Origin of the sequence: Flavobacterium quisquiliarum, assembly GCF_019308285.1 — a bacterium.
Lineage (GTDB): Bacteria > Bacteroidota > Bacteroidia > Flavobacteriales > Flavobacteriaceae > Flavobacterium > Flavobacterium quisquiliarum.
The window spans coordinates 273,726-331,396 of record NZ_WWEM01000040.1 but is presented as its reverse complement, the minus strand read 5'-3'; the positions used below and the strand labels follow the sequence as shown (position 1 = coordinate 331,396).

General features: G+C 41.9%; 49 protein-coding genes, 1 tRNA gene and 1 pseudogene (2 of these 51 cut by a window edge). 24 read left to right on the top strand and 27 right to left on the bottom strand.

Going from position 1 to position 57,671, the window contains the following annotated elements:
• The 5 genes from GSY47_RS24975 to istA all read right to left on the bottom strand — a co-directional run.
• Nucleotides 1–631: the 5' portion of a DUF3347 domain-containing protein gene (locus tag GSY47_RS24975; protein ID WP_008463764.1), read on the bottom strand. Its footprint begins 221 nt before the window's first position; only the first 631 of its 852 coding nucleotides appear in the window; its start codon is at nucleotides 629–631; the stop codon falls past the left edge of the window.
• A 149-nt stretch (nucleotides 632–780) separates the two neighbouring features.
• Nucleotides 781–1,152 carry a hypothetical protein gene (locus GSY47_RS24970; protein WP_035690951.1) on the bottom strand — a complete coding sequence of 124 codons (372 nt, stop codon included), beginning with the start codon at nucleotides 1,150–1,152 and terminating at the stop codon, nucleotides 781–783.
• Nucleotides 1,153–1,426: 274 nt separating this feature from the next.
• Nucleotides 1,427–1,687 (bottom strand): PcfJ domain-containing protein, encoded by a 261-nt coding sequence (locus GSY47_RS24965; RefSeq protein ID WP_223705937.1) that lies wholly within the window; start codon nucleotides 1,685–1,687, stop codon nucleotides 1,427–1,429.
• A gap of 153 nt (nucleotides 1,688–1,840) precedes the next feature.
• Entirely contained in the window at nucleotides 1,841–2,578 is a 738-nt protein-coding gene (istB, locus tag GSY47_RS24960) for an IS21-like element helper ATPase IstB (protein ID WP_073411995.1), read from the bottom strand.
• A 12-nt stretch (nucleotides 2,579–2,590) separates the two neighbouring features.
• Complete coding sequence (gene istA / locus GSY47_RS24955; protein WP_219071610.1) at nucleotides 2,591–4,144, bottom strand: IS21 family transposase; 1,554 nt, start codon at nucleotides 4,142–4,144, stop codon at nucleotides 2,591–2,593.
• Between the two features lie 152 nt (nucleotides 4,145–4,296).
• Between istA and GSY47_RS24950 the strand changes: the two genes are divergently transcribed.
• Both GSY47_RS24950 and GSY47_RS24945 read left to right on the top strand, forming a co-directional pair.
• Nucleotides 4,297–4,602, top strand: a complete 306-nt coding sequence (locus GSY47_RS24950; protein ID WP_219071609.1) for a hypothetical protein — start codon at nucleotides 4,297–4,299, stop codon at nucleotides 4,600–4,602.
• Between the two features lie 191 nt (nucleotides 4,603–4,793).
• A complete protein-coding gene (locus tag GSY47_RS24945) occupies nucleotides 4,794–6,179 on the top strand; it encodes a hypothetical protein (RefSeq protein WP_219071608.1) in 1,386 nt (461 codons plus the stop codon).
• A gap of 197 nt (nucleotides 6,180–6,376) precedes the next feature.
• Here the strand turns inward: GSY47_RS24945 and GSY47_RS24940 are convergent, their stop codons facing one another.
• The 4 genes from GSY47_RS24940 to GSY47_RS24925 form a co-directional block, all read right to left on the bottom strand.
• Complete coding sequence (locus GSY47_RS24940; protein ID WP_219071607.1) at nucleotides 6,377–7,450, bottom strand: mechanosensitive ion channel family protein; 1,074 nt, start codon at nucleotides 7,448–7,450, stop codon at nucleotides 6,377–6,379.
• 112 nt (nucleotides 7,451–7,562) lie between these two features.
• Nucleotides 7,563–8,609 carry a succinylglutamate desuccinylase/aspartoacylase family protein gene (locus GSY47_RS24935; protein WP_219071606.1) on the bottom strand — a complete coding sequence of 349 codons (1,047 nt, stop codon included), beginning with the start codon at nucleotides 8,607–8,609 and terminating at the stop codon, nucleotides 7,563–7,565.
• Between the two features lie 385 nt (nucleotides 8,610–8,994).
• On the bottom strand, nucleotides 8,995–9,330 hold the full coding sequence (locus GSY47_RS24930) for a hypothetical protein (RefSeq protein WP_219071605.1): 336 nt from the start codon (nucleotides 9,328–9,330) through the stop codon (nucleotides 8,995–8,997).
• Between the two features lie 221 nt (nucleotides 9,331–9,551).
• A complete protein-coding gene (locus GSY47_RS24925; RefSeq protein WP_219071604.1) occupies nucleotides 9,552–9,941 on the bottom strand; it encodes a hypothetical protein in 390 nt (129 codons plus the stop codon).
• 270 nt (nucleotides 9,942–10,211) lie between these two features.
• Between GSY47_RS24925 and GSY47_RS24920 the strand changes: the two genes are divergently transcribed.
• The 10 genes from GSY47_RS24920 to GSY47_RS24880 all read left to right on the top strand — a co-directional run bounded on the left by GSY47_RS24920 (nucleotide 10,212) and on the right by GSY47_RS24880 (nucleotide 23,349).
• Entirely contained in the window at nucleotides 10,212–11,615 is a 1,404-nt protein-coding gene (locus GSY47_RS24920; protein ID WP_219071603.1) for a DUF6602 domain-containing protein, read from the top strand.
• 426 nt (nucleotides 11,616–12,041) lie between these two features.
• Nucleotides 12,042–12,365: a DUF6660 family protein gene (locus tag GSY47_RS26475; protein WP_370433041.1), complete on the top strand. Its 324-nt coding sequence runs from the start codon at nucleotides 12,042–12,044 to the stop codon at nucleotides 12,363–12,365.
• Between the two features lie 173 nt (nucleotides 12,366–12,538).
• Nucleotides 12,539–16,855 carry a CusA/CzcA family heavy metal efflux RND transporter gene (locus GSY47_RS24915; RefSeq protein ID WP_219071612.1) on the top strand — a complete coding sequence of 1,439 codons (4,317 nt, stop codon included), beginning with the start codon at nucleotides 12,539–12,541 and terminating at the stop codon, nucleotides 16,853–16,855.
• 65 nt (nucleotides 16,856–16,920) lie between these two features.
• Nucleotides 16,921–18,210, top strand: a complete 1,290-nt coding sequence (locus GSY47_RS24910) for an efflux RND transporter periplasmic adaptor subunit (protein ID WP_219071602.1) — start codon at nucleotides 16,921–16,923, stop codon at nucleotides 18,208–18,210.
• Between the two features lie 280 nt (nucleotides 18,211–18,490).
• Nucleotides 18,491–18,907, top strand: a complete 417-nt coding sequence (locus GSY47_RS24905) for a Fur family transcriptional regulator (protein ID WP_219071601.1) — start codon at nucleotides 18,491–18,493, stop codon at nucleotides 18,905–18,907.
• A gap of 54 nt (nucleotides 18,908–18,961) precedes the next feature.
• On the top strand, nucleotides 18,962–19,843 hold the full coding sequence (locus tag GSY47_RS24900) for a bestrophin family protein (RefSeq protein ID WP_219071600.1): 882 nt from the start codon (nucleotides 18,962–18,964) through the stop codon (nucleotides 19,841–19,843).
• A 29-nt stretch (nucleotides 19,844–19,872) separates the two neighbouring features.
• The gene (locus GSY47_RS24895) at nucleotides 19,873–20,328 is read left to right on the top strand and encodes an MgtC/SapB family protein (protein ID WP_219071599.1); all 456 of its coding nucleotides are present in this window, start codon (nucleotides 19,873–19,875) and stop codon (nucleotides 20,326–20,328) included.
• A gap of 81 nt (nucleotides 20,329–20,409) precedes the next feature.
• The gene (locus GSY47_RS24890; RefSeq protein WP_219071598.1) at nucleotides 20,410–22,473 is read left to right on the top strand and encodes a heavy metal translocating P-type ATPase; all 2,064 of its coding nucleotides are present in this window, start codon (nucleotides 20,410–20,412) and stop codon (nucleotides 22,471–22,473) included.
• 262 nt (nucleotides 22,474–22,735) lie between these two features.
• Nucleotides 22,736–23,014 carry a hypothetical protein gene (locus GSY47_RS24885; protein ID WP_219071597.1) on the top strand — a complete coding sequence of 93 codons (279 nt, stop codon included), beginning with the start codon at nucleotides 22,736–22,738 and terminating at the stop codon, nucleotides 23,012–23,014.
• Between the two features lie 110 nt (nucleotides 23,015–23,124).
• The gene (locus tag GSY47_RS24880) at nucleotides 23,125–23,349 is read left to right on the top strand and encodes a hypothetical protein (protein ID WP_219071596.1); all 225 of its coding nucleotides are present in this window, start codon (nucleotides 23,125–23,127) and stop codon (nucleotides 23,347–23,349) included.
• Between the two features lie 66 nt (nucleotides 23,350–23,415).
• On the opposite strand, the gene GSY47_RS24875 is transcribed toward GSY47_RS24880, so the two are convergent.
• The 9 genes and pseudogenes from GSY47_RS24875 to dinB all read right to left on the bottom strand — a co-directional run bounded on the left by GSY47_RS24875 (nucleotide 23,416) and on the right by dinB (nucleotide 35,706).
• A complete protein-coding gene (locus tag GSY47_RS24875) occupies nucleotides 23,416–24,294 on the bottom strand; it encodes a diacylglycerol/lipid kinase family protein (protein ID WP_219071595.1) in 879 nt (292 codons plus the stop codon).
• A gap of 3 nt (nucleotides 24,295–24,297) precedes the next feature.
• Nucleotides 24,298–26,256, bottom strand: a complete 1,959-nt coding sequence (locus GSY47_RS24870; protein WP_219071594.1) for an LTA synthase family protein — start codon at nucleotides 26,254–26,256, stop codon at nucleotides 24,298–24,300.
• 113 nt (nucleotides 26,257–26,369) lie between these two features.
• Nucleotides 26,370–27,686 (bottom strand): sensor histidine kinase, encoded by a 1,317-nt coding sequence (locus GSY47_RS24865; protein ID WP_223705933.1) that lies wholly within the window; start codon nucleotides 27,684–27,686, stop codon nucleotides 26,370–26,372.
• Entirely contained in the window at nucleotides 27,683–28,357 is a 675-nt protein-coding gene (locus GSY47_RS24860) for a response regulator transcription factor (protein ID WP_219071592.1), read from the bottom strand. The genes GSY47_RS24865 and GSY47_RS24860 overlap by 4 nt, the downstream gene beginning before the upstream one ends.
• A 238-nt stretch (nucleotides 28,358–28,595) precedes the next feature.
• Entirely contained in the window at nucleotides 28,596–29,246 is a 651-nt protein-coding gene (locus GSY47_RS24855; protein ID WP_219071591.1) for a DUF1345 domain-containing protein, read from the bottom strand.
• A 40-nt stretch (nucleotides 29,247–29,286) separates the two neighbouring features.
• Nucleotides 29,287–30,807 (bottom strand): phosphoethanolamine--lipid A transferase EptA, encoded by a 1,521-nt coding sequence (eptA, locus tag GSY47_RS24850; protein WP_219071590.1) that lies wholly within the window; start codon nucleotides 30,805–30,807, stop codon nucleotides 29,287–29,289.
• Nucleotides 30,794–31,693 (bottom strand): phosphatase PAP2 family protein, encoded by a 900-nt coding sequence (locus tag GSY47_RS24845; RefSeq protein WP_219071589.1) that lies wholly within the window; start codon nucleotides 31,691–31,693, stop codon nucleotides 30,794–30,796. The genes eptA and GSY47_RS24845 overlap by 14 nt, the downstream gene beginning before the upstream one ends.
• A gap of 356 nt (nucleotides 31,694–32,049) precedes the next feature.
• Nucleotides 32,050–34,521: pseudogene (dnaE, locus tag GSY47_RS24840) on the bottom strand (DNA polymerase III subunit alpha); the annotation flags it as partial.
• A 3-nt stretch (nucleotides 34,522–34,524) separates the two neighbouring features.
• A complete protein-coding gene (gene dinB / locus GSY47_RS24835) occupies nucleotides 34,525–35,706 on the bottom strand; it encodes a DNA polymerase IV (protein WP_219071588.1) in 1,182 nt (393 codons plus the stop codon).
• 419 nt (nucleotides 35,707–36,125) lie between these two features.
• Between dinB and GSY47_RS24830 the strand changes: the two genes are divergently transcribed.
• On the top strand, nucleotides 36,126–36,575 hold the full coding sequence (locus tag GSY47_RS24830; RefSeq protein ID WP_219071587.1) for a response regulator: 450 nt from the start codon (nucleotides 36,126–36,128) through the stop codon (nucleotides 36,573–36,575).
• A gap of 63 nt (nucleotides 36,576–36,638) precedes the next feature.
• Here GSY47_RS24830 and GSY47_RS24825 read toward each other — a convergent pair whose 3' ends face one another.
• Complete coding sequence (locus tag GSY47_RS24825; protein WP_219071586.1) at nucleotides 36,639–36,893, bottom strand: DUF6965 family protein; 255 nt, start codon at nucleotides 36,891–36,893, stop codon at nucleotides 36,639–36,641.
• 367 nt (nucleotides 36,894–37,260) lie between these two features.
• Here GSY47_RS24825 and GSY47_RS24820 point away from each other — a divergent pair, with 367 nt between their 5' ends.
• Both GSY47_RS24820 and GSY47_RS24815 read left to right on the top strand, forming a co-directional pair.
• Nucleotides 37,261–38,769 (top strand): MauE/DoxX family redox-associated membrane protein, encoded by a 1,509-nt coding sequence (locus GSY47_RS24820; RefSeq protein WP_219071585.1) that lies wholly within the window; start codon nucleotides 37,261–37,263, stop codon nucleotides 38,767–38,769.
• 90 nt (nucleotides 38,770–38,859) lie between these two features.
• Complete coding sequence (locus GSY47_RS24815; protein WP_219071584.1) at nucleotides 38,860–39,129, top strand: hypothetical protein; 270 nt, start codon at nucleotides 38,860–38,862, stop codon at nucleotides 39,127–39,129.
• A gap of 40 nt (nucleotides 39,130–39,169) precedes the next feature.
• Here the strand turns inward: GSY47_RS24815 and GSY47_RS24810 are convergent, their stop codons facing one another.
• Nucleotides 39,170–39,697: an alpha/beta hydrolase family protein gene (locus GSY47_RS24810; protein WP_219071583.1), complete on the bottom strand. Its 528-nt coding sequence runs from the start codon at nucleotides 39,695–39,697 to the stop codon at nucleotides 39,170–39,172.
• Between the two features lie 203 nt (nucleotides 39,698–39,900).
• Between GSY47_RS24810 and GSY47_RS24805 the strand changes: the two genes are divergently transcribed.
• Together GSY47_RS24805 and GSY47_RS24800 are read left to right on the top strand one after the other, a co-directional pair.
• Nucleotides 39,901–40,587, top strand: coding sequence for a hypothetical protein (locus tag GSY47_RS24805; protein ID WP_219071582.1), 687 nt, complete (start codon nucleotides 39,901–39,903; stop codon nucleotides 40,585–40,587).
• A 13-nt stretch (nucleotides 40,588–40,600) separates the two neighbouring features.
• Nucleotides 40,601–42,352 (top strand): hypothetical protein, encoded by a 1,752-nt coding sequence (locus GSY47_RS24800; protein WP_219071581.1) that lies wholly within the window; start codon nucleotides 40,601–40,603, stop codon nucleotides 42,350–42,352.
• Between the two features lie 255 nt (nucleotides 42,353–42,607).
• Here GSY47_RS24800 and GSY47_RS24795 read toward each other — a convergent pair whose 3' ends face one another.
• Nucleotides 42,608–43,444, bottom strand: coding sequence for a S1 family peptidase (locus GSY47_RS24795; RefSeq protein WP_219071580.1), 837 nt, complete (start codon nucleotides 43,442–43,444; stop codon nucleotides 42,608–42,610).
• A gap of 633 nt (nucleotides 43,445–44,077) precedes the next feature.
• Between GSY47_RS24795 and GSY47_RS24790 the strand changes: the two genes are divergently transcribed.
• Together GSY47_RS24790 and GSY47_RS24785 are read left to right on the top strand one after the other, a co-directional pair.
• A complete protein-coding gene (locus GSY47_RS24790; protein ID WP_219071579.1) occupies nucleotides 44,078–44,248 on the top strand; it encodes a hypothetical protein in 171 nt (56 codons plus the stop codon).
• Nucleotides 44,245–45,795, top strand: coding sequence for a recombinase family protein (locus tag GSY47_RS24785; protein ID WP_219071578.1), 1,551 nt, complete (start codon nucleotides 44,245–44,247; stop codon nucleotides 45,793–45,795). The genes GSY47_RS24790 and GSY47_RS24785 overlap by 4 nt, the downstream gene beginning before the upstream one ends.
• Here GSY47_RS24785 and GSY47_RS24780 read toward each other — a convergent pair.
• Nucleotides 45,761–45,834 (bottom strand) — tRNA-Arg (locus GSY47_RS24780). The two genes, GSY47_RS24785 and GSY47_RS24780, sit on opposite strands and share 35 nt — an antisense overlap.
• A gap of 117 nt (nucleotides 45,835–45,951) precedes the next feature.
• On the opposite strand from GSY47_RS24780, the gene GSY47_RS24775 reads away from it, so the two are divergent.
• A complete protein-coding gene (locus GSY47_RS24775) occupies nucleotides 45,952–46,464 on the top strand; it encodes an adenine phosphoribosyltransferase (protein ID WP_179004688.1) in 513 nt (170 codons plus the stop codon).
• 1 nt (nucleotide 46,465) lies between these two features.
• On the opposite strand, the gene GSY47_RS24770 is transcribed toward GSY47_RS24775, so the two are convergent.
• Genes GSY47_RS24770 through GSY47_RS24755 form a run of 4 tightly spaced genes read right to left on the bottom strand, consistent with a single transcriptional unit; the run spans nucleotide 46,466 to nucleotide 48,947 of the window.
• The gene (locus GSY47_RS24770) at nucleotides 46,466–47,116 is read right to left on the bottom strand and encodes a response regulator transcription factor (RefSeq protein ID WP_179004686.1); all 651 of its coding nucleotides are present in this window, start codon (nucleotides 47,114–47,116) and stop codon (nucleotides 46,466–46,468) included.
• Nucleotides 47,106–47,888 (bottom strand): sensor histidine kinase, encoded by a 783-nt coding sequence (locus GSY47_RS24765; RefSeq protein WP_179004684.1) that lies wholly within the window; start codon nucleotides 47,886–47,888, stop codon nucleotides 47,106–47,108. The genes GSY47_RS24770 and GSY47_RS24765 overlap by 11 nt, the downstream gene beginning before the upstream one ends.
• Nucleotides 47,861–48,508: a hypothetical protein gene (locus tag GSY47_RS24760; protein ID WP_179004681.1), complete on the bottom strand. Its 648-nt coding sequence runs from the start codon at nucleotides 48,506–48,508 to the stop codon at nucleotides 47,861–47,863. The genes GSY47_RS24765 and GSY47_RS24760 overlap by 28 nt, the downstream gene beginning before the upstream one ends.
• A 7-nt stretch (nucleotides 48,509–48,515) precedes the next feature.
• Nucleotides 48,516–48,947, bottom strand: coding sequence for a hypothetical protein (locus tag GSY47_RS24755; RefSeq protein WP_179004680.1), 432 nt, complete (start codon nucleotides 48,945–48,947; stop codon nucleotides 48,516–48,518).
• A gap of 261 nt (nucleotides 48,948–49,208) precedes the next feature.
• On the opposite strand from GSY47_RS24755, the gene GSY47_RS24750 reads away from it, so the two are divergent.
• The 4 genes from GSY47_RS24750 (at nucleotide 49,209) to GSY47_RS24735 (ending at nucleotide 54,899) form a co-directional block, all read left to right on the top strand.
• Nucleotides 49,209–51,224: a hypothetical protein gene (locus GSY47_RS24750; RefSeq protein WP_179004678.1), complete on the top strand. Its 2,016-nt coding sequence runs from the start codon at nucleotides 49,209–49,211 to the stop codon at nucleotides 51,222–51,224.
• A 77-nt stretch (nucleotides 51,225–51,301) separates the two neighbouring features.
• Nucleotides 51,302–53,455 (top strand): hypothetical protein, encoded by a 2,154-nt coding sequence (locus tag GSY47_RS24745; RefSeq protein WP_219071577.1) that lies wholly within the window; start codon nucleotides 51,302–51,304, stop codon nucleotides 53,453–53,455.
• Nucleotides 53,455–54,279 (top strand): N-acetylmuramidase domain-containing protein, encoded by an 825-nt coding sequence (locus tag GSY47_RS24740; RefSeq protein WP_179004673.1) that lies wholly within the window; start codon nucleotides 53,455–53,457, stop codon nucleotides 54,277–54,279. Before GSY47_RS24745 ends, GSY47_RS24740 begins: the two co-directional genes overlap by 1 nt.
• Nucleotides 54,280–54,524: 245 nt before the next feature.
• Nucleotides 54,525–54,899, top strand: a complete 375-nt coding sequence (locus GSY47_RS24735) for a hypothetical protein (protein ID WP_091497570.1) — start codon at nucleotides 54,525–54,527, stop codon at nucleotides 54,897–54,899.
• Between the two features lie 412 nt (nucleotides 54,900–55,311).
• On the opposite strand, the gene pheT is transcribed toward GSY47_RS24735, so the two are convergent.
• On the bottom strand, nucleotides 55,312–57,671 hold the 3' portion of the coding sequence (pheT, locus tag GSY47_RS24730) for a phenylalanine--tRNA ligase subunit beta (RefSeq protein ID WP_179004671.1). The gene runs 61 nt beyond the window's last position; only the last 2,360 of its 2,421 coding nucleotides appear in the window; its start codon lies off the right edge, out of view; its stop codon occupies nucleotides 55,312–55,314.

Here is a 57,671-nt window from a genome sequence, read left to right as displayed (position 1 = left end):
TATTTGTGGCATCTGAAGCTAAACTTTTCATTGCATTCATCCATGCAGTATGTTCTTTTGGCTTTAGGTTCTCCATTTTAATAGCATTGATTGCAGTAAGGAGCTCTTTAGATTTCAATGCGGCAGTTTTAGCATCTGTTTTCACCAAAGCATCTTTTACATCAAAGTAGCTGTCGAAAATTGCTTTAAAAGGACTGTTTTCTTGTGCATCTGCAGGAACTGCGGCTGTATGCTGTGAATGATCCATTTTACCCATATCCATTTCGGATTTTTTTATTGGAGCCGCCATATTTGTTCTTTCATATTGGCAGCATTGTGGAAGTTTTGCATAGGCGTCACCAGGAGCTAAGAACTGGTCGCTGTCATATCCTGCTAAGGCAATTCTTTTCAGGACTTCATCCTGATTTGTTTTCTTCTCATCATAGGTAATAGCCGCTATTTTGGTGTTTTCATTCCAGTTTACCGAAGCGATATTTTTGATGTTTCCTGCTTTTTCAATAGCAGTTTTGCACATTAAACAATTACCATAAATTTTTGCATTTATGTTTTTTGCATTTTTTATAGGTGCGCCAAACACTATGACTGACAGCAATAGAGTGATTGCCATCAATCCTTTTTGAATTGATTTCATTTTAAAATGTATTTGAAGTGAATATTGCTTTTGAGAAATAATTGCATACAAGAACTGTATAGAGAATTATTCTACAAAAAGCGAAAAATAAAAAAATGAAGCAGTTAGGCTTCCTTTTTTGACACACGTATGGCTGTCAAAAAAGGTATTTAGCTTATTTTAGGGATAAGCCAGATAGTATAGAAACCAGAGAGAATGGAGGTTTCTGAACTGTGGAATTTTTGTTTTTTAGAAAAAACACTTATAGTGATGTTTTTAAAGTCAAGTTGGTTAAAGAAAGTAATTCCTCCGTTACAGATTGAGACACAACCGCATGACTTGTGCCCACATTTATGACCGCAGCAGCCATCATTATTTTTTTTGGAATGACTGCCATCTTTCGAGCAGCAATCATTGTCATGATTTTTGGAAGCTTCTTTAGTATAAGAAATCTTTCCAGAAAGTTTTCCACAAGCAAAAGTAGCCATTGGCATCAAGAAGAAACCTAAGGTAATAATTACTATGATGTGGAATCTTTTCATAAGACATGTAAAATCGTAAACAAAGATAATTATAAAAATATCTCTGTTTATAAATGAAATGTTAAAATTGTTATTTTTTCATAGTTTATTTAGAAATGGATTTTTCTTCCCCTGTTTAATAGTCTGCATTGAAGGCAGTACGCTATTGAACAGTAATTATTTTTTTTTGATTTGAACAATCTAAGAGGAAGATTGCTATAAATCAGCAAGGAAAATTTCAGTGTCTGAAATGTTATAAAGCGGAAAAACCGAAAGTTCTTCGGTTTTTCCGCTTTTAGCATTGTTCTGCTTTCTTCTTTTTCATTCGGGAGCGAATCTGATAAAGGTTTTTTTTCATCAAACTGAAAATAGCTTTATGATGTTTTGAATTGTGATTCCTCAAACCACGGCACTGTGCTATTTCCATTTTAGAAAGAGAAACCTCTATAGTTTCGATTGGTTTGTTGTCAATGCGTGCAGAGAAGAGCAGGGAATCTATCTTTTTGAAATACTCATTGGTAAAAACACAGTGTCTCAGGCTGTCGCCTTCGGTCATATGTAAAACTCAGTGATATTGACCACTGTTTTCCAATTTAAAGTGACCACTTCGTTTCGGTTTAAAGTGACCATCTAATTTCGGTGCAAAGTGAGCACCTAAAAAACTACTTTTTTTCGTGTGTTAATTATTGTTTCAAATATAGATAAATAATTATTCCTTGATTATGCTTTTTTTCTTTCTCATTGATTCCCCATGCAGCTCAACCCTGTGGGCCTGATGTATTAATCTATCAAGGATTGCATCTGCTATGGTTTTCTCGCCGATTATGTCATACCATCCCTGAACGGGGATCTGCGAGGTTACTATAATAGAACCATTGTTGTGCCTGTCCTCGATGATCTCTAAAAGTGTGATTCTGTTCTGGCTGTCCAATGCCTGGAGTCCAAAGTCATCTAGTATGATAACATCCTGCCTTTGTATTTTCATCAGTTCTCTCAGGTATGTACCGTCTGCTTTGGCCATTTTCAGCTTTGCAAACAATTTTGCAGTATTAAAATAACTTACTCTATAGCCTTCAATACAGGCCTGATAACCAAGTGCTGTTCCTAAAAAACTTTTGCCGACACCTGTGCTTCCTGTGATTAGTATATTTTCATTCTTTTCTACAAAACTGCATTCTGCAAGCCGGAGTATAAGATTTCTGTCAATGTTCCGGGACTGGTCAAAATTGATGCTTTCAATATTTGATTTGTAATGGAAGAGTGCATTGGTAATACTGCGTTCAATACGCCTGTTGTGGCGTTCATCCCATTCGGCATCTATTATCATTGACATAAACTGGTCAATGGTATAATGATCGGTTTTACCGCTCTCGATAGCTGTCATGAAGGCGTTATGCATTCCATGAAGCTTCATCTGTTTCATTTTTGCTACAGTAGATTCATTCATTGTAAATTGATTTTAGTTATAATAATTTTTTCCTCTGATATTGCCGTGGTCGGGAAGATCCTGATCTTCTTCCTTTTCGTGTTCCATAGGTATCTTATCCAGACTGTTTTCTAAGATGTTCTGTATGGTTTTAAAATTATAAATCTTAAAGTCCAGAGCACGTTTGCAGGCATTTGCTAATCTTTCTGCACCTACTTTCTTTTCAAAAGACAATATGCCTAGACAGCTTTTATAGGCCTGCTCGGGGTGGTTCCTGCTTTCTATTATCTGCATAATATATTCTCCTACTGCCGGATCAATGCTGTTGGCCCATTCAATAAACCTTAAGGCATTCCACTGTGCTACAAACTGATGTGTGCTTGCCATATGTTCTGGATTTGTGGTATAGATGTAGGGCTTTGGATTTCTGATGTGTGTGGCTATACGGTTGTATTTGAAGTATATTTCAACAGTAGAGCTTGTGTAGAGCAGCTTTACTTTTTTCTTTAAATATTGATAGGGCACGCTATAGTAGTTTTTATCCTGGCTTAACTGGACGTGCCCGTTCTGCATTACTGTTGCCAGAGACTGGTATTTAATCTCAAAGCGTTCCAGAGGAAGAGGCTGCAGTTCATGTCTTTCATCTTCCATAAAGAGTTCAAAACGAGAGTATGGTCTTCCGGTAAGTTTCTTGTTATTATGCGCATCGAGCAGATTCCATATTTCCTGGTTCAGTTCTTCTATGCTGAAGTATTTAGAGTCTTTCAGATTTGCATAAATTCTTCTGTAAAGTATCTTGACTGCTCCTTCAACTAAAGATTTGTCTCTGGGCCTGTAGGCTCTTGCGGGCAGAATAGTGGTTTCATAATGTTCAGCTAAATCTGCAAGAGTTTCATTAATGGTGGGTTCGAAGCGGCTGGTTCTGACTACGGCAGATTTTAAGTTGTCAGGCACAATTGCGGCAGGCGTTCCTTGAAAAAAACGCATTGCATTTTCTACCGAAGCTACAAAATCTTCCTTCTGCTGGCTCATTGACGCTTCTGCGTAAGTATACTGGCTGGCACCGAGTATGGCAACAAAAAACTGTACTTCCTGAACCTCGGACGTGTTTTTGTCTATAATTGAGAGTGTCTTTCCAGCATAATCCACATACATTTTATCGCCAGCCTTGTGATTCATATGCATCACAGGGTTTACCTTGCTGCTCCAGTCTCTGAAGCGATTCCTGAACTGCGTTACTCTAAGACCATCGGGATGGGTTTCAATATACCTTTCCCACATAGTTTGTATGGTGATGCCCACCTTTTTTAATTCCCGTTCCATCTGAGGAAAATAAGCATACAGATCTTCGATTCTTGAGGAAACAACTTCTGTCGGACCCTGAGAAAACAGCTCGTCCAATTCAGTGTCAGTTTTCTTGTTGACAGTTTCCAGGCTTAATCCCAGCACTTCAAATAAAGAGATATATTTTTTCACAGTATTTCTGGAAAGAGATAAATATCGGCTTATAAACAGCTTGCTTTTGCCGTTGCAGTGCAACTTAATGACTTTTCTGATTTTGTTCATGTCTAGTTTGTTATTTGCCATAGTCTGTAGTTTTTATACAGATCCATGGTTTAACAGCATGAAAAGAAGTAGTGTTAGGTGGTCAATTTGAACCGAAACAAGGTGGTCAGTTTAAATTGAAAAGGAGTGGTCAGTTTGACCCGAAATCGATGGTCACTTTATGCTGAAAAAGTGTGGTCAATTTGACCGCTTTTTCCATTATTGCCCATTACAATAAAAAATCAGCATTTAACAGCAGGAATGGTACTTTTGGAACCGGACCTGACCTTCACGGAATCAGCGGATGCGGCTTGTGGTATACGGATCCTATGCATTTGATTTCGGGAACTGTAAAGCCAAAATTAACCGCAATAATGACCGATTGGCCAGTAAAAGACAGATCTGTGATTATTGGGACGCGCATTGATGTGATAACCGGAATCATAAAGAAATATCTTGAGGTTGATTTTCCCGAGTCTCAGATTGTAAGGGTTCATTAGATTGCTTTGCTGAAATATTGATCCATAAAAAAAACTTAAGAAGGGTTTAGTACCCAATAAATGAAAGTATAGAGATTTCAGGTAATTGTACCTGCCTTGAATGCTGTTTTATTTTGTTAAATTTGGCTGATTGGGTGCTTTTAATTTAAGGCGCAGCCAGTTAATATTCTGATGAAATTTAATTCTTGTTTATGAAGGACTACTACCAAAAAGATGTGCCCATATTGCTGAAGCTTGCAGAGCATAAGGAGGTGCTGGACGGCTTTCCCACTGAAAGCGCTGATTCACAATATGATGCCAGACTGATTTACAATCAAAGAAAGCCTGAAGAGGTGCAGCTTAAAATTTACTATAAGCCATCTGATCATCTTTACGAGAAGTTCAGGAGTCTTGCGAAAGCAGGTGTAAGTATCCTCGATATGATACAACCTGCTGTATCTCCGCATAAATGGGTAAATCCGGAATTTTTTGAGTTTTCTGAAAACTCTCTAATTGGGATTCAGGAAACCCATTATTACGATCATGACAAGAAATTCCTGATACTGGTTCTTCAAAATTTTTGTCTTTTCGAGAATGGAAGGTATGCCGGGGACGCAAGATTCAGGCTCGGGGACAATGCCATTTCCCACCTCGCGGGATATATCCAGTACGGCCAGCTTGGGACTTATGATTCAGATGATAAATTCATTGAGCGTAATGAAAACAGGTGGACAAGTTTCGGCCCTGTCGAATTTATGCTTTCTTTAAACCATTCGTACAAACAGGGCGAACCAAAAAAAGATTTTGTAATAACCAGAGATGCCGAGCTGATTATTAGGGATGACAGCCAAAAGATAAAAGATCTGGATCTTCTTTCGCTCGGAGAAGATTTATGCCTTATGATGTCCCTGTATTGGGAAAAAAGCATTGATTTTTTCAATGCATTGCTAAGAGTGAATGATAGGGAAAATTATGGCACCAGGGAAGTTTTTAAGCTTAGCGGAGAGCGCAATGATTTATCTCAGGAATTTCATTTGAAAGATAAATATTCGAATATTTACGATTTTGCGGAGTCGATTGATTTTGACAAATTCCAATATTTAAGAGAACTAATCCGGGAGGCTGTTCCAAGACTGATAAGCATAAAGCATCTTGATGATATTTCAGCTTTCATGGTCCTATACAACATCGTTGAAAAGTTCAGGAACTTTTTTTTAAAGAATCCCTTGGACGGCCAGACTTTTACTGTCAAGGAAGAATATGCTTTTATAGGATCAGAGGGCTCTATTAATAAATTCATAAAAACGAAAATAAAGGAAATTGGCGAAATAGTGGAGGAGGATGATAAACTGGAATTTGATTCCAAAGCTTTCGAGAAAGTATCGTTTATTAAAAAGACAGGCCTTATTGATCAGTTTGAGGGTTTCATAAAGTATCTCAAATTGGACCCGGGCAAATATAATATTGAATTTGACCAGCTTATTAAAGTACGCAACCTGATTTATCATGGAAATCCGCCGGGCAGGGATCTGTCGCCTTACAATAAGGAGCTTAAAGCATTGGTATATGATATTTTACTTGCCATAATTGCGCGCTAAGCATTTAGCTTTTCACGTCTGGCGTCCAGATAATAAATGATATTGCCAATATTTAAAACTGGCAAAAAATATTACTGAAAAATAAAACCGTGCCTGTTCACATTTTATCAGACAGAAAGAGACAATCAAATTTTTGATTGTCTCTTTCTTAAGGGTGCAGATTTTTCTGGGCAGGGACATCAATTAAAAACTGATTTTTAATTCCTTGCAACTGAAAAAACAGGCAGGCTATCGATCTGTATGGTCTGCGTTGGGTAGGCAAGTTCAATTCCTTTATCTGTAAAGGCCCTGAAAATCTCAAGATAGACGGCCTGCTGGCAATCCATATAGAAATTGTAATCCGGGTCATCCACGTAATAGACGAATTCAAAGTTTAGGCTGAAATCCCCAAAAGCGGAAAAATGCCCCCTGTCATAAATCAGCTTATCTTTTGAAGCTATTATGGATTCGACAATTGCGGGAATGTCCCTAAGCTGCTTATCAGAAGTCTGGTAAGTAACCCGGATAGTGAAAACAATCCTTCTCCTTTCCATGCGTTTGAAGTTGCGAAGCCTTGAGTTGGTCAGGTCTGTATTGGAGCATACCAGCTGTTCGCCGTTGAGGGTCCTGATGCGGGTGGTCTTTATCCCGATATATTCGATAACGCCGCTGTCGGTGCCCACTGTTACAAAATCTCCGATTTCAAATGGACGGTCAAAGAAGATGACAAAATAGCTGAACAGATCTCCAAGTACGGTCTGCGCCGCAAGGGCAATGGCGATACCTCCCACACCCAGACCCGCTACGATGGTAGTGACATTGTAGCCCATATTGTCAATAAGGAACACTGCGCCTAAAATCCAGATGATGATATTCACTATGGCTATAAGCCCGCCTGCCTGCTTTTCCTTGCTTTCGCTGTCCTGATCGCGCTTGATAAAGGACAATACGAATTTTTTGAAGGCAGCAATTATTATTTTAATGATAAAAAAAGTGATCGCCATCATATAAGCCGTATGGAGAATATTTTTAGCCTTCAGGCCTAAAGACAGGGCCTGCAGCGAAAAATAAACGGTGCTGATATAGAGCAGGGGCAGAACATTGATCTCAATAACCTCCATTGCGAATTCGTCCCACGATGTGGCAGTGGACGCTGCCCATATTTTGAGCCGTTTGAAAATGTATATTTTAAATATTTTTATGAGTGCAAATAGGAGAATTATAATTATTAGCGCTGTGAGCCATTTATAAATAGTGTTTCCCCAAATCAGGGTGCTTAGAATCTCTTCCATGAACTTTTATTTTTATAAGTTAGAAAAATGAATGCAGGCATGCATTGCATCTGTTAATTATCTGAGCAGTTCGAAAACGCTCCAAAACGAAATCCGGCAAATATGCCTGCCCTTAGATTCGGTATCCGATGCAGAATACGGTTTCATCAGAATTTACGGGATTTGCTTCGGTTTTGTAAAGGACTGTGCCCGACTGGGGCGCAGTGAGGGTTTTTATCCTGTTTCCGAAAATATCGGCCAGATAGCCGATCTGCTGGTTTTCTTTTATTTTATCGCCTGCCTTAACGGAACTGTAGAATATGCCCTGAAATGGAACCTTTACGAAGGCCTTTCTGTTAAACCTGTGTTTTGGTGCCCTTGCAGGCTTTATTTTGCGATTGGTGTAAAGCTGCAATTCCGCCATAATCCTGTACAGTGCATCCCTTGCTGGTGAGAGGCCTGAGCGCCCCTCTTTTTGCTGTCCTCCCACTGTCATGCTCAATGATGGTATTCCCAGCCTTGCCGCCTGTTTTACGGCACATTTCGAGGGCTCTCCAGATGAAAGGACGTACGGATGGCTTAAGATTGTATCGAGTCCGCTTGCCTCGCTGAGACGAAATTCCAGCATTGTCTGCTGCATGAATTCCGAATTGTCATAGTAGCAGATAAAATCTATTGGATCGCTTGCCGCATCGCAGCTGTTCAGCTCCAGAAATACGTCAGTGGCGTCGAAGACAGCCGTCGCAACAAAATCGGCGATCAATTCTGCCGCGGTTCCTCTGTGACTGCCCGGAAAAGCATCGTTAAGATGGGATATCCCAATAGGATTTGAACCGGAGCTGCGGCCATCGTAGCGCTGCACATCAGCATCGGGGATGATAATCAGGTTTCCTTTGAGCTTCTGGGGGTTTATCTCGCGGCGAAGCTCAAGAAGAGAGGCGGCTGCGGGAAAGCCGCCTTGGCGGATTCCGGCGGCTATGGTAAGGGTAGGGCCTTTTTCACGTCCTTTGATAAGGGTCATGGGAAGATCCGCCCAGATGGAGTCCGAAGATTTCAGACACATAACCGTATCATTTACGGACGCTTCCTGCTTTTCAAAATACTCCTTAAGGGATATTTTTTGGGACTGGACGCTGTGGATGGCAAAAAGGTATATAAAAAAAAGAATTAAATTTTTCATTGCATTATGTGATGGATAATGGTTCTGTATGATTACAGAACAATCATCCTGATTTGCAGACTGTGCTAAAGCCTGGTTTTAATAGGATTAAAGGAATTTTCAGCTGTCTTGAAAATCAATTGAAAGAGTATGTATGCCCAAAAAATTATAGGGAATACCATAATCATCCTGCCGCTGAATGTGGAAATATAAAGGAGGTTTGCGAAAAACCGCCAGCTTATTTTCGGGCATTGAGAATTGCAGAGGGAACAGCTTCTGTTGGGCATACCTGAAGCACAGCAGGCTCAAAAGAATAGAAAGACAGCCATCGGTGCAAAGCCGTGAAGCTGAATTGCGATAGTTTTGCCGCTATGCGATAAAAGGCAGCAGGGAAATTTAATAAGGGCTAGAAGAGATTCAGCCGGTAAAGCGACCCGGTTGAAGAGGCAGTAAATGCGGCTTTGAGCTTAAAATAGGCGAAACTCTTGCTGTGCGTAAGCGATAGCGCCTCATAAGCAAATTTTTCAAATAGAGATTTTAATGCAGCAGGGGCTTTATGCTTCTCTTTTTTGTCCTGAGAAGAAGCGCTTATGCGGATTTTCTTTTTGCTGTGGGGTGCATCAACAGCAGACTGCTTGGCATTCCTGCTGGAAAAATTGAGCATCTCAGCACAATCGGCAAGAGCGGAGGACACGCTGTGGACTTCAACCCCGAAAAGCATGCGTATGGCAAGAAGCGCCATTATCAATATGCTTTTAAAATGCTTCATGCTAAAGATAGAATTCTGGCTTATTTTTTATAGTCCTGCCAAATATAAGGCATTTTAAACAAAATCAGCCGGCGCATCCCAAATATAGCAAAGATTTAACTTCATGCATTTATGCATTAATGCTTATCCTATATTTTTAAATGCCGGGATTAGGCTATTGGCCAATGGAGAAAAATGCTTTTTGCAGCCTTTCTTTATTCTATGGCTAAAATGGCGCGCTCTTCGGGTTTGTTTGACCACTGCACCTGCCAAACCCGTCCGTCAACCTGGTCGAGCAGAATGAAATTGTATATATTGGTGGTAGGGCTAAGTGCAAATCTGTTGTTTTTTTCCTGATCAGGGGCAACAAGTGCTTTTAGAGAAAGGGGAGACTCGAACCTGTTTTTTCCAGTGTCCCACTGGACCTGCCACATCTGTCCGTTTCGGGTGTTGAGTTTGATATAGGTCCACATGTTGTTTGTGCTGTATAGCCTGTATGAAGCGTCGACGCATGGAAATGTGAAGGAATTGGAAGCGGATTGGCTTTGGGCCGATACGGTAGTGAACATTGCGAAGACTAGCAGAAAAAATAAAGTTTTTTTCATAATTTTCAGATTAGTTAATTAGCAGTAAATTAATATTTTATTTTAAAAAAAACACCAAATAATGTGCCGAAATTCAGATGATTTCCAAACGTAAAAGATTCATGCACACTTTATTGTTTGACTCGATGATTTGAGGCAGTTTATGGCCTGGGATGAAAAAAATCTAAGAAAAATATGCTAAATTCGCTTGATTGGAGAAGATGACAGAATGCGTAATGTGCGAAGATATAAACATACTTTTTTTAACCATTAACCAAAAAATTGACTAAATTGACAACAAAAGAATTCTTAGAATTTCTAAAGGAAAAAAATCATTTGATAATCAACCATAAGGACCACTACAGCGAAGCTCAGACAGGAAAAGTATTTGCAATTGATGGTAATGCCGTGAAATTTTATTGGACTTCTGACGATGATAAAACAGAAGCAAGGGGGTTAGTCACTTATGATATGCAGCAGTTTGCACAGTTGGTAAATCCGTTTTTGATTGTAGACAGAAGCTGTTCTTTTAGCGATAAATATTATAGCACCCTGCAGAGCAAGATAAAAAAAAACTGGCATGAGGTAATCAATACGCTCCATTCTTCCCCACATAAAAGACTAAAGGTTGATGATTGCGTTGATCTATTAGTAACATCAATAGGTGTGACCAAATTAGAGGCCTCTGGAATCCTTAAATCTCACTTAGCCGTGGGCACATTTAAGTATGATGAATTTAAATCAAGTGAGTTTATTATTTTAGGCAGGAATACAATCGAGCTTGAAAATAAAAAAAGATACCTGTCTTCAATTTCAAGTGAAATCAGAAGCCAGAGCGAGCGCATTAATTATATCATCAGCCATGGCCAGACAGTTGGAAATTATAGAGAGCAGCTTTTTATTTCTGTGCTCCGAAAATATGTGCCTAAAAAATTTCATGTCGCAACAGGATTTATAGAGGGCAGCAATAAACAGATTGATATCATAATTTACGACCAGCACAATTATATTCCCGTTTTTAGAGAAGATGACCTAGTAGTTGTAAAAAAGGAATCCGTAGCGGCCGTAATTGAGGTTAAAACGACTTTAACTTCCGCAACAATTGCAGATTCGCTGAAGGGTATTGAAAAAATATGTGAAGGACCAATGAATTCCATTCCTTTTTTTAAGGGAATATTTGCGTTTAATACCAAAATGAACAATAAATCAGCCGCGAATACAATTGCATCTTTCTATAAAAAGAATGGTATACACGCCATTTATGATCATTTAGATGTAGTTTGTGTACCCAATAAAATATGCGGTTTCATAGATTATAACAATCTCGAAAACGATGAATATTCATGTCCGTCATTATATATTATTGAAGATGCAAAAGGCATCTCTATAGGAGAATCGTTTTTCTTTCAACGGTTATTTGCGTTTTTGGAAGTTGAAAATTCAGCAAAGAAAATAAATGGGTTTTACTTTAGTGTGTTGAGGGAAACAGCCAGTCTGTCTCTGCACCAGATATTGACTCACAATGATTGGACACCTTTCCATTCATTTATTTCAGAAATCAGGGGTACGGCAGATTTTGAGCCCGATATGGAAATCATAAAAAATGACGTTAAAAAGCGCATAAAGGATGTAAGGAATTGGATGATGGGTGAAATGAAAAGAGAGCTGCTCATTGAAAAGTACAACAATGACTAAAGTGAAATGTTTTCTATTTCCCTTATTCAATTATTAACGAGTTTTTTTAGGCTAAAAGAACAAACTGCATTGGAATAGCTATGGTATAAACTTGGAATTTAACTAAGCCGGCACCTGAATCAAAGCGTAGGCTTTTTTGTTAGGCAGCCGTGCCGTACTGGATGTGGGTGCATCCGTATTTTCCAAGAAACTATGAAAAAAAACATGTTTTTTGCTTAATTGGGCAAAAATTCAGAATGTTTACAAAATTGAATGTTTACTTTGCATTACAGGAAATAATCACGCCGCGTCTTCATTTAGGAAGCCGGAATTGTCTGTTTAAGGTATGCGGCAATATCGATACGTATTTTTCCTGTAATCAGCGCTTTATTGCGCATGTAGTCACTTTGCAATCGGATTGCATAAACTATTTTATACATTTGTCCCATGAGATGGAAAACAACAATATTACTACTTTACATTCTAGGGCTGCTAGCAGTTCCATGCAGTGATGTATACAATAGCTGTATTTCATCCAATTCGGACCAGAAGGAGCTTACCCATAATCACAGCCGTGATAATGACGACCACTGCACTCCTTTCTGCCAGTGCTCCTGCTGCAGTGTTTCGGTTTTAAAATTCAGCTTCAAGATGCCGGATTTTAATCTTCCCCAGCAGCACATCAGTGCCAGGAATACTGTTTTGAGAGACTGCCAGTTCATTTCCAGCTACACTGGAACCATCTGGCAGCCGCCTAAGATTTTCGTTTAGATTTTTCGGATTGCGCATCCCACCAGTAGTGGGCTATGGCAGGCATTGAATGTCCTGCAGGGCAGGCGTATGCTTTACCGTAACCAATCGGGATGCCTGTACGCACTTCTAACTTTCCCCATCTTAAAGACGGGCTGAAAGACTATTTTCTAAACGTTAAAATTACTTGCATAGTGTTAGACAGTATAATTAAATTCAGTATTAAGAACAAAATCATTATTGGCTTAATGACTTTGGTCCTTATCATATGGGGCGCATGGAGCGCTACAAAACTGCCCATAGATGCCGTACCTGACATCACTAACAATCAGGTTCAGATTTTTACCAGCTGCCCTACGCTTGCCGGGCAGGAAGTGGAACAGCTGGTGACATTTCCGATAGAGCAGAGCATTGCAACTGTTCCAAAAATTCAGGAAATCAGAAGCATATCAAGATTCGGGCTTTCTGTTATCACAGTTGTGTTCGATGAAGAAACGAATATCTATTTTGCCAGACAGCTTATCAATGAAAGGCTGAAGGAGGCTACCGACAGAATCCCGCAAGGGGTGGGAACTCCGGAAATGGCTCCTGTAAGTACGGGTCTTGGCGAGGTGTACCAGTACATTATCCACCCAAAGAAGGGCAGCAAGAATAAATACAATGCCAAAGACCTGCGCACCATGCAGGACTGGATTGTGGCCAGACAGCTGTACGGGACCCCTGGAATCGCGGAAGTTAACAGTTTTGGAGGTGAATTAAAGCAGTATGAAGTTGCCGTGAACCCTGAAAGGCTTCGTGCAATGGGGGTTAGCATCCCCGATATCTTTACTGCGCTTCAAAAAAACAACCAAAATACGGGAGGCGCCTATATAGATAAAAAGCCTAATGCTTACTTCATCAGAGGAATAGGGCTGGTGACATCATTGGATGATGTTAAAAAGATTGTAGTGAAAAATACCGGAGCGGCGCCGATTTATGTAAGCGATGTTGCCGAGGTTAGATTTGGAAAAGCGGTCAGATATGGGGCCTTGACCTATAATGGCGAAGTTGATGCGGTGGGCGGTGTCGTAATGATGCTGAAAGGCGAGAACAGTAATGAGGTTGTAAAGCGCATCAAAGAAAAACTGCCGACCATCCAGAAATCCCTTCCTGACGATATTGTGATTGAACCGTACCTTGACCGTACAGACCTTGTCGGCCGTGCAATCAGCACAGTTGAAAAGAACCTGGTGGAAGGCGCACTTATCGTAATATTTGTGCTGGTATTATTTTTAGGAAATTTCCGCGCGGGGCTTATTGTTGCCTCAGCCATTCCTCTTGCAATGCTGTTTGCGCTTGGACTGATGAATGTATTTGGCGTAAGCGCCAATCTGATGTCTCTTGGGGCAATTGACTTTGGCCTTATAGTGGATGGTGCGGTAATTGTGGTTGAGGCCACGCTCCATCATCTGGCCATGCGCAAGTCTCTCAATAATCTTACCCAGGATGAGATGGATGAAGAGGTTTTCGATTCTGCCTCTAAAATCCGTACCAGTGCGGCCTTCGGTGAGATCATCATTTTAATTGTATATATCCCGATTCTGACCCTTGTGGGCGTTGAAGGGAAAATGTTCCGCCCTATGGCGCAGACGGTAGGATTTGCAATATTTGGAGCCTTAATTTTATCATTGACTTATATTCCGATGATGTGCGCGCTTTTCCTATCTAAGAAACCGCAGCATAAAGAGACGTTCAGCGATAGGATGATGAACAGAATCCAGAGCATTTATCAGCCTCTGCTTCAGAAGGTGATTGATATCAAATATACTGTGGTTGGCGTTACGGGAGCCATATTCCTGGTTGCCGTCTTCTGCTTTACAAGAATGGGAGGAGAGTTTATCCCGCAGCTTCAGGAAGGCGATTACGCATTCCACTGCATACTGCCGCAGGGAAGCTCGCTGAACCAAAGCATCGAGACCTCGATGCAGGCCTCAAGAATTATCAAGCAGTTTGACGAGGTGAAGATGGTTGTCGGCAAGACGGGAGCTGCCGAGGTGCCTACCGATCCAATGCCTCCGGAGGCCACCGATTTAATGGTTGTCCTTAAACCGCAGAAGGAATGGAAATCAGGCAGGAGCTATGCAGAGCTTGCAGATGCCATAATGGAAAAGCTTGAAGTCATTCCGGGGGTTTTCTTTGAAAAGAACCAGCCGATCCAGATGCGTTTCAATGAGCTTATGACCGGTATCAGACAGGACGTTGCCGTGAAGATATTCGGTGAGAATTTAGATACGCTTTCCCAGTATGCCAACGAAGTTGGGCAGGTTATACAAAGCGTTCCGGGAGCAACCTCGCCGCAGATTGAAAGGGTTAGCGGCCTTCCGCAGATCAATATTGAATATGACAGGACCAGAATTGCCAATTACGGGCTTACCATCGAGGATGTGAATGATGTTGTCAGCACTGCCTTTGCAGGAAAAAGCACGGGACAGGTATATGAAAACGAACGACGATTCGACCTTGTGGTGCGTCTTGACAGCATTCACCGAAGCAGCATAGACGATGTGAGCAATCTGATGATCCCAACCAATACCGGTGTTCAGGTGCCTTTATCCCAGGTAGCTAAAATCGACTATAAGCTGGGCCCTGCACAGATCAGCAGGGAAGCGGGAAAAAGAAGGATTGTAATCGGATTCAATGTTAAGGGCCGAGATGTGCAGAGTGTGGTGCAGGACATCCAGAAAAAGCTGTCTGAGAAGGTAAAACTGCCGCCAGGATACTATTTCACTTATGGAGGACAATTTGAGAACCTGCAGGCTGCAAGCGCAAGGCTTATGATTGCAGTGCCGGTTTCGCTGCTGCTGATTTTCGGACTGCTGTATTTCACATTCCGTTCCTTCAAGCAGGCTACGCTGATCTTTACTGCAATACCTATGAGTGCCATAGGGGGCATATTTGCCCTAATGCTAAGGGGGATGCCTTTCAGCATCAGTGCCGGAATCGGATTTATAGCTCTATTTGGAGTTGCAGTGCTAAACGGTATCGTACTGATTGGAACATTTAACCAGCTTGAAAAAGAGGGGATGAGCAACATTTTTGAAAGGGTTAAAGAAGGAACCATTACAAGGCTGCGTCCCGTGCTTATGACTGCTATGGTGGCATCGCTGGGATTCCTGCCGATGGCTATCAGCAGCAGCGCCGGAGCGGAGGTGCAGAAGCCCCTTGCTACGGTTGTAATCGGAGGTCTTGTGACAGCTACGTTCCTGACTCTTTTCGTGCTGCCTTTACTCTATATTATTTTTAACACGAAGTTTGACTTTAAAGGAAAATTTAAATTGAGAAATACAACTGCCATAGCTATATTGCTTATTGCGGGTCTAGGGTCTGCAAACGCGCAGCAGAGGATCCCAATTGAGAAGGCTGTCGAAACCGCCCTGCAGAGCAATCAGCAGCTGGACATCAATAAGTCTGAAATCCAGGCTGCCGGGCTCAACGCAAAAACGGCCATTGACATTCCTAAAACCGGTGTTTTTGCGGAGAATGAGGATTTGAGGCCGTCCGACAAAACAGGGATCTTGAAAATCGGTATCTCGCAGAGTTTTGCGTGGCCGGGACTTTATGCCGCCAGAAAAAGCTATTTCAAAAACCAGCTGCAGTACAGCCAGCTAAATACGCTGCTTTTGAACGCTACAATCAAAAGGGATGTGCGCACGGCCTATTACAAGCTTTGGTACCTGCAGGACAAGCAGCAGCTGTACAAGCGTCTGGACAGCATCTATACGCAGCTTTCAAAAACTGCGGAAGTTCGCTTAAAGGCAGGTGATGTGGCACAGCTGGATAAGATTGCGGCAGAGGCCAAGCTTCAGGAGCTGAAAGCTTTTTCGGACCAGAACAAGAAGGACATGACCGTGCAGCAGCAGCAGCTGATGATGCTTATGAACCTGAATGAATGGCTGCTTCCCGTAGAAGCGCCGCTTGGCAAAGCCGAGGTTACATTATCGGAAAGCGGCGGACTGCATCCGCTTCTGACCCTTCAGGAGCAGAATGTGAAGATTGCATCATCAAACATTTCAGTAATCAGAAACAGCAATATGCCTGAACTGTCGGGAAGGGTATTCAGCCAGAGGCTTTACGGGCTGGATGATCCGTACACGGGGTTTTCTGCCACTGCATCGTTCCCGCTTTTCGGAGCCGTATCGGCCCATAATAAGGTAAAAGCGGCAAAGGCTGAGAAAGAAGTGCAGGAAAAGAACCTTGCCTATCAGACCCAGCTTCTGGCGACCCAGAAGAATTCTTCTGTGGCGGAGATTGAAAAAAACCTTGCGCTGCTGAATTTCTATGAGACTTCAGGGCTTAAGCAGGCAGAAGACATTATCAAAGCCTCAACATTGAGCTACCGCTCGGGGGAGATTAGCTTTGCTGAGCTTGGACAGTTTCTGACCCAGGCCGTAGGCATCCGCCAGAATTATCTTGACGTATTGAACCAGTATAACCTTTCTGCGGTGCAGTTTGACTATTTCAACAATAAATAAATAATATAACAGCCTGTGGGACAGGCAGAGCCTTCCCACAGGATAATTTTAAATATAGAGCATAGATGAAACTCAAAATTCAATTATTAATCGCGTCGGCTGCAATCTTCTCATTTGTAAGCTGCGGACAAAAAAGCAATGAAAGCGAAAACGCTGCCAAAACTGAAAATGCTGCGGGAGCGAAAGAAGAGGCGCATGGCGAGGAGGAAGCTGCTACAATTGCAGTGCTGACCCAGGACCAGATGAAATCGGTAGGGGTCCAGCTGGGCACTATCGAGAACAAGAACCTGACTGCAGCGATAAAAGTCAACGGCGCCTTAAGGGTTCCCAACAACAATAAAGCCAATGCCACATCCCTTTATGGAGGGGTTATCAAAACCCTTAAAGTGCAGCTTGGCGACCAGGTCCGCAAGGGACAGGTGATTGCGACGATCGAGAATCCGCAGTTTGTGCAGCAGCAGGAGGAGTACATCACCATCAACAGCCGCATCACCAATGCCGAGCAGGAGCTGCAGCGCCAGAAAGATCTTCAGGCCGGAAATGCCGGAGCATTGAAGAACCTTCAGAGTGCCACAGCGGAAGTGAATGCGCTTCGCGCCCGCAAGGCATCGCTTGCCAAACAGATACAGCTAATGGGGATTAATCCGGCAGGAATTACTGCCTCAAATCTGCGAGCTGCGCTAACGGTTACAAGCCCTGTAACCGGAACGGTGAGCGCCGAGTTTGCCAAGATCGGAAGCTATGTTGACGTATCCTCGCCTGTGGTGGAGATAGTGGACAATCAGCTGATCCATTTGGACCTTCAGGTTTTTGAAAAAGATCTTCCCAGCATAAAAGTGGGGCAGAGCGTCACTTTCACCCTTACCAACAATCCTGCGGCGACTTATACAGCAAAGGTGTTCAATATAGGCTCCTCATTTGAGAACCAGAGCAAGAGCGTTGCGGTCCACTGTACAGTAACGGGCAATAAAACCGGACTAATCGACGGAATGAACATCACGGCGATGGTAGGCGTGGGAACGGCCCTTACGGCTGCGGTGCCTAATGATGCGATTGCTGAAGCGGACGGAAAATTCTACATTTTTGTAAAAACCGATAAGAAGCCTGAGGAGCATGAAGAGGCGGAAGGCGAGGAAGGCGCTGAAGCCGGTGAAAAGCACAGCCCTGAGGAGGAAAAGAGGATTGCAGCGACAAGCATGAATTTTGAAAAAGTGGAGGTGACCAAAGGAGTTTCAGAAGTGGGCTATACAGCGGTTACACCCGTTAAGGATGTGCCTGCCGGAGCGCAGATTGTCACGAAAGGAACCTTTTTCGTAAATGCCAAACTGAGCAATTCGGGAGGCCACGAACATTAATATTTTGAAGGATTTAATGCAGGTGACTGTTCGACAGTGTGTGTTTGCCTGTGATACCCCGGAGAATTTAGATCCGCCCCCTGGGTCTCTAATCGATGGTCTCGAATCGGTAAACCTGCATTAATTTAAAAGACTGCCGGCAATTAAGGCTGATTATGAAGTATCTGCCTGCTAAAAAGTAGTTTCCGAATGCTGAAATTTAAAATAAGCTTCGTAAATTTACTATAACTGCCTAACGGATAGGCCTTATTGCCGGTTTTATTTTTAATGGAAAAGTCATATGAAGAAAACGACTGAAGAAGCCTTTAACAGCAAGAATATACGCCTGACCACGATGCGTATCCTGATTTACGAATATATGGAGACGCTCACAGCGGCATTATCGCTTGCTGAAATCGAAAAGCATTTCCATAAGGCGGATAAGGTGACGATCTACCGCACTCTGCAGACCTTTCTGGAAAAGGGGCTTGCGCATAAGATTCCCGACGAGAATGAGGCCAAATACAGGCTGAGCGCCGAATCCTGCGCTGAGGAGGACCATAATGACACCCACCTTCATTTTTACTGCAAAAAGTGCAGGCAGACCACCTGCCGTGAGGAGATCGCGCTTCCCAAAAGCCTTACCGAGAGCCTGCAGATTGATGAGATCCAGATTTTAGCTAAGGGAATCTGCGAAAAATGCCTAAAGAGCCAATAACTGCAGAAATATAATGGAGAACCAAAGAATATTGTAAAATTTTAAAGTTTAAATATGCTTCTAAACCGTAAAATATCAGTGCTTTACTTTGTGCGTGAAATCAGGGCTCAGATTATTCTGATTGTCCTATTCGCGGCTGCAATCGGGCTGCTGGATATGCTTCCCATATTTAAAAAAGTGGCGCTTCCGCTAAGCATTCCAGCCCTTGTGGGGACCGCGGTTTCACTGCTTCTCGCATTCAGGACGGCACAGTCCTATGAGAGATGGTGGGAAGCCAGAACCGTATGGGGTGCGATTGTCAATGATTCGCGCACCCTTATCAGGCAGGTAATGCAGTTCGCGTCCAAGGAAAACAGCGACATATCGTCGCAGTTCGCAGAAAGGCAGATCATTTGGGTTTATGCCCTTGGCGAATCGCTGCGCCGCCAGCCGTTCAGCCCGAAAGTGCAGGCCTACCTGAAATTCCATAATATTACTGCGGCCAATATACCAAATGCGCTGCTTGACCTGCATTCGCAGAATATTGCCGAGATGGAGAGCAGAGGGATTATATCGGATTTCAAGACGGTGCAGCTCAATGAGACCATTTCGCGCCTGTGCGACCATATGGGGAAATGCGAGCGCATTAAAAATACGGTCTTCCCCAAGTCCTACAGCCTGCTGGTGCACACTCTGATCTATGTTTTTGCGGCCATACTGCCTTTCGGGCTGGAGGATTCGCAGCTGATTGTGGAAGTGCTGATGACCATCCTGATTCCGCTGCTTTTCATTGCGATAGAAACCACTGCCATCATCATGCAGGATCCTTTTGAGAACACGCCCGTGGATACTCCGATGACCTCCCTGGCGCAGACCATTGAGATCAATCTTCTTGAAATGACCGGCGCGGCGGATATTCCGGTCAAGCCCAAGAATAACGAATATTTCGAAATGTAAGATAGTGCCAATCTAAAAATCAGCCTGCTATGGATATCGAATTTGAGCTGCTGCTTTCCGCTAAACTGCTTCTTGCCGTTTTTCTTGGAGGGCTATTAGGCCTGGAAAGGGAACGCGAACAGCAGAATTCCGGTGTGAGGACCTTTGCCTGCATCTGTGTGGCCTCGTGCCTGTTTGTTTCGATTTCGGCCCATCTGACCGCCGACAAATCCGCCATAGCCAGAATGCTGGCGGCCATTGCGACAGGACTCGGATTCATAGGCGCAGGACTGATTTTCAGAGACGAGAAAAATCTCCCCAAGGGACTGACCACTGCTTCAGGACTGTGGACGACTTCGGCAGTCGGCATGGCCATAGCCCTCAATATGTTTGTCCTGGCAGTGGCGGCGACACTTATAATACTGCTTATTTTCACCATAAACCAGTTTGGCTGGTACAGAAGATTTGTGGACAGATTGATTAAGAGTAAAAAAAGGAACGGCTGAAAAATTGCCGGCCCTTTTATCGGAGCCTTTTCTTCAAGGGGATCGGCGCCGTATTTTTTAACCTTATAACATTAAAAGATTATGGAACACAAGCATAAATACGATAAAGACGGAAAACAGATCTGCTGCACCCAGACCGAGAAGGTTTACACCCAGGCAGGAGCTGAGAAGCTTCTGAAAGGGCACAGCGCCGATGATGGGCACAAGCATGCGCACAGTAAGGGCGACGGGCATAACCACAGCCACAGCGATGACGACGGACATGACCACAGCGGTGCGGAAGGAGGGCCTTTAAAGATGTTCCTCCCTTCGATAATATCGCTGGTTCTGCTTCTTGCGGCCATCTCGTTTGACAACTGGATAAAGCCGGATTGGTTTTTAGGCGCCCTGCGTTTCGCATGGTATCTCGCAGCCTATCTCATTGTCGGCTTTCCGGTTATCAGGGATGCCTTCAAAAGCATGGGCAAGGGTGAGATTTTCTCCGAATTCCTTCTTATGAGCATTGCCACGATCGGGGCGTTCATTATCAAGGAATACCCTGAAGGAGTTGCCGTGATGCTTTTTTACGCTGTGGGGGAGGTATTCCAGACCCTGGCGGTGTCAAGAGCGCAGCGCAACATCAAAAGCCTTCTGGACCAGAGGCCTGATGAAGTGACCATCGTTGCTGATGGCAAAACCAAAAACATTAAGGCTGAAGAGGCGCAGATCGGCGACATCATCCAGCTGAAGCCTGGGGAAAAGCTGGGCCTTGACGGAGAGCTGCTGACCGAAAGCGCATCTTTCAATACGGCAGCCCTTACCGGGGAAAGCAAACCGGACACCAAGTCTAAAGGAGAGGCTGTTCTTGCGGGAATGATCAATCTGAATGTGGCTGCCCAAGTGAAGGTCACCGCGGCATTTACCGACAGCAAGCTCAGCAGGATACTGGAGCTTGTGCAGAATGCCACCTCGCAGAAGGCCCCTACGGAGCTTTTCATACGCAGGTTTGCCAAAATCTACACGCCAATCGTGGTTTTCCTGGCTATCGGAATCTGCCTGCTGCCTTATTTCTTTGTGGACAATTATGATTTCAGCAGCTGGCTTTACAGAGCCCTTGTCTTTCTTGTGATCTCCTGCCCGTGCGCGCTAGTGATTTCGATTCCCCTTGGCTATTTTGGCGGAATCGGTGCAGCGAGCCGAAACGGTATACTTTTCAAGGGAAGCAATTTCCTTGACGTAATGGCCTCGATACAGAACGTGGTTATGGATAAGACCGGGACGATGACAGAAGGGGTGTTCAAGGTGCAGGAAACGGTCTTCAAGCCAGAATTTGACAAGGACGAGATCCTAAAAATGGTCAATGCGATTGAGAGCATGAGCTCGCATCCCGTTGCCACGGCGATCCATGAATATGTCGGGGAGGTCGACAGTTCGATAAAACTGGAAAGCACTGAAGAAATTGCAGGGCATGGACTCAAGGCGGCCATCAACGGAAAAGAGCTGCTTGCGGGCAACTTCAAGCTTCTTGACAAGTTCGGCATTGCCTATGACGTCGATCCGACTTCGATAGTGTACACCACCATTGCGGTAAGCTACGACAGGAAATATGCGGGCTACATCACAATTGCCGACAGCATCAAGGAAGACTCCCAGCTGACCATAGAGCTGCTGCATAAGCTTAATATCAAGGCAACGATGCTAAGCGGGGACAAGGGGAGCGTTGTGAAATATGTGGCCGACAAGCTTGGCATAGACAATGCGTACGGCGACCTCCTTCCTGAGGACAAGGTAAACAAGGTTAAGGAGATCAAGTCGCAGTTTGGGACGGTTGCTTTTGTGGGAGACGGCGTGAATGACGCACCTGTTGTAGCCTTAAGCGATGCGGGGATTGCGATGGGAGGACTGGGAAGCGACGCCACCATTGAGACGGCGGACGTTGTCATACAGGACGACAAGCCTTCAAAGATACCGATGGCCATCAATATCGGCAGGCAGACCAAGAAGATCGTCTGGCAGAATATCACCCTTGCATTTGTAGTGAAAGGGATAGTGCTCATCCTCGGAGCGGGCGGGCTTGCCACTATGTGGGAAGCGGTGTTTGCTGATGTCGGGGTGTCTCTGATTGCGATCCTTAATGCCGTGCGCATTCAGAAAATGAAATTCTAAAGCAGGGAAAAGGGAGCACCCGCACTTAAATCTACATATTTGGCGCTTATTTTTTGCCGCAGGCCGCAGATGGGATCCATTGCATGGAGAACCGTCAGGCCATAGCGGCAAGGCTCCCTTTTGCCTGAATTCAGCTGCACTGAAGCCCTGGAGAACCGGGCTGGACCGTGCATGCCTATAACTGAACAGGCAGTTCTGCCGGCAGCTTATGGCAAATTGAGCTGTATCTGCGGGTCGGGCTTCCGTTCGAATTCTACCCGAAATGAAAAAACGACATAAAAAATACTATCCCAATATCCATAAAACCCCGAGGGGCCAGAAGGGAAGGCCTGTCAGAAGGAAAAACAAATATTCGGCGGTAAATATAGGAAAGACGATCATACTTACGATTCTCGGCCTTGTGATAGTGCTGGGAATCATTGTTCGGGTCAGGCATTTCGTCCTGTACCACATACTGGACAAGCCCCATGAAAAGGCAACTGAAAAAGCTTTGGATAAGGGCATTGGCCGCAATAGCCTCACTCCAAACGGAGAATCCTGAAAAAGGCGGAGGAAAATTGTTAATTCAGAACCGCAGGCCTTCCAAAAGCCTGCGGTTTATTCCATATTTCCGGCCCTAATGCCGGAGAGCAACCCCAAAAGATATAAACTATGAGAAAGCATTTGAATATTTCCGCTGTAATCCTTACCATCCTCAGGGATAACCCGGAGAGGGATTTCGCCCTGGATGAGCTTACGGCGCTGATTTTTCCCGATAGTCCTCCCCAGGATGAAAAGCGGAACCAGTCCGAGGTTCTCGATATGCTGATATTTCTGGATGACCAGAAGCTGGTGCTTCTCGATTTTGACACTGACCGCAGTTCGATAGCAAAATAGCGGCTATGCCGCTGTGCCTGCAGAACAGCTCTGCAGGACGGAAAACCCAAAAAGGCGATGCCCATTCTAGACCAGCACGGTCAGTACTGCGGGAGCTACCGAGATCCTGCAGCTGTTGGTTCTGAGCTTGTAGTGTTCGCCGTCGATCTGGGCGTCGGTAAAAATCCTGTTGGGCATTTCCACGCACAGGTTCTGCACCAGATGGTGCTGGGCCTTTTTGAATCTGGAGACCGAGCGGTTCAGTATATGGTAGCCCAAGGCTATCTTTTCGATGAAGGAAAGCTCAGGTATCAGCACCAGATTCAGCCTTCCGTCTGTGAGCATGGCATCCGGGGTAAGGCTCATGCTGTATCCCATTTCATTTGAATTGGAGACAAAAACCATAAATGGCCTGATGGGGATCACCCTGTCGTCAAAATAGACAACGGTGGGCTGCGCCTTATATTCGAAGCTGGAGGCGACAGCGGCCCTGATATAGGAAAAGAGCATCCTTCCTGCGGAATGCTCGTATTTTTTGATGACCATGGCGTCAATGCCCACACCCGCATTGCTGAAAAAATAATGCTGGTTTATCCTTCCCGCATCAATGCGTATTTTTCTCCTATCCCTGATCACTTCAAGGGATTTTTCTATATCGTGGGGAATGTTCAGATGCGAGGCTAGGCCGTTTCCCGAACCCAGCGGGATGATGCCCAATTCGACCCCCGTGCCTATCAGGCATGAGGCGACCTCATTGATGGTGCCGTCCCCGCCGCAGGCCACTATGATATCGGGATTCTGCTCCAGTGCGCTTGCGGTAAGGGAAAGCGCGTGCTTTTTTCGCAGGGTGTAATCGGCCCTGATCTTGAAGCGGTCGGCGGGAAAGAACTGCCTGATGTAAAGATCGGACAGGCTGTGGCGTCCGTCTCCGGAGACGGGATTTATAATGAAATGTATATAGGTCATCGCTTATTTTAGAAGTTTGTTTGTAAAAAGGTAATCGGCCGTCTGGTACCATGCTATGGTCTCCTCCAGAAAGCTTCTGTCCATCGCAAGGGGAGTGAGGCTGTTGTCGGATTTTTTCCAGCTGTAGAAGGCCTGCTTCTGCTGGTCGGAGAGAATCATCACCCTGCTGCCCTTCATCAGTGCCAGCTTGCGGTAGGTTCCCAGAAACGCGCGCTGCTCAAAATTCTGCGCAAGGACATCCCTTCCGAAGAAATCCGATTCATAATGCCATCTGAAGAGCGAAAAGACCGTCGGCCAGAGATCGATCTGCGAGCACTGCGCGCCTATCTTCCGATTTTCTGCTTCGGGCAGGTTTGCTATGAAAGCGGGTATATGGTAGTTGGCAATGTCAATCTCATCCTTCCCGGCGCTGCTGGCGCAGTGGTCCGCTATTATGATGAAGACCGTATTTTTGTACCACGGCTTTTTGGATGCCTCGGCAAAGAGCCTTTTAAGTGCATAGTCCGCATATTTCACAGCGCCCTCGCGTCCTGTTCCCGACGGGATGTCAATTCTGCCTGACGGATAGGTGTACGGCCTGTGGTTGGAGGTCGTCATTACAAAATTCAGGAACGGTTTTCCTTCCTTGTACTGCCGGTCGGCGGTGCTGAGCATTTTATTGAAGATATCCTCATCGCAGATACCCCAGGCATTCTCAAAGGTGACTTCGCTGTCTGCAATATTATGGCGCACGGTCTTGATCCGGTCGCTGAGCACGCTTCCGCGTCCGCGGTCGTATATGGTGAATCCGTTGCCTCCGAAATAGGAGTTCATGTTGTCGAAATAGCCGTCCCCGCCGTAAAAGAAGCTGCACTGGTAGTTTTTGGACCTAAAGACGTTGCTGATGGTAAAAAGGTTCTGGTTATCGGGCCTTTTTACGATGGACTGCCCTGGGGTCGGGGGGATGCAAAGCGTAACGGCCTCCATTCCCCTTACGGTCCGGGTTCCGGTGGCGTACATATTATTGAAAAAGACGCTCTTCTGGGCAAGGCTGTCCAGGAAAGGGGTCAGGTTCTGCCTGTTTCCGAATTCATTCATAAAACCGGCGCTGAAGGACTCCATGAGCACAAATACGACGTTTTTCCTCTCAAGAGGGGTCTGGGCATCCTTTATGCTGCGGTGGATCGAATAGCCTGTTGAGGCATAGGACACGGTGCTGTCGCGTAGTTTTGATTTTACGATGCCGAATGCCCTGTCATTGCTGATGGTGGTGTAGAAGCGCTCGTATTTCATCTGATTGTTGCGGAAGGCGGCAAAAAAGGAATAGATCCCTGATTTGGAGATTTCGGAATTATAGCGGTTTGGGGACCATTCGGCCTGGCTGCTGGAGATAAAGGTGATATAAAAAGAAGCTGCCGCCGTAAAGACAAGCAGTATGGAAACCCTCTTCACTATGTCCGCATTATGGGCGAATGCGGCAGCAAAGGCTTTTGATCTGTGGAAGGCAAAAAGGACAAGTGCCGTCACTGCCAGCACTGATGCAATCAGAAGCGGCAGGGGATAGGACTCCTGTATATTGGCAATAACCTCATAGGTGTAGATCAGGTAGTCCACGGCAATAAAATTGAAGCGTGTCCTGAACTCATCCCAGAAGGTGATTTCAGCCAGAAAGGTGAAGACCAGAATAAATACGTTCACCGAGATAAAGAACCAGGTGATGGCCCTATCGGCGATGGAGCCGGTCCATCTGCCGGCAAATACGGTATAGTATAGGACGGCGGGAAAAGAAATCAGGACAATGGTGCCCAGATCAAAGAAAAATCCGGTTAGCAGCGTGCGGGCGGCATCCAGGACATTTAGGGAAACCTGATCGTGCTGCCAGATTAGAAATATAACTCTTAATAGCTGTGAAAATAATAAAAACCACGCAATAAAGTGAACCAGCAGCGCGTATCTGCCGGTTCTCAAAGACAATTTGCTCATAACTCAATAATAACTCAGCAAAGTTTACATTGCAATGTTGTAATCATTCTGAATTTTTGGTTTTTATTAAGAAATAAAGGCCGAGTTTATGAAAAATTATCTGCGAAGCCCTTTCAGCCATTCCTCCAGGGTGCCTGGCCGTTTGAAGAGCCCAGCGCGCGGCGCTGGAAACGAACGCTGAAGCTGTGCAGTCCCTTATAGAATGAATAGCTGACCCTCCAGCCGCTTATTTCGGCTATCTTCCTGATGATTGCCAGACCCAGTCCGGTGCCGTTTGCCGAGGTGCCGCCGTTAAAAAACCGGTTGAAGAGCTTTTCTATGGGCAGCGGCGAAGGCACTCCCGTGTTTAGGATCAGCAGCTCGTCGGGCATGGTCCTGATGATGATATTCCCTCCGCTGCGGTTGTGCCGTATGGCATTGAGCACAAGGTTGTTGATCAGGATTTCCCCAAGGACAGGATTGCCATATATCTGCAGGCTTTCGGAGATCTGCATACTGATGGACACCTGCTTCTGGTCGGCCTGTTCGGTGAAGAAGTCCAGGTGCTTTTCAATATGGGCGTTGACCGAGATGGTGCTTTTATCCAGATAGGCCTCATGCTCCATTTTGGAGAGCAGCAGCAGGTTTTTGTTGAGCCTGTTGAGTTTTGCCACATCCCTGCTCAGCGTGCCAAGCACGTGGGTCTGATCTTTGTTGAGATCCATCTGGAACAGGGTGTCGATCTTATTCTGGAACAGCGCTAGGGGGGTCTGAAGCTCGTGCGCCGCATTTTCCACAAATTCCCTCTGGCTTTTGTAGATGGCGGTATTTTTTTCAATGAGCGCCTCTAGGCTTCTGTTGAGGCGTTCAAATTCATCGATGTCTGATTTGATGAAATGGGGCGGCTTGCTTTTGTCTATCTCAAATTCATGTATCTGGTCCAGGGTGTTGTAGAAGGGCATCCAGCGTTTGGAGGCCGTCTTTTTGGAAAGCCACACAATGCCGATGAAAAGCACCAGCAGTATGAAGGTGAACATTCCGGCTATGCTGAATACCATGCGCTCCATTTCCAGAAGATGGATCTTCTCGGTGTAGGTGTATGTTTTGCCTGCAATCTGCACCGGCGCGTAGATGATGCGGAAAGGCTCCTTCTCTTCGGCAGTGGAATCCTCGACCATGGTGCCCACTATGGAATCTTTGGTGACCCCCATATCGGGCAGGATGGTGAAATGCAGGTTGAACCTGTTCCAGGTCTTGATGTCCTCGGGTGTAAAATTCCTGCTGCTCTGATTCACGAAGGCGTTCTTGTGCTGCACGAGGACCTCTTCGGTTTCATAGATGTAGAGCCACTGGCTCACATAGTAGAATATCGGCGCGCAGATCAGCAGAATGGCTGCCGCCAGGATCAGAAAATCGCGGGTTGTTTTGCTGAGCAGTTTTTTTGTGTTCATTTTTCCCATTTGTATCCTTCGCCGTAGACAGTTTTGATGTAGTCGCCGGAGCCTGCTTTGGCGAGTTTCTTTTTGAGGTTTTTAATATGGGCGTATATGAAGTCGTGGCTGTCGAGCATGTCGGCCATATCGCCTGAAAGATGCTCGGCAATGGCGGATTTTGAAAGCACTTTATCATTATTTCCGATCAGGAACAGCAGCAGGTTGAGCTCCTTTCTGGTTAGCTCCAGCTTTTGGCCGCTGACCAGGACCGTTTTGGTGAAAACCTCAATCTGGATTTCCTTGAAGACCACCCTGTTGCTTCCCCTGAAATTCCTGCGCCTCACAAGGGCCTGCATCCTAACCAGCAGTTCGGCGAGGTGGAAGGGTTTGGTGAGGTAATCGTCGGCGCCAAGGCTGAAGCCCTCAATCCTTGCCTCAAGGGTCTCTTTGGCCGATATGATAATCACCCCGTCGGTCTTGTCCTTGCTCCTGAGCTCGCGCAATATGTCAAATCCGTCCCCGTCGGGAAGGCCAAGGTCAAGTAGTATGCAGTCATAATCGTAATTGTCAATCTTGTGGATTGCCTGCACATAGCTGTGCGCTGTCTCGCATTTGACGCCTTCTCCCTTAAAATAGCCCTGTATGCTCTGAGCGATATCCTGCTCGTCTTCGATAATTAAAACCTTCATTGTAATCGGATTATATGCTGGTAACTGATCTGCGGGATAATAAATTTACTAAATTAGAACCGAATCCCATGCTGTCCCTGCCTAATTTTATCCCCGCTTATTCAGTTATTCCAAAAACCGCTAAGTTTACAATCCAATTTTGAATTTATTCTGAATTTTTAGGCATATTCCGTTTTTTAACATTTTAATCTCTGATTTGTGCGCATTAGCCGCCAGATGCGGCATTATCCGCATTGCCTTATTTCTGGACCATGCTTGAGATTATATTGATGCTCAATGCCAGGATGGTGGTATTGAACATAAAGGAGAGCACTCCGTGCACCAGTGCGGTGCGCCTTATCCTGCGGTCCAGTATGGCTACATCCGATACCTGGAAAGTGGTGCCGATCACAAAGGAGAAATAGACAAAGTCCAGATAGTCAGGTTCTCCCTTACCCGGAAAATCAAGGCCGTTCAGCGAATAGTGCAGATTGGCGTATTTAAAGGCAAAGGTAGTGTGGACAATTGCCCAAGCGGTTCCCACCGATGAAAGTGTCATCACCACATGCAGCGCCAGTTCGGGGCCTGTCTTCTGCTCGGCTGAAACATACAGAAGCACAATTCCCAAAAGGCTGACCGCTGTTGTAAGGAGCATGAAAAGGGAGAGCACTGCGCGTCCCGAATCCTGGTCTTTGGCATTTTTTTTGAGCTCATCCAGACGGCAGGTGAGAATGGTAAACCAGGAGAAGAACAGCTGGGTAAGGGAAAAAGCCAGCCAGACCGCCATGATGTGCACAGAGGGCCTGCTGGTTCCGATCTCAAGGACAATGGCCGTGAGCAGACCCGCCGATGCAGAAATTGCCAGCCTCGACCTGTTGCTGAGCCTGTTTATAAATACAGTTTTATTCATATGAAATTAATTTTTTTGGCTGATGCCGATTGTTTGACTGCTATTGGTAAATGTTCATTTTTTCATCATATATGGGGCTTTCTATATCCAGAAATTTCAGCACACTGTGAAAAACATGGTACTGGGACACCGTCTTATTGGCCTTGAGTTTTTTCGAGCCGGGCGATACCCAGACAATAAAGGGTATCTCAAACTGCTCCCGCGGGGCAATGCCCATCGGCAGGCCGTGCATGTAGAGATTATTTTCACCTAGGGACTCGCCGTGATCCGAAACAAAAATCATCGTGCTGTCAAATTCCCTGAGCTCTTTCAAGTCTGCGATTACGCGGCTTAAAAGGTAGTCGGTATAGACAATGGTATTGTCGTAAGAATTCATGAGTTCCTGCGTTGAGCAGTCTGCAAGCTCAACGCTTCTGCAGACCGGGCTGAACTTCTCGAAGCCTGCAGGATACTTAGTGCTGTAGCTGGGCCCGTGGCTGGTGCTGGTGTGCAGCACCAGAAGTATTTTATCTTTTGTGCTTGCCAGTATTTGCTCTTTGAAAAGGGCCAGCAGAATCTCGTCGTAGCCGCAATTTCCGCCTTTGCAGGCCTTTGAGAGGTATTTCCTGTCCTGGTAATTTTTGATATGAAGCGGGGGCTCCCCCCAATTGGAGGTCCTCCAGATGACCTCCACATTATTGCGGAAAAGGTAGTTGGGCAGTATTTCATAAAGCTCATCGGTCTTTTTATAATCCAGGATTGCCTTGACACCTGCCGTGGTATAGGTCGCGGCAGACACTGCGCTTAAGGGGTGCACATTTTCTGTGGCTCCAAGCAGCGGATTTGTATTTTTACCATAGCCGTAGAGCGAGAAATTGGCCTTTCTTGCGGATTCCCCAATGACCAGCACCACAATTGATTTTTTTTTGTCCCTGATGTGGGCATCGGGAAGCAGGATTTCCTTCTGGTTTTTCTTATACTGGTGCGCGTAAAACAGCGAGGTGTTGACCGCATAGGACCATGGCATTGCCAGCCCTCCCAATTTTTTGGAATTCTTGTCGATCCAGAGCCAGCTGGAGGAATTGACAAAAACCAGCGCCAGGGCAATAAGCAGACTGCCGCCGCAGAGCAGCGCAAACCTTTTAAGGGGCTCTTTTACGGCCTTAATCCTGAAGAGCGCCACGGCGGGAACTATGCCGAGCACAAGCACATAAAGAACCATTCTGAGCGAGAAATAGGCGCTTGATTCCGCATAATTGGTGTTTAGGATATTCCCAATCATGCTTTCGTCTATGATCACGCTATAGGCATTGATGAAATAGAGCGCCGCGGCACTGACCGCAAAAAAAAGCGAAATGAGGATTCTGCCGAAAATTCCGGTAAGGTAGAGCAGCAGATAAAAGACCAGAAAATCCAGCACAAGCATCAGCACTATGAGGCTGGCGATGGTCAATATGCCGCTCAATGCCGCGTAATTGAGATTCCCGACCACAAAACAGAAGAAGGGAAAATGGAAAAATACGCAGTTGGCAAGGCTCAATAGGGCCGCCAGACGGGCTGCAGGGAGTCTACCTTTTAACATATGCGGCGGTAATTTTATAAAGTGATATGGTCAGCACGAATAAAGATAAGTAAAATATGAACAGGTTCTCGCGCATGATTTTGACCAATAGCGCTATCCAGCATCCTGTGAAGGCGATGATGAAGAAGGGATAATATTTTCTGATTCCTATCCATTTCCAGATTCGGTACCTCGTTGAGATAAAAATACCGGCAAGGGCGCAGATGTAGCCTACGATGCCCCCGACAATAACATCAATAGGGTAATGCGCTCCCAGGGCAACCCTTGTGAGGATCAGCCCCAGACCGGCAGCCACAATAAGCACGCACCATACGATCCTGTTTCTCAATCTGGCAGGCATAAAGGCAAACATAAGGATGGAAAGGGCGGTAAAAATGGTGATCGAATGCCCTGACGGCAGGCTATTGTATCCTGACAGAGTCCTTCCGATTATGGTAAAGCTGCCGTTATCAAAGAAAGCTGCCGGCCTTGGCACATGAAAGAGCTTTTTCAGCCCGCTGGAAAACAGGCAGGAAACCAGAAGGGCAGAAGCAAGGCACTCCCATATTTTTGGGGCGTGAAGCACAAAAATGCTCAGAAGGGACGCCACTACCAGCGTATTTCCGGTTTCGGTGAGATTGTACTGCAATTCGGGATACTGGGACAGGACAGAGTTCAGCATAAAGAAATGCTCCCGCTGGACCAGGATATAGGATTCCGCGTGCAGCGCATCGAGCATGAACAGGAACGCGGCAATGAGCAGCAGCAGCACTGCAGGAAGCAAAAAAAGCGTAGGCCGCAGCCTTGAGAAGTTGAATGAAACATAAAGATCCAAAAAGGGATTGACCTTTTCGGACTTGATTTTTTTGATGCTCCCATCGGCATCTTCAAGGAATAACTGGCGCATTTTATAAAACTTTGGCAGACATTGCTTTACACTGGCTTAACACAGGAAAAACATTACGCTGATTTTTTCCGAAAGTTTACAATCCAATCTTGTAATCATCCTGAATTTTTAAAACAGGACTGCGCTTTTATGCCTTGAATTGGTTTTAAATAGCTGTAGATTAGGTGTTTGCGTTTTTTTATTTTTATAAAAAAAACGGAATCAGAGTTGGCCTGCCTGCAATCCGCTCTTGGGATGCGCCTCTTCAAATTGCCTTGCGATGCTTTGAATTTTTAACAGTGAATTCTTGGAGGCAAGAAATCTAAATAGGTATATTTGGATTAAGAAACCACCCAAACAAACAGATCTTTCAAAATGAAATTGTTCATCAGAAGGCTGACCTGCACCAGCAGCTGGTTTTTGGTCTTGCCTGTAAAGCGGAATGCGCCTATAAAAATCAGCACCTTTACATTCTCAATTCCCATCGGCACCCTGTTTATGAAATCTTCCAGCGATTTATAAAGGCCGTTTCTTTCGCGTTCATAGGCGATGAACTGCGAGAGTTTGGAATCCAGGCCCTGCAGGTGCATAAAGCCCAGATAGATATCGATGCCGTAAAGCGAAGTCTGATAATCGCTTCTGTTAACGCAGGGCGTATGGATAACCGCGCCGGCCATTCTGGCTTCGTGCACGTAGATTTCAGTGCGGTAAAACCCTCCCTGATTGTTGATCACGGCCACCATGAATTCAATAGGGTAATGCACCTTGAGGTAAAGGCTCTGATAGCTTTCCACGGCGTAGGATGCGGAGTGCGCCTTGCAGAAGGAATAGCCCGCAAAGGATTCGATCTGGCGGTAGATCTCGCGGCTCAGCGTTTCGGGATGCCCTTTTGCGGCTGCAGCGATAAAGAAATCATCCTTTACTTTCTGAAGCGCCGCTTTTGAGCGTCCCTTGCCCGACATGGCGCGCCTCAGGATATCTCCGTCAGCGGCCGAGAGCCCGCCGTAATGAAGTGCAATCTTGATCACGTCTTCCTGATAGACCATAATGCCGTAGGTTTCCCCCAGCTGCTGCTCGAATACGGGATGGAAATACTCAAATTTTGACGGGTTGTTATGCCGGAAGATGTATTCCTTCATCATACCGGACTGCGCCACACCGGGACGGATAATGGATGAGGCGGCCACAAGGGTTTTGTAGTTGTCGCATTTCAGGCGGCGCAAAAGCCCGCGCATGGCGGGGCTCTCGATGTAAAAGCATCCGATGGTTCTCCCTTCCGCCAGATACACGTTTGCGGACTCTTCGTTTTTGGAGAGTCTCGTGTCACGGATATTGATGCGCAGTCCTCTGTTCTGCTCAATTATTTTCACGGTATCATCAATATGCCCGATGCCGCGCTGGCTCAGGATGTCGAATTTATCAAAACCGATATCCTCAGCGGTATGCATGTCAAAAAGCACAATGGGGAACCCTTTCGGAGGCATTTCCAGAGGGGTATAGTCGGTAAGGGGCTCTTCGGAGATCAGAATCCCGCAGGAATGCATGCTTCTCATATTGGGATATTTCTCCAGCATCATGCCGTATTCCTGAACCAATTTTACAATGGAATTGGGCTCATGGAATTTCATGGGATTTTTGGCCAGCAGGTCAAGCTCGTCTTTCGGAAGTCCGAATACCTTGCCGACTTCGCGGAATATGGAGCGGTACTTGAATTCCACGTTCGTGCCGCAGAAAGCCACATTCTCATAGCCGTAGCGGTCGAAGATGTATTTCAAAATGACATCCCTTTCCTGCCACGACCAGTCAATATCGAAATCTGGAGGGCTCTTGCGGTTCTCGTTCAGAAACCGCTCAAAATACAGATCAAGCTCCAACGGGCATATGTCCGTTATTCCAAGGCAGTAGGCGATGATGCTGTTGGCGCCGCTTCCCCTTCCGATGTGCATAAAGCCCCGGCTGTTGCTGTAGCGTATGATATCCCAGGTGATCAGGAAATAGCCGCTGAATTCCAGATCGTTGATCACTTTGAGCTCTTTTTCCACGCGGGCTTTCGCTTCAGGGTTATGGCGTCCGTACCGCCAGACAAGGCCTTCTTCGGCAAGAGTGGTCAGAAGGGCAATATCTCCTGCTTTGTTTTTGGTGTAATGCTTTTTGTTTTTCGGGCTCTGGAAATCATACTCGAAATTGCAGTGCCCAATGATATATCGGGTATTTTCGATGATCTCGGGATAGTCTTTATACAAGGCAATAAGTTCCGCTTCAGGAATCATCACATCCGATTTCCTGCAGCAGTCCTCAGGTGTGAGTTTGGACAGCAGATCATTGAGGTCAACTGCGCGCAGGATCCTGTGCAGATTGTATTCCCTTTTGGTGCGGAACACCACGGGCTGCAGGATAACCATTTTGGAAATCCTCTTTTTAAGCTCGGGCATGATAAGCCTCGTGAGCTGGTCGGGCCGAATGCCTATAAATTCATTTTCGCTGAGTTCCAAAGGGGCATTTTCCAGAGCATAGATAAAATACACCGAATCAAAAGCGGGCGCCTTTTCAGGCAGCGCAGCGCCTGAGAAATTATGGCCGGTGAGAAACCGGTTCATTTGGGCCAGACCTTCCGCATTTTTGGCAAGCCCGATATAGCGCAGGCGGTGGGCACAGCGGAATTCGATTCCAACGAGCGGCTTTATGCCCAGGGCCTGGCAGCCTTTTATGAAATCATAAATGCCCGTTACGGTATTGATATCGGTCAGCGCTGCCGCGGTAATGCCGCATTCTCCTGCCTGTCTTATCAGATCATCCAGGGGAATAGTGCCGTAGCGGAGCGAATGAAAAGAGTGGCAGTTGAGAAGCATGATTTATTTTTTACGTTTTAGAATTTCGTCTTTGTTATTGGGTTTGAACGATGCGCCGGCGCACCGCATCACGGCATCAAAGCCGTAACGGTTTTTCATTCTGTCCATGGCCTGATACAGGGCAAGCATTTCCTCGGTATCATTGAACAGGTCAATCTGATAGGTTCCCCTGACCAGCCCGCTGAAGCGCACCCCGATAAGGCGCAGCCTCATGCGGCGCTGGTAGAGCCTCTCAAAGAGATCCGTCACCGTCTGGTTCAGGATATGGTCGGCCGAGGTGTACTGGACTCTGGACTGCTTGGTTTCGGTATCGAAGTTGGCGTAGCGTATTTTGACAGTCACCGTTGAAGCGAGCCACTCTTCGGCGCGCAGCTGGTAGGCCAGCTTCTCGACCATGCCCTGTAGGATCCTGTTGAGTTTCAATACATCAATGGTGTCCTGTGAAAAGGTGTGCTCGGTGGAAATGGATTTCCTCTCCGTATAGGGCTCCACAGGGGTATTGTCGATTCCGTTGGCTTTTTTCCAGAGTTCGGTGCCGTTTTTGCCAATCATCTGCTGGAGCGATTCTGCGGGCATTTCAGAGAGCGTCCGGATGGTTCGGATCCCGATGCGGGAGAGCAGCTGGAAGGTCTGTTCGCCGACCATGGGGATTTTGCGGATGGACAGCGGATTGAGAAAGGACTGCACGAGATGCTGCGGGATTTCAAGGTTCTGCTTCTGCTTGCCTTCGCCGGTGCCGATTTTCGATACGGTCTTGTTGACCGAAAGGGCAAAGGTGAGGGGCAGGCCCGTTTCCTTTGTGATGCGCTGTGCCAGCTCGTCTGTCCATTTGTAGCTGCCGTAGAAGCGGTCCATGCCGGTAATGTCCAGATAGAATTCATCGATGCTGGCCTTTTCCACCACGGGCGCCTTTTCCTGAATGATTTCGGTGATGTCATGGGAAAGCCTGGAGTAGAGCTCCATGTCGCCCTTCATGATTTTGGCCTGCGGGCAGAGCTTCATGGCCATGTGGATCGGCATGGCCGAGCGCACGCCGAATTTTCGGGCTTCATAAGAACAGGATGCCACAACGCCCCTGTCGCCGCCTCCTATGATAAGCGGTATGCCGTTAAGCTCTGAATTGGTCAGCCTTTCGCAGGAGACGAAAAACGTGTTCATGTCGATGTGCACTATTGCCCTGTCCATAATCTTGTCATTTATGCAGATCAAAATTAGTACAGATTAGAACATTTTGTAAAAATAAAATGTTCTAAATAGTAACAAAAAATAAAATTCCAGATTTTATGCGGATTTCGACAGCTGTTAAAAAAGACGGATTAATGCATTATTAAGAATTTACATCTGGTTGGCATTGAGGAAAATTTATGCTGGATATGAACTTGTTTATGTTGGAAATTTTTCAATATATTCTGTTATTCTTTTCTTAATTTTCAGGATTGATAATTATTTAATGCATTTCTTGCAATAAAAGCTGTATATTTGTATATTATTAACCGCTCCACGGATATAATTCGATTGTTTATCGATTTACATTAGCTTATATTTATAGAAGCTTATGCAGATTCTTAGATGCTTGTCTTCTGTACTGCCAAAAACTATAAGCTATGAGTGATGCAGTCCATTCCCATAAAAATATCTATTTAGCAGATGATGATGAAGACGACAGAATGCTCTTCATGGAAGCTGTATGCGATCTGGAGCTTTCCGCACTGGTAACAACGGCGGCAGACGGCGCTGAACTGCTGGATCTGCTTTTCCAAAATTCCCGCGAACTTCCCGAGATTATTTTTCTGGATATCAATATGCCGGGCAAGAACGGCTTTGAATGCCTGCAGGAAATCCGCAGTGCCGGCAGTGCTCTGAAAACAGTCAGGATCATTATGCTCTCCACCAGCAGAAGCCCTGAGAACATTGATCTGAGCTATGAGCTGGGAGCTGATTTTTATGCGGTAAAGCCCAGCACTTTTCAGGGGCTGAAAGAGCTGCTTCTGAGAATATTTGAGATGGACTGGCGGATGATTAAAAAGCAGGAGAGCCAGTTTCTTCTGGTTTAGAATATTTCACTGCGCCAAAAAAGCAGGGCATTACAGATAAAAAATATCAAGCGGGCTGGAATATCACGATTCCGGCTCTGCTTCACTCTGGTTTTCTGCCGCTGTATCCTTAGCCGCAGTTTTTTTCATCAGCAGATAGAAATCCCTTAGGTGCCAAAATGCCGGGCATCTGTCAACGGGCCCGTTAAAGTTTCTGATGGTGCTGTAGCAGCTCCTGAGAAAAACCTGCGTATCGGTAATATTTGCCCATTCGGTCAATCGTACTTCCTTGGGCGGGGGATTGTTCTCAAAATAGCGTTTTATTTCTTCGTGGTTCATGCCGCAAATTTAGGCAAAAAGCCCCGCACTTACAAGGTAAGAACGGGAGCATGGCACTTAATATGCTGCGGATTCATCGGTTTTTCCAACAACATTTTGAAAACCAATTGCATGCGGCTTCCCTTAAATCATCCCTTTTTATGCCTTTAGAATATTCGTTTAAGACCTAAAAGTGGATAGGTAGAAAAATACTTATAGGAAAAATAGACCATTTTTTATAAATAATGGATGAATTTTCATAATAATCACTTGATGCAATTGATCTAATTTGGCACTTTGAAAATGTACCGCAGATTCAGCCATTTTCTGCAAGAAGCAAAACTGCTCAGAATTTAAAGGAATATGCTGTACAGCAAAAGTATTGGACATGAAAATATCAGATTCTCTTAAGGGTATTATAGTTGAAGCCATCTGCCTGCTTTATATATTTCTTTTCGTTTATGCTGCTGTGAGCAAACTGCTTGATTTTGAAAATTTCCAGATCCAGCTCGGACAGTCGCCTTTAGTAAGTGCATTTACTCTTTATCTCTCATGGTTTATACCGTCAATTGAGCTGGTGATCAGCATACTCTTAATAATCCCTTCAACAAGGAGGGCAGGACTTACAGCATCTTATTTTCTGATGGTGATGTTTACGGCTTATATATTTATAATACTTAACTACAGTTCTTTTGTGCCTTGCTCCTGCGGAGGAATACTGGAGAAGATGAACTGGACGCAGCATCTGGTTTTTAATTTTGTTTTTATTTCTCTTGCTCTGCTTGCCCTTTGTCTGCAATTTTATAAGAAAAGCAGTGGCGGTCTCAGAATGACTCTAAAGTATGCAGCATTCCTTTTCTTGCTTACTTCTCTGGCCTCGGGTATTGTCATAGGACTTTTTATATCCTCAGAAAGAATAATCCACCATCATAATAACCAGATCAGAAGGTTTCCTCATACGCCGATGAAAAAAGGCATCAAATTGGATCTTGGAGTAAGTTCCTATTATATAGCTGGAGCAGAAGGTGATAAAATATATCTGGGAAATACAACAGCTCCTATGCTTATTACAGTGGTTGATAAAAGCTTGCAGATTATTGAAAAGAAAAGGATTGAAATTGAGACGGGAAACAACAGATTCAGGGGGCTTAAAATAGCTGTCAGACCACCTCATTTTTTTGTGACCGATGGGACAATCCCAATTATTTATAGGGGCAGGATTTCAGACTGGAAAATAGAGTATGCTAAAAAAATAAAAGAGTATTTCGCGGCAGCTGTGCCAATAGATTCCGTTACTCTGGCTGTCCGTTCTCACAGTTCGATTACCGGGGAGAGCATTCTAGGCATAGTAGATATACAAACTGGTGAAACCATTTTAAATCCGGAGCTGCTTATCAAGCAGTTTGACGGTGTTTTTGATCTGGACGGGCAGCTGCTTTATGGAAATGCGCTTGGGCAGGTATTGTATGTGTATGCCTACCGGAATCAGTACACTATTGCAGACAGAAATCTCGGTCTGGTAAAAAGAGGCAATACAATTGACACGATTTCAAGGGCACAGCTCGAGGTGATTACGGTTGAAAAAAGCCAACTAAGAAAACTGGCAAAACCGCCGCAGTTTGTCAACAAATCAAGTGCTTTATCTGGCTATAGGCTGTATGTAAACTCGGCAGTGCCGGGAAAATTTGAAAAGGATGCTCTCTGGCGATCAGCCAGCATAATTGATGTGTATGATCTGCGGGATTCAAGTTATCTATATAGTTTCTGTATCTATGATATTGAAGGGAAGAAAGCCAGAAGTTTTGTTATATCTGGTGATCATCTTTACGCCCTGATAGGAAGCCATCTTTTCCGCGGCACCCTCAATGAAAAAAGAATGAAACAGTATGAAAAATAAAGCTGTAAGACAGCAGAAATCTATTGGCCAAATAGCAGGAGAAGATCGAAAACCTGTGATAGAGTAGATCATTAACTAAATACTTACATTATGAAAACCAAATTTTTTAATTATGCATTTCCGTTGGCTGCGGCCTTAATCGGATTAACAAGTGCCGCCAGTACAAGTTCTATCGGCAGTAGCACTACAGCCCCAATTATGGGATATAAGCAGATTGATAATGAAAATGTCTGCGAACCGATACAGCAATGTTCTAATTCTGGAAATTTTGACTGTACAGCGTCGTCCGATAATTCGCAGCTGTATGAGCGCTCAAGCGGTACGTGTCTTGTTCCATTAAAAAGGGATACCGCAAACTAATTTCTAAAAAGGAAGATGCCGCTTAAAGCGGCATCTTTTTTTAATCCATTTTAGGCAGCATCCAGTCCTTAACTGGGCCATTTTTAAGATAGCGGTCGAACCACTGCTGTACTTTCAGGGTCATATCTTCTTGGCTCAAGGTGCCCGTAAGATTATGTGCTTCATTGGGGAATACCAGCATGATGTGTTCTTTATTTAATCGCCTGAGGGCAAAATAAAATTCATGGCTCTGCAGGGCATTGACGTGCGTATCATTTTTACCTGTCCAGGAAAGAAGCGGCGTTGAAACATTTTCGGCGTGCAGTACCGGTGAATGGTCGAGATAAACATCCCTGCTTTCAAAAAGTGATTTTCCAATCCGAAGCTGATCCGACTCAGTGCGGTAATAATCCGCAAGTGCAAGCGTGGTGCCCATATAGAGGTAAGCGCTTACAATGTCGCTCCATCCTGCTCCTGAAATTGCCGCAGCAAAACGGTCGGTCTGGGTTATGATTAGATTGGTCTCATAGCCCCCGAAAGAATGGCCCATCAGGCCGAGCGGCATATGCAAATTATGCAGGTGTTTCAATAGGCAATAAATTAATTGGATCTGAAAAGACTGATACCGGGGAATTAGCTATTAGATTCAATGTCGTAAATAAGGTTTCCCTTGCGCAAGATGCTAGAGTAGCTATTCCCGATTACATTTATTATGCTGGTTACAAGATTCCGACCGATGTAATTGAAACAGGTGACATCGTTGCGTCTGTAACTCCGATTGGTCCTAAAGTAATGCCGCGCCCCTTAGGGAGCAGTATAGAAAGAGTCAATTCGGGATATGCTGGAACGCTTGGCCTTAGAGCAAAAGTCAATGTTAATGGGAATGTAGTTTTATGCGGAATGAGCTGTTATCATGTTTTGTTTCCAGAGGAACTGAAAAAAGGGGTGCGGGAAGTTTTTTCGCCTGATGACAGTAAAATATTAAATTCTCATGGGGTAGTTTCGCCGGCAATGTTGGATTTAAATAACACTATGCAAAGAGGTATAGGGAATGTAGTTACAGGCTATTTTAACTCCTATGTTGATATTGGCTTTTTTGAAACAACTAGGGAATTGGCTGCAAAGGATATATATAGTTTCAAACCAATAAAATCCATATATGAGCTGACACTCAATGATGTGAATACTCTTAAAGTTAAATTATGCGGCAGAACATCGGGCGTTGTTCAGGGTAAAGTTGTTTCAGTGAGGACAGATAACGATATTATATACTTTAAAGGTACATCCAAGCAGTTCAAGCATGAAATACAGGATCTTATTCAAGTGGAAGTACAGGCGGCCGCCGGTGATTCGGGTTCGGCAGTCGTAACGATAGAAGATGAGCTTTTGGGAATTTTGGTAGCCACTGATAATCATTATGCTTACATAATTCCTATGCATGCTGTCACAAAAAATTTTGACGTCGAATTTGAATTTTAAATAGATTATAGATATGAGAATAAAAGTACTGTTTTTTTTGATCTTCTCTTTGAGCCAACTTACCAATGCCCAAGATACTATTCCTTCAGCGGTCATCAAAAAAAAGCTGGAGAGAGAGGATCTGGGTAAAATCCCTCCCACCTATACTTCTGGGTACGCGTATTGCCAAAAAGATGCTGCAGAGCTTGAAGTGTTATTAACAATTGGTAAAGAGGGTGATAAGGCGCTGAAAAAAAATACCTTTAAGCTTAAGCTGATAGGCGGTTCGGAATTCATTGATGCGGAGAGCGTTGATGGAATAACGCTTACATTTAAGCTTAAAAATCCTTTGCAGAGCGTGGATGCGGCCAGTTATCAGCTTTGCAATTTGGATAAAATCACTTATTATCAATATGTCCTGCACGTGAACAAGAAGGATAAAGGCTCTAAGCCAATAGCGCCAATTACACTTAGTGTTTATACTCCGCAAGCAGATGTATGCACTGGATGTGAGAATGTAGGAAATACGATTAGCTATGATTTTGGCGCTAACAAAACGCAAATTAAAAGGAAAGAAGGCAGTAATAAGTCTCCATACGGGAAAGATTTAGGTGAAGGGTATCTTCGCAAGAGATGGTTTGCCCTTCCTCATGTGGGGGAGGAATTAGAGCTTGAAATTATAAATGTAAACCCTTTTAAATACGATGTTACCATTTCAGATGAAACAGTCAATATCCATTCATCAACTTCGCCATTTTTAACAAGTGTTTTTACTCCTGCCGCTAGTGCCGCAGGAGCTGCCAAAGCTGATGATAAAGATAGTTTCATCAAAGTCGTGGAGTCGCTTGACGAGGCTCTAACCCAAAGAACGGCGGAATATCAACGGGAAGGGGATTGTTATAATCCGTGTTCCGATGTTAAGACAGCGGATGCAGAAATTAATCAATATTTTAAAGATGTGTATGGTTATGACGGTAGTAAAACCCTGGAAGCATTTTTGCTGCAAAAAATAGAAGTAATTTATAATGGAAGTGAAGGGGATGAGGCAGCGATGAAAGAAAAGAAGAAATTGAAGGATGTGGTCTCTAAATATATTTTATTTAAGACGTCGGCTATGGGCAGGATAAGCTACAGCATTCCACAGGTTAAGAATGTAGATCAATATATTTTTACAGTGAATATAACTCCAAAAGCGAATATGAATGCGGGTAAGCGCCTTGTAAATGCACCAATTACCGTTGATATCCTAGGTGGTTTCCGGGCAGATGTAACAACAGGATTGTTCACTACTTCACTTATAGATGAAAAGTATCGTATTTTTGCTGATAGTACGCAAGTCGTAGGATCGGATCCGCCAGCATTTGCAAAGAGAAAAAAAATTGTAAAAGAGAACTGGGGAAATAGAGATTATGGAGTATCGGCTTTATTTCACTTCTACTACAAATTCAATCCATACATTAATCCATCTTTAAGTTTAGGTGCGGGTATGACAATCAGCGATAAACCAAAGCTTAGGTATTTTTTAGGGGGAAGCCTTCTTTTCGGAAAAACGAATAGGCTAGCATTGACCTATGGTGCTGCTATGGGGCAGATCGAAGAACTTAGCGATCGCTATGCTCAAGATAGTGATGGTAATATTTATACTTCTAATGCTGATACAAGCGTTGATCTAAAAAAGAGGTTTCAAATTAAGCCATTTGTTTCTCTTACCTATAGTATTCCTGTTTTTGAGAAAAAAGAAAAGGTAAAAGCAGAGGAAACAAAGAAAGAAGAAAGTAAGAGTTAATGAGTTTTACCTAGTTATTGTTTTAGGTAGAAAACATTTGTACTATAAAATAGCGGCAGAATGGCTTAAATCTTAAATAGAGCATTTAGCCATTCTGCCGTAGTTTGGCTAAATAATAATTTGAAGAGATATTAAATTAAAAAGGCCTAAGCTCAAGGAATTATAGTACTATTTACATTCCCAGTAACAATGATTACTTTAAAAAATAAGTAAAATTGGTTTCGAGGATATGGTAGGGTTGATATGGGTTAATTTCTAAACTAACTTTTCAAAATCCAAGATTTTACAGCTGTTTATGGCGGCCCCCAAATTGATTGGAATCTGTGTGGTAACAATCTTTTTCTTTTTGATTTTGACTCTTTCTATTTTGCCCTCTGCCGTGAATTGCGGCCCTTCATATAAGATTCCGAGTAAAAATAAACGGTATTTAACAAAATAGTGATTGTCATTTCTGTCCAGATACTGGCCGATATTGTAGATCAGGATTGGCGATCCGCTGGAACCAGGGATAGATGCCGCATCAATTAAAAACTCCTCGTAGCCACAGTATGGCAGTCTCGGATTAGTGGCTGTTATGCCTTTTCTTGCAATTGGTTTGTTGTTATGGCTGTCCCAGAGGGCATCAGGATAACCTAGCATAATAATTTCCTCAATTGCACAAAGGCTGTCAATTTCTTCTTGCGATGGAATTAGGCTCGCGTCAAAAGACGTATAAAAAAAATCCTCTTTTATTAGATGCATAATCGATTTTATAGGCAAAATGCACAAATCAATTTCGGGATCAGGATGTGGTGTCCAGTGGGATTCAAAGTTTTCAAGAAAAATTGTAAGATGTTCCGTATTTAATGGTTCTCCGTTTTGATCTTTTTTTGTCAAGGTAAACTGGCCATTTTCAACCTCTTCAACTACATGCCAGTTGGTGACAATCGCTAAACTGTCCATAGTTTCTGGTGTCTGGGGATTGAAATCGAAAAAGAAACCGGTTCCGATTCCGCCATTTTTGTCGAAGGTTTCAATTTTAACAGTTGATGATGATATCAGATCACTGATAGATATATGGGCACTGGTATTGTCTGAGAAGTCTTTTCGCATTTTATTTATGTTCTACTGTTTCATTTTTTTTAAAGGTAAAGTTTATTCAGTGGCTCAATTAACTTCCGAATATTTGATATGAGCCTCTACTTCGCGATGCAGCGCAATAATTTCTGCGATGATTTTTGATGCCGTTGAATTCCGTTTACCATAAAGAGATCTGGCTACAGAGCCTTGCTTATTGTCGACGGAGTTTCCAGCATAAAGAAGTTTCTGTTTGATTTGGTCTTTCAAAGGTATCAATTTGTTGGGTACAGGAGATCGCAGGACGCTCCTTATCTCAAGTTCTGATTCGATCAATCTTTCCTTTGCGGAGCCTTTGCCAATACAGAGTTTGTATATTAATGTGGAACTTTTGCTGATAAAATAATTAAATCTAGAATCCATATTTAAATAAAATTATGCTAAAAGGAAGATGGTATAGAATCTAAATTTGCCACTGGCAAAAAAGGCAGAAAGCAAATGGGCGATTTTCTAATTGTAAATATACTTTTTATAAACAACAAAACAGCTATCTCTACTTCATAGACAAGAACGTCCATATTATGCCAGAAAAAGCCGCTTTACGCATCATCAGATTTTATTAGGATAAATTTCTTTCGAACGTAATTATAATCTAAACTGGATAAGGAGATGGAAAATGAGACAGGTTACAATGAATCGAAAATTACAACTGAAAAAGCGCAGCAGATGCTTAAATCTGAAGGCTTGGAGGTGACTTTTGAACAGGCTGAAGAAATCTTGTATTTCTTGAGAAAAATTGCTAATATCGCTGTTTTGAAATATTTAAACGAAACAAAATGAGCAAGATAGCAGATTTATATATCAGGGTAAGCACCGACGAGCAGGCTGAGAAAGGCTTCTCCCAACGCAATCAGGAAGAGATGCTTAGAAAATATTGCGCCATCAACCATATACAGATTCGTAATGTGATTTATGAAGACCATTCCGCAAAAACTTTCAACAGGCCGCAATGGAAAAAATTTCTTGCCAATATAAAAAAAAATAAGAATAAGATTAGTCATGTGCTTTTTATGAAATGGGATAGGTTCAGCCGTAATGCTGGTGACGCTTACCAAATGATTAATCAGTTGAGGAAATTAGGAGTTGAGCCGCAGGCTATTGAGCAGCCGCTAGACCTGAGTGTACCGGAGAATAAAATGATGCTCGCGTTTTATCTTGCTGCCCCCGAGGTCGAAAATGACCGCAGGGCCCTAAATACCTTTCAAGGGCTCAGAAGAGGTAAAAAAGAGGGCAGGCATATGGGTATGGCCCCTTATGGCTATGCTAATAAAATAACTGAAGACGGAAGGAAATATATTGCCATTGTACCTGAAAAAGCTGCGAATGTTATATGGGTGTATGAACAGATTGCAAAGAATATTTTCAGTACAGAATCGATTTATCAGACAGCCAAAGCAAAGGGAATGGGAATTTCCAAAAACAACTTGTGGCTTATCATAAGAAACCCGCTTTACTGCGGAAGAATCTTAGTTCCGAAGTATCGTGATGAGCAAGAGAGATTAGTTAAGGGGCAGCATGACGCGATAATAAGTGAAGATCTGTTCTACAGGGTACAGGATATTCTTAACAGTAAAGGACGTACGTACAGGCCTAAAATTAAAACAATTGAGAATTTTCCCCTTAGAGGCTTTTTCATGTGCCCTCAGTGCGGTCAAAAGCTAGCAGGGAGCAAATGCAGAGGAAGGAGCAAGGATTACTACTATTACCACTGTGATAGAGTATGTAAGTGGAGGGTAAATTCCGATATGGCCAATAATATATTTAAAGGACATTTAAATAAATTCAAGCCCTTGGCTGAAGTAAGAAAATTATACAGTGCAGTTCTGCTTGAAGCATACAGAGAACATACTGGATTGGTTATTAATGAGAAGAAGAAATCCTTGGAGCAGATTGGGGTTTACGAAAAAAAACTGGCGGTTGCCAGAAACCTGCTGGTGACGGAGAAGATAGATGCCGATGACTATCATCTAATGAAAACGGAATGCAATGCTGAGATCAGCAGACTAGAAAATGAAATTGGCAATGTGGATGAAGACAGGGCCAATATTGAATCTTTAATGAACACAGGACTGCAAAACCTTATAAAGCTCGGTGAGGCCTTTGGTGACGGGTCTTTAGTCGATTCCAGAGAGATTATCGGTTTAATTTTTCCTGAAAATTTCACATTTCAAAATAACAAAATACAAACCGCTAGGATCAATGAAATGTTCAAGTGTATCTATCTGGTAAACAATAGATTACGGGCAAAAAAAAACGGGACAAAAGATGATATTTTTCTTTTGTCCCGAGTAGTGACCTCGACTGGATTCAAACCAGTAACCTTCTGAGCCGTAATCAGATGCGCTATTCAGTTGCGCCACGAGGCCTTGTTTTTGCTATAAGTAAGCTATTTTTTTGTAGCTTTGTTGATTGCTTATTGCGGGTGCAAAGATAGACATAAATGTGAGATAAACAAGGAAAAAATAACAGAAAATTAAAAAAAAATGAAGATTGAAAAGTATATACGTGATATTCAGGGTTTTCCTAAAGAAGGAATTTTGTTTAAAGATATCACTCCGCTACTAATTAACCCCGAAGCAAGAACAAATTGCCTAAAAATTCTGGTTGATTCTTTAGAAGGAAAGAAAATCGATAAAGTTGTAGGAGCAGAATCCCGTGGTTTTTTCTTCGGAATGTTATTAGCTCAGGAATTAAATGCCGGATTTGTTCCTGTGAGGAAGCCTAAAAAGCTTCCGTATGATACTATTTCTGCTTCTTATGAATTAGAATATGGTTCTGATAGTCTGGAAATGCATACCGATGCCATTAAAAAAGGAGATCGTGTATTAATTCACGATGATGTCTTGGCAACTGGCGGAACAGCAAAAGCAGTCTGTGAATTGGTAGAGAAATTAGGAGGCGAAATTGTACAATGCAATTTTTTAATGGAACTTACTTTTCTTAACGGAAGAGAAAAAATAAAAGAATATCCTGTTTTTGCTGTATTGACTTATTGATTCAGACTAAAACAATTTTATGCTTAATGGCATAAAGTACGAGTCCGATTCGGGTTTTTATTTCCAGTTTGTCAAAAAGTATTTCGCGATAACCGTCAATAGTTTTAGGACTTAAACACATTTCTGATGCAATTTCTTTATAAGTCATTTCAGTGCAGGCATGTTTGATAAAGACAATTTCTTTTTCCTTCAAACTAATCTTTTTATTGTCGCTGTTCACTTTGTTGATGAGCATTCCCGAAACCAATTCGGTGAAATAAAAGCCCTTTTCCATAACGCATTCGATGGCTTCTCTAAAAATTTCGGGAGAAGTATCTTTTAATAAATAACCTTTGGCGCCGTTGGTAATCATTTTGATAATAATTTCATCATCATCGTTAACTGATAACGCAATTACTTTTAGGTCTGGTCTGTTGTCTTTAAGCCATTTCATGGTGCTTAATCCGTCTAATACGGGCATGTTGACATCAAGTAAGATAAGATCAATTTCGGCAGAACTATTTTCTTCGAGATAATCAATAAACACTTTGCCGTTTTCAAAACGTTCTATCACTTCATAATCTCCAAAACTCTTAATCAGAAGTTCAAGAGATTGAGAAAATAATAAATGATCATCTACGATTATTATTTTATTTTTTGGATTAGTTTTCATGGCCTTGAGTTAAGGGATATTCAATTGTTACACTTGTTCCAGTTTTATCAGAATTGAGAATTAGTCTGGCACCAATTAGTTTGGCTCTTAATTTCATATTGTTCAAACCCAAACCGGAATTTGATTTCTTGAGATCATATCCAATTCCGAAATCTTTTAATTTTAATCTGAAAACTGTGTCAGTAGTTTCAATAAAAACATCAAATAAATCGCTTCTGGAATGTTTTAAGCTGTTATGAAGTGCTTCCTGAAAGATTCTGTAAATAATCAATTCATGTTCTTCATTTATAGCTGGTACCGTCCCAATTTGATTTAGATTGTATTTAATTTTTTTGAGTTTCTTAATTCTTTCCAGATCCTGCTGAATGGCTTCCAGGAAATTGTTCTGCAGTAAATTGTCTTTATTGATAATTCGGGACAGAATTCTTAATTCGTCCAGCGATTTGGCTAAAACGGCTTTTAAATCTTTAAGTTCTTCAATATTTACATTTTTATTGCTGATTGAAATATTAAGTTGCATAATGGCGACCGAAATAATCTGACCGATATTATCATGCAGTTCTTTACTGATTTCGGATAAGGTCTGATCTTTTATCTCGATTCTGGTTTTGACTAATTCGGACTGGAAATACAAATCGGCTTCCATTTTCTCAACTACGAAATTGTTTTTCTTCTTTAAAAAATAGAAGAAAATGATAACTAAAACGATAATGAGGGTAAAGAAAACGATACCCAGTGAAATGACTAATAATTGTATTTCTTTTCGCTCCATAGAAATCCGATTATAAAACAGCTGTGTGCCAGGAAATTTAAAATAAACAAAACGAGACTAAAAATAGATTCGTCCTGTTTGATTAAAAACCAGTTTATTGCAAGCATAAATGGTGTAAAAGGAACATGAAAAACGAGTATTCCTAAAACATACCAGAAAAAGACCGACTTTTTAAAATTTAATATTTTCTCAGAATTAAAAATCTCAATCAGATACAAACAGGATAGTATCAATACTAATAAAACACCAATTGCAAAGCTGTAGGTAAAAGAGCGATTCATGTCATCTTTAAAATACAACAGATTTAAGCAATAAGCAATTACGAATAAGATCAAAAAGGCGATTGAGGCAATTCTGTTATTGTATTTGGTTAATAAGGCTCTTAAAAGTAGTATATAGGCAGAAAAACTGGCAAACATGTAGAAATTGTAAACGTAAAAATTTAGTAAACCCGTCCATTGGGTAAAATAGTAGCCTACAATTTCGGTTATGATTGAAAACCAGATTAAAAGTACTAAAAATTTAGCTTTATTGCCAGGAAGTTTTGGCAGTGAAAGTGCACCAACGATTCCTGATAATAAAGCCAGATAAATGATATAGGATCTTAAAAATTCAAACATAAATATATTAGTATAATAAGCTTGGTGGTCTTCCGATGTTCCCGTAGTTCATAGGGTCAAGGTCTTGAATGTCAGTTGAAGTAGCTTCTTGTTTTAAAGCAAAACTTTGAATTTTTTCCGTATTTTTTTCTGCTTTTTTTCCTGTTGGAACTAAGAATAAAGTAGTCAATCCTGCTTTTTCGCCATGTTTTTCATCATCAGGATAAACTCCAAAATAAAAACGGATTCCATCTACATTATAACCTTGTTTTGTTCCGTTAGTTTTGATATAATGGATATAATTTTCTAATTCTTCCAAAGAGTACCAAATGGCATTTGCATCTTCTTTTTCTGCTTTCTTAGCTGTAAGCGAATTTCTTTTATTGTTGTAATTCACATTTAATTGTCGGGCAAATTCTTTTGTAATTAACTGACTCGGTTTTGCGGGAGGATTTTTCATGATTTAATTATTATTTATTGGTTAAGGATTTAGTTAGCAGTATTTTGACTACTGTTGAGGACAAAATTATCGGAATGTTAAAATTTGGACAAGGGGAAATATACCCTTTTTTCGTTGGGTGAATTTATTTGAAAAAATGGGTTAAAGTGCTGTTACATAATATTTTGTGAAATAAGAATTTTACATCGTCAGTTTTAAGCTAAAAACAGACAGTAAAAAATTGTAAAACCTTATGAAGTAATTAACTAAAAAATTAAAATTATGTCACAACCAACACCCCTGGGTTATCCTCATGCAGGAGCCGGAACAGTAGAAATTCTATTAGAGAAAGAAGATGGAGCAGATTATGCAGTGCTTTTCTCGCCAGATCCTAACAATATGTTATTGAGAGATGCCGGTCTGCCAATGCAGTTTTATTATTATCCAAAAGCACCACGTTTAGCGAAGCATCCTGACGGCAGATTTAAATTTGCAATGCAGGTTTTTAAATCAGAAGGAGATTCTACCACAGTAATTGGTGCGGAAGGATTAGAAGAAGAAGCCGGAGCTTATACTACCTTAACCAGTACGATTGATTTGCCTGAAGCTTTATTAAAGAAGGCAATTGATAAATTAAAAGCGAGACTGAATTCTGATTATAAAAATCATAGAAAATCAACTCTTTTTGGATTGTTTTCTTTCTTAATCGGAGTTGATAAAGATTTTAATACCACTAATGTTAGGCCAATTCAGCTCACAGAAAACAATATCGCGATGCATGTTGTGGGCGAAAAATCACCAAATAATCCTTTTGGAGGCGCCAATCCGTGGACGTTTAATATTCAGGGAGAAGGAGCCGGAACTACTTTTGGACTTGGTGATAATGCACTTTCTGTTTTAATGGGGAGAAACAGTGCTTCACTGGTGAAAAATGCACTGGAAATCGGAAGCAATAATCTTGTTGTCGAAAATAACATAAAGTACAAAGCGTACATGCCGACTACGGTTATTAAAACGACAATTGATGTTAAAAAAGTGCACACTTATTTTTCTGCCAAAACAAGTGTGAGCTGGTCTTTTGTGGATTTAAACTGGGAACATGAGTACGAAAAAATCCTTACGGAAGGAGGGATTACAAGTGAAGTAATAACGGATGAGCAATTTTCTAACGAAGAAAAGAAAAAAGTAGAAGACTCATTACTGCAAAAACAGAGAGAATTTGCTTTTGAAATGGTGAAAAAACAAATATTTGATGCGCCTGAAAAACAATTTACACCAGCAACATCTCCTGAAAAGCCAAACGGATTTTTCAGATTGTTTATGGGGCTTGGAAGCGTTGGAATGAATCTTAAGTCAGGAAGCCAGATTCGCGCGGTTAAATTCACAGATGAAATCAAATTCTCTGCGATTCAGGTTTTGGATTCAAAAATCAGTGGAAATCTGACTCCGTTGACTTTGAAAACCGGAGCAGAGGCAAAAGCAGATTTGAAAAATTATATTACTGAAATTCAGTTAGACGAAGATTTTTCTAAAGTTCAGGTTATTGCTTCTTTAAACGGAGGTTTAATTAAACTGGACAAAGACAGTGATATTGTAAATGATAGTCCTGTAAGTCAGGTTTCTATTGAAGTAGGATATCCAGATTCTAAAGGTAAAATGATTTGGAAAAGTTCGGGAAGAATGATAGCTCCGGAAGGAACTCCGTTTGTGAAAAATACCAGCAAGTCCGGAAAAGAAATCGATGCTATTTTCCCTGCGACATGGAATGATAAATCGAAAGAAAAAAATGCTTTTGTGTTTGATTTTGTCAAAAACAATGGTTCGACTAAAGTTAAAGTTCGTCAGGAAGTAATGTATGAAAAAGACAAGAGAATCAAGTTAAAAGATACAACTCGTGAATTTGAATTTGAAGGAACAAAAATCTTTGTGCCACTTCCAATTCAGAATATGATTAATTACACTTTGTCAACAGAAGAGCTTTATGATTGTGACACTCTTGAAGTGACTTTAAAAGTAGATAAAATGTCATCTAAAAAGTTCAAATTCACTGTTGATAATTTTGAAGATGCGATTCCGTATAGAGCATGGTACGAGTCAGACTACACGATTAAACCAACAGAGTATAAAGTGAAATATACTTGCAGTGGAAAAATTGGTAAGAAGTCTAAAAAGGTTTCTCTTTCTACAGATTATATCAAAATCGATTATCAGGAAGGCGATGTGTTATTTGAAATTCCAACAGGAACCGATGCTCAAAACACTGATATCGAGAAAATCAGAGCTCCATTTATGGAATAATTTTTTTGAGAGAATTTGCAAAAGGGACATTATGTCCCTTTTGTTTCATAAGTCACTAATTATTAAATCTAAACGTTATGCCAGATTTAAATACATTTAAGCTCGACGGAACTAAATTGGTTCCCATAAACAGGTTTAATCTTGAGCCCGCCAAACCAAGTACTGCTTTTACAACGGTCAATTTGAAAAAAGAAGCGGAGTTTAAGGTAATAGAACACCCTATAATTCATTCTATCGACATAAAACCAATTATTACGGCGTTTCCTTTTGTTGAAAATTATTACCCTCTTATAGAAGGAGATAAAGCAATTACAGAGAATGATTCCTTTAAGGATTATTTTAAAAATGATATTACGCTATTCTTTCCGCATGTTGAAATTGAACCTAATAACGGAACCGTTTTTTATTATGAAAATGTGCCGGATAAATCTGGAAATAAAGGCGGGTTTTTAGGAAAAGTAATTTTGAAATATAATTTGAAAGACAGAGTATTACAGGCTAATCAAAAAAGTATTACTTTAAATCTGAAAGAAGCGGTTTTAAACCTCAAAGTAAATCGTGATTTTGTAAAGGTAAACGGAATTGTTAATACAACCACGCAGGAAATTCAGTTTGATTTGATTGATGAAGCAGTAAAAATTGCGTTCTTAAATTTAGTTTCAAACCTAAATGATTTAAAATGCAATATTGACCTTTTTTTCGATTTTAAAGGCTATTCTAAAATCAAAAGAAATTTTCTTTTCGCAAGAGATATTGCTGTTTTGAAAAGTGGTGTCATTCTCAAAAAGGATTTAACTTCTCCTAAAACAACAATACAGCCTAAAACAACGCTTATTAGTAGTCCGTTAATGGTTAAGGCTAATTTAGCCACAACATTAGCTCCAAAGACAGCTATTTCAGAAATACAGCGTGAAAATAGTATAAAAGCCGATATTCAGGAAGAATATGTAAAAAGTACTTTTCTGCTTAAAGTAAATAAAATCTTAAGCTATCCAATTGGAGCAGATTCGGTAACGAGTTTATATAAGACAATTGGAGGCGGTTTTGTCAATATTCCTTTTAATTTAAATGAGGATTTTTCGCAGTTCAAACAAATTTTTGTGACAGGTTTTAATTTTAGTAAGCTTTCCATTTATAAATCAATGGTGCAACCGAATACTTTTTTGCTGATTTCCAAAGTGTATAGTTTGTCAAAAGATTTTAATACCATGAAACCTTGTATTTCGACTATTTTTCATGCATATGAAGAAGGAGCGGGGACTTCGGAGGAGATTTCAAAAATCAGTTTTCAGTTTGCAATTGGTCCAAATCTTTCCGATTTTGATTTGGCAAAATTGAAGATTGCTTTATTTCAGAATAATTTTATTGATGGAGATGCTACAGATTATTTCGATAAAGTGCAGTTCTTGTATCCGAATGATATTTCGGCTGAATACGAAGTAAGTGGAAATTACTTTTTACAGCAATCTGATATTTCAACAGATGGAAAGCACTTTCTATTTAATCTTTCGACCGAAAATTTATCGGAAGCGAGTATTATGATTAATGCTTTAAATAATACCATTACGCAGTATGCTAATATCAACTTTAAACACAAGGAAATAAAAGATTCCAGCATCATCGAATTAAATATAGAACAGACTATTGGCGAAATTCTAGAAACGCTGATTGATAATACAGCGAAGAAAATTCAAATTAACAACCAGTCTATCTCAAACTGTAAACTTAATTCGATATTGTTGATTTACAGACAAAATACTACTTATCTAAACAATGCCTTTTTTAAAAATTATCCGCAACTTATCAGTAATGACACCAAGCTTTTAGATTTTTCGGCAATTAATCCAAGTGCTTCGGGTGAATTAGTACATGTTTTTTTTGATTTTGAAAATATTGAAAACATCAGCTCAGAATTCAGTCAGGTAGTTTCACAGTCAACCGCATACAACAGATATATTCAGGTTCAGATTAAAAGCCAGACCACGGCAACAAACAGAATTACGATTGAATTAACGGTTCAGGAAACAGGAAGTAAATTTGCAGTAGAACGCCTAAAATCTGAGTTTTCGACCCCTATATTGTTCAACTTTATTGTTAAGAATACAGCGAACAATACTACTTTGATTTCTTACAAAGTCAATTATTTTGACAAAAACGACAATCTCATCGGTACAAAAAATGAAGTTTTTGATTTCTCAAAAGCCTCAATCTTAACCATAAATAAAAAATAATGAGAACAATAAAAGCAGGAGCAAAGTCTCCGGAAGTTTATTATTTAAATGAACTTTTAGCCAAGTTAAAATACAATGTAATAGTTTCAGATTATTTTGGAACAGCGACAGATAAAGCAATCAGGGATTTTCAGTCCAAAAACAATCTGGTTGTAGATGGAGTGGTCGGACTAAAAACATGGTCTTCGCTTTTAGAGAAAAGTAAAAATGGTTTTTCTTCTAATTCTAAATTGCTTTCTGAGCAAGACTTAATCAGTTTCTCAAATCAGTTTAATTTGGAGCTTGCAGTGGTAAAAGCCGTAAACGAAGTAGAAAGCAACGGAAAAGGTTTTCTGATTGACGGCCGACCAAAGATTTTGTTTGAAGGGCATATTTTCTGGAGAGAACTCGAAAAAAGAGGAATTAATCCAAGATCTTATATGAACTCAAATAATCAGGATATTTTGTTTGAAAATTACACGAAGAAATATTATGTAGGAGGAACAGCTGAATACACTCGTCTTGAAAAAGGTAAAAACCTCGGTCAGGACAAAAAAATTATTGACGCAGCAAATAGTTCTGCTTCTTGGGGATTGTTTCAAATTATGGGATTTAATGCAATTCCTATTGGTTACAATAGCATAGATGAATTCGTGGAAAAAATGAATCAAAACGAAGGCGAACATTTAAAAGCTTTTGGGTTATTCTTAGAGAAAAACAATTTAATCGCACTTCTAAGAAATAAAAACTGGGCATCATTTGCCTTAAAATACAATGGCCCAGCCTATAAAACGAATAAATATGATGAAAAGCTTATGAAAGCCTATCAGAAATATTCAAGATAAATTAAAGTGTTTCAAGTTTCGGGTTTTACTATGAACATAATTTTTTTACCGCAAAGAGCGCAAGGTTTTTTTATGCAAATGCTAGCAGAATTTAGAAAAGTTCGCAAAGCTTTGCGAGCTAATTTTTAAACTTAAACTTCGCGAACCTTTGCGAAAAATCTCTGTGCTCTTTGCGGTAAAAAAAAACTATACTCAAAGTACAGCAACCTGAAACCTGAAACTTGAAACAAAAAAAACAAAAACCTATGAGTTATTTAGTAAATCAAATGATCAATTCTTTATCCAATAAAGTTTTGAAATTAGAAAAAGCAAAAAGCGATCGCGATTACTCTGGCGGTGGCTGGTACGAAGAAGAAAAATACCAAATTTATCTGTATTCAGATTTTAGTGCAATCTACATCCGGGAATCTTTCAGAAGTGTTTCAGGAGGCGGACTTTATCTGCCAAATCAATCTTCTACAAAAGAATATGGAAAATGGAATATCTGTGAAGAGAACGGTAAACTATTTCTGGAAATGATTTTTGACGATAATTCCAGTGCCAAATTAGAAACCGAAAATCTAGGAACCGGAATTCAAAAACTAGGCGATCATATCTGGAATCGTTATTTGATTAGTTGAAATGTTTTGTTTCAAGTTTTGCTAAGCGTGTATTTTTTACCGCAAAGAACGCAAGTTTTTTTTTTTTTTTTCTTTCTTTTTTTCTATTAAAGGTTAACAGAACGAAGAAAAAGTTCGCAAAGCTTAGTGAATAAAAAAACTTTGCGTCTTAGCGACTTTGCGAGCTAAATTTTTAAGCTTAAACTTTGCGAACCTTTGCGAAAAATCTTTGCGCTCTTTGCGGTAAAACTACACTCAAAGTATAGCAATAACAATGTTTTTTATGTAAACTTTTAATGAAAACATAAAAAAAGGTTCGCAAAGCTTTATAAATAAAAACTTTGCGAACCTTTGCGTAAATCTTTGCGCTCTTTGCGGTAAAACTATGTTCAAAGTGTAGTAAACTTTAAACCTGAAACCTGAAACAAAAAAATTATCTTAAACTAGCACCAAGCTCAGTTTCGAATGTCTGCTGTAACTTAGACATAATTTTGTCAATTTGAGAATCAGTTAACGTTTTGCTGTTATCCTGAATTGTAAAACTTAAAGCATACGATTTCTTTCCTTCCGGCAATTTGTTACCCTGATAAACATCAAACAAATTAACATCTTTTAAAAGTGTTTTTTCTGTTTGTTTTGCCAGGTTGAAAATGCTCTCGTAAGTCGTGCTTTCATCAATTAATAAAGCTAAATCTCTACGAACTTCAGGATATTTAGGGATTTCAGTGTACTTAATTTTTCCTGTAATGATTTTTAAAACCAAATCCCAGTTAAAATCTGCATAATAAACATCTTGTTTGATACCGAAATGTTTTAAAATAGGCTTTTTAACAACTCCCATTTCAACTAAAATATCATTATTATATGTAATCGCACTTCCTTCAGAAAAAATATCAGACTGAACTGGAGCATTTGAAATCTTCTCAATTCCTAAACGAGATAAAATCGCTTTTACGTACCCTTTAAGCAAGAAGAAATCTGTTGTCTTCTGCGGACTTGTCCAGGTCTCTTTATTTCTGTTTCCGGAAATTAATAAAGAAAGATGTTTGTGTTCTTCAAATCCGTTTAAGTATTTATGATACGTTTTTCCGAATTCAAATAACTTTAAATCCGAGTTTTTTCTATTAATGTTATAAGAAACCGCTTCTAGTCCAGAAAACAATAATGACTGGCGTAAAGTTGCCAAATCACTGCTTAATGGATTCAACATAGAAACATTATGTTCTTCTTTTAATGAAGTCGATAATTTTGCATAAGCCGCCGTTGTTAATGAATTGGCCATCATTTCGTGAAATCCTTGAGAATTCAACTGAGAAGCAATAGTATTTTGAACTTTATAGTCTTCTGTTCTTGGTGAATTTGCTACAGTCGCATTGAATTTCTTAGAGAAATTAATATTGTTATAACCGTAAACTCTAAGAATTTCTTCAATTACGTCAATTTCACGCTGTACATCTACACGATAAGCAGGAATAGTTAAGCCTAAACCAGAATCAGATACACTATTTACTTTAATATCTAAAGAAACCAAAATCTTTTTAATTGTATCTTTTGAAATTTCCTGACCAATGATTTTAGATACATGACTGAAATTCAATAAAACAGAGAAATCTTCGACTTTCTTAGGATACACTTCCACAACATCAGAAGTGATTTTTCCACCCGCAACTTCTTGAATTAAAAGCGCGGCACGTTTCAAAGCATATTCTGTAATAGTTGGATCAATTCCTCTTTCAAATCTAAAAGAAGCATCTGTGCTTAATTGGTGTCTTTTTGCAGTTTTACGAATGCTTACTGGATCAAAATAAGCACTTTCTAAGAAAATAGAAGTAGTTCCTTCAGAAACACCAGATTTTTTACCTCCAAAAACTCCGGCAATACAAAGTGGGCCTTTTTCGTCGCAGATCATTAAATCTTCTTTATGAAGTGTTCTTTCTACATCGTCAAGGGTAACAAATTTAGTTCCTTCTTCAACTGTTTTTACGATAATTTTTCCGTTGATTTTTGCAGCATCAAAAGCATGTAAAGGTTGTCCTAATTCATGTAATACATAATTAGTAACGTCAACGATATTATTTTTTGGAGTTAAACCAATAGCTTTTAAACGATCTTGTAACCAGCTTGGAGATTCATGAACAGAGATGCCAGAAATCGTTACACCACAATATCTTGGCGCTAAATGATTGTCTTCAACATTCACATCAATTTTAAGTGTACGCATGTCTACTCTAAAATTGCTTACAGAAGGAGTAATCAATTCGATATTTACACCACGTTGTAACATTCCAGCTCTTAAATCACGCGCAGTTCCATAATGACTCATTGCATCGGCGCGGTTAGGTGTCAATCCGATTTCGAATACTTCGTCATTGGCAATTTTAAATACTTCAGAAGCGGGAGTTCCAGGAACTAAATCCTCAGCCAAAACCATGATTCCTTCATGGCTTGAACCTAATCCTAATTCATCTTCCGCACAGATCATTCCGTGGCTTTCTTGTCCGCGGATTTTACCTTTTTTAATGGTAAATTCTACACCGTCTTTATCGTATAATATTGTTCCGATTGTGGCAACTGGTACTTTTTGTCCCGCAGCAACGTTAGCAGCACCGCAAACAATTTGTATAGGGGCTTCTAAACCAACATTTACTGTAGTAACTTTCAATCTATCGGCATCAGGATGTTTTTCGCAAGTCAGAACATGTCCAACCACAACTCCTTCTAATCCTCCTTTTATCGATTGGTATTTTTCGACAACTTCAACTTCCAAACCAAGATCTGTAAGTAATTCTGAAG

Bases quoted from the DNA above. Each gene is read 5' to 3' on its own strand.
- GSY47_RS26475 (WP_370433041.1), top strand. From the start codon at position 12,042: ATGAGATGGAAAACAACAATATTACTACTTTACATTCTAGGGCTGCTA.
- GSY47_RS24775 (WP_179004688.1), top strand. From the start codon at position 45,952: ATGAAGATTGAAAAGTATATACGTGATATTCAGGGTTTTCCTAAAGAA.
- GSY47_RS24880 (WP_219071596.1), top strand. From the start codon at position 23,125: ATGAGAAAGCATTTGAATATTTCCGCTGTAATCCTTACCATCCTCAGG.
- GSY47_RS24735 (WP_091497570.1), top strand. From the start codon at position 54,525: ATGAGTTATTTAGTAAATCAAATGATCAATTCTTTATCCAATAAAGTT.
- dinB (WP_219071588.1), bottom strand. From the start codon at position 35,706: ATGGACAGGGCAATAGTGCACATCGACATGAACACGTTTTTCGTCTCC.
- GSY47_RS24895 (WP_219071599.1), top strand. From the start codon at position 19,873: ATGGATATCGAATTTGAGCTGCTGCTTTCCGCTAAACTGCTTCTTGCC.
- GSY47_RS24815 (WP_219071584.1), top strand. From the start codon at position 38,860: ATGAAAACCAAATTTTTTAATTATGCATTTCCGTTGGCTGCGGCCTTA.
- GSY47_RS24910 (WP_219071602.1), top strand. From the start codon at position 16,921: ATGAAACTCAAAATTCAATTATTAATCGCGTCGGCTGCAATCTTCTCA.
- GSY47_RS24805 (WP_219071582.1), top strand. From the start codon at position 39,901: ATGCCGCGCCCCTTAGGGAGCAGTATAGAAAGAGTCAATTCGGGATAT.
- GSY47_RS24820 (WP_219071585.1), top strand. From the start codon at position 37,261: ATGAAAATATCAGATTCTCTTAAGGGTATTATAGTTGAAGCCATCTGC.
- GSY47_RS24785 (WP_219071578.1), top strand. From the start codon at position 44,245: ATGAGCAAGATAGCAGATTTATATATCAGGGTAAGCACCGACGAGCAG.
- GSY47_RS24940 (WP_219071607.1), bottom strand. From the start codon at position 7,450: ATGGAAGAGATTCTAAGCACCCTGATTTGGGGAAACACTATTTATAAA.
- istB (WP_073411995.1), bottom strand. From the start codon at position 2,578: ATGAATGAATCTACTGTAGCAAAAATGAAACAGATGAAGCTTCATGGA.
- GSY47_RS24890 (WP_219071598.1), top strand. From the start codon at position 20,410: ATGGAACACAAGCATAAATACGATAAAGACGGAAAACAGATCTGCTGC.
- GSY47_RS24905 (WP_219071601.1), top strand. From the start codon at position 18,491: ATGAAGAAAACGACTGAAGAAGCCTTTAACAGCAAGAATATACGCCTG.
- GSY47_RS24760 (WP_179004681.1), bottom strand. From the start codon at position 48,508: ATGTTTGAATTTTTAAGATCCTATATCATTTATCTGGCTTTATTATCA.
- istA (WP_219071610.1), bottom strand. From the start codon at position 4,144: ATGGCAAATAACAAACTAGACATGAACAAAATCAGAAAAGTCATTAAG.
- GSY47_RS24885 (WP_219071597.1), top strand. From the start codon at position 22,736: ATGAAAAAACGACATAAAAAATACTATCCCAATATCCATAAAACCCCG.
- GSY47_RS24765 (WP_179004684.1), bottom strand. From the start codon at position 47,888: ATGGAGCGAAAAGAAATACAATTATTAGTCATTTCACTGGGTATCGTT.
- GSY47_RS24875 (WP_219071595.1), bottom strand. From the start codon at position 24,294: ATGACCTATATACATTTCATTATAAATCCCGTCTCCGGAGACGGACGC.
- GSY47_RS24755 (WP_179004680.1), bottom strand. From the start codon at position 48,947: ATGAAAAATCCTCCCGCAAAACCGAGTCAGTTAATTACAAAAGAATTT.
- GSY47_RS24800 (WP_219071581.1), top strand. From the start codon at position 40,601: ATGAGAATAAAAGTACTGTTTTTTTTGATCTTCTCTTTGAGCCAACTT.
- GSY47_RS24825 (WP_219071586.1), bottom strand. From the start codon at position 36,893: ATGAACCACGAAGAAATAAAACGCTATTTTGAGAACAATCCCCCGCCC.
- GSY47_RS24925 (WP_219071604.1), bottom strand. From the start codon at position 9,941: ATGAAAAAAACTTTATTTTTTCTGCTAGTCTTCGCAATGTTCACTACC.
- GSY47_RS24970 (WP_035690951.1), bottom strand. From the start codon at position 1,152: ATGAAAAGATTCCACATCATAGTAATTATTACCTTAGGTTTCTTCTTG.
- GSY47_RS24965 (WP_223705937.1), bottom strand. From the start codon at position 1,687: ATGACCGAAGGCGACAGCCTGAGACACTGTGTTTTTACCAATGAGTAT.
- GSY47_RS24900 (WP_219071600.1), top strand. From the start codon at position 18,962: ATGCTTCTAAACCGTAAAATATCAGTGCTTTACTTTGTGCGTGAAATC.
- GSY47_RS24790 (WP_219071579.1), top strand. From the start codon at position 44,078: ATGGAAAATGAGACAGGTTACAATGAATCGAAAATTACAACTGAAAAA.
- GSY47_RS24845 (WP_219071589.1), bottom strand. From the start codon at position 31,693: ATGCGCCAGTTATTCCTTGAAGATGCCGATGGGAGCATCAAAAAAATC.
- GSY47_RS24745 (WP_219071577.1), top strand. From the start codon at position 51,302: ATGCCAGATTTAAATACATTTAAGCTCGACGGAACTAAATTGGTTCCC.
- GSY47_RS24830 (WP_219071587.1), top strand. From the start codon at position 36,126: ATGAGTGATGCAGTCCATTCCCATAAAAATATCTATTTAGCAGATGAT.
- GSY47_RS24935 (WP_219071606.1), bottom strand. From the start codon at position 8,609: ATGAAAAATTTAATTCTTTTTTTTATATACCTTTTTGCCATCCACAGC.
- GSY47_RS24945 (WP_219071608.1), top strand. From the start codon at position 4,794: ATGAAGGACTACTACCAAAAAGATGTGCCCATATTGCTGAAGCTTGCA.
- GSY47_RS24865 (WP_223705933.1), bottom strand. From the start codon at position 27,686: ATGAACACAAAAAAACTGCTCAGCAAAACAACCCGCGATTTTCTGATC.
- GSY47_RS24770 (WP_179004686.1), bottom strand. From the start codon at position 47,116: ATGAAAACTAATCCAAAAAATAAAATAATAATCGTAGATGATCATTTA.
- GSY47_RS24860 (WP_219071592.1), bottom strand. From the start codon at position 28,357: ATGAAGGTTTTAATTATCGAAGACGAGCAGGATATCGCTCAGAGCATA.
- GSY47_RS24740 (WP_179004673.1), top strand. From the start codon at position 53,455: ATGAGAACAATAAAAGCAGGAGCAAAGTCTCCGGAAGTTTATTATTTA.
- GSY47_RS24795 (WP_219071580.1), bottom strand. From the start codon at position 43,444: ATGCGAAAAGACTTCTCAGACAATACCAGTGCCCATATATCTATCAGT.
- GSY47_RS24750 (WP_179004678.1), top strand. From the start codon at position 49,209: ATGTCACAACCAACACCCCTGGGTTATCCTCATGCAGGAGCCGGAACA.
- GSY47_RS24870 (WP_219071594.1), bottom strand. From the start codon at position 26,256: ATGAGCAAATTGTCTTTGAGAACCGGCAGATACGCGCTGCTGGTTCAC.
- eptA (WP_219071590.1), bottom strand. From the start codon at position 30,807: ATGTTAAAAGGTAGACTCCCTGCAGCCCGTCTGGCGGCCCTATTGAGC.
- GSY47_RS24855 (WP_219071591.1), bottom strand. From the start codon at position 29,246: ATGAATAAAACTGTATTTATAAACAGGCTCAGCAACAGGTCGAGGCTG.
- GSY47_RS24930 (WP_219071605.1), bottom strand. From the start codon at position 9,330: ATGGCGCTTCTTGCCATACGCATGCTTTTCGGGGTTGAAGTCCACAGC.